Source organism: Aestuariibaculum sp. YM273 (assembly GCF_030908365.1).
In the GTDB taxonomy this organism is placed as follows: Bacteria; Bacteroidota; Bacteroidia; order Flavobacteriales; family Flavobacteriaceae; genus Aestuariibaculum; species Aestuariibaculum marinum.
Genome location: NZ_CP133090.1, coordinates 3,188,087 through 3,245,757, shown reverse-complemented (window position 1 = coordinate 3,245,757; position 57,671 = coordinate 3,188,087). Strand labels below are relative to the sequence as shown.

The window sequence follows — 57,671 nt, the reverse complement described above, 5'->3', positions numbered from 1 at the left end:
ATACTATGATGTTAGATGATTTAGCGATCATAGCTGATGAATTAAATAGTACTTCTTTAGCAGCTGTAACTTCTACAATTTTTACCACTCAAGACTATATTAATTATGGAGATCTTGATTTATGGAAAAAGTATTGTAACTCGTTACGTTTAAGACTACTTAATCGTGTGTCAGGAACTTCTGAGTTTTCAGCTCGTGCAAGTACTGAAATGGGTGCAATTTTAGGCGGATCATATCCAACAATCGATTCTAATGCTGAGAATGTACAGATAGAAGTTGTAAACGTTGATTCTGATATTAACTCTAGAGGGTTTGAGGATGGATTTGGTAGTGATGGATGGTATACTAATTATGCAGGGAAGCTAATGGTAGATCATATGGTTGCTAATACAGATCCAAGATTACGTGTTTATTTTGAGAAAACGGTAAATGACGATTATCAAGGAATTGATCCTTTAGCTGATGCAACTACTCAACAAACTGCAGCTGACGCTGGAGAGGTAAGTTTATTTAGCAGATCGACATTCAACTTAAATCAGGTTTTCCCTGGAGTAATCATGGATGCTGCTGAAGTAAGTTTTATTAAGGCAGAATACTATTTAAGAAGTGGAAACGACGCTATGGCGCAAGAAGCTTACGAAATGGGTATCGAACAATCTGTAGAATGGTATTATTGGGTGAGATCAATTACAAATAATGATATTTCTGGAGAAGTAGATGCATTAGGAGCAACAGAGGTTGCCGATTATGTTGCAGGTGCTGGTGTAGCTTGGTCTGGTACAGAGGCCGAAAAATTAGAGTTAATTGCTACACAAAAATGGATTCATTATGGAGTTGTTAATTTACGTGAGAGTTGGGCAGAGCAACGTCGCTTAGACTTACCTGAATTAGAGTTTATGCCAGATGATTCTGATGTACAATCTTTACCTCCAGTAAGATGGATTTACCCTGATAAAGAGCGATCTTTAAATACAGAAAACTTCTCTGAAGTATCTTCTATGGACAATATGACCACTAAGATTTTCTGGGATGTGAATTAAAGTTTGATTAATAGTGTTATCAAAAAGCCTTTCATTAATTTGAAAGGCTTTTTTTGTAATTAAGATTTACAGAATACCTTAAAAAAGTCATTAGGTTTTATGTTCTAACTCTTATATTTGCTTTTCAACATTATAAAATATTCACCAAATCAGTGGTTTTGCAATGAAAGTAAGTTTTAAGTATCACACCTTGTTTTTTGTTTTTTCAATGGCTATCATGTTTAGTTGTAAAACAGATAGTAAGAACACCGCACAATTACATACAGCAAGTGTTTCTGAAAAAATAAAAGCACCGAAAGGTATGGTTTGGGTAGAACCTAAAACCTTTACTCAGGGCGCAAAACAAAATGATAAATTTGCTTTACCTAGAGAGAAGCCCGGACATACAGTTTCTGTAGATGGCTTTTTTATAGATGCCGCTGAAGTAACCAATAAACAGTTTAAAGCATTTGTAAGCGCAACTGATTACATAACAGTTGCAGAAAGACCGATTGATTGGGAAGATCTAAAAAAGGAGCTACCAGAAGGAACTCCTAAGCCTCATGATTCAGTTTTAAAACCAGGGAGTTTAATTTTTAACAAAGAGGTAAAACAAGTCGCTAATATGCGTAACTATGAGCAATGGTGGCGTTGGCAGGTAGGAGCAGACTGGAAACATCCTAAGGGGCCAGAAAGCTCCATTGAAGGTAAAGATAATTATCCGGTGGTGCATATTGCTTTAGAAGATGCTTTAGCTTATTGCAAATGGGCAAACCGTAGACTTCCAACTGAAGCCGAGTGGGAATCTGCGGCACAAGGGATGCATAGAGATGAAGTGTATACCTGGGGTGATGATGCCGAAGTCTTAAACGAAAAAGCAAATACGTGGCAAGGAGTGTTTCCTATAAAAAATGAGTCGAAGGACGGATTTGAATTGATTGCTCCTGTTAAATCGTATTCAGCTAACAGTATTGGTTTATATGATATGTTAGGTAATGTATGGGAATTGACAAGCGATTTATTTAACGAAAATTATTATAATCAAATTAATCCGAATCAGATATTAGAAAATCCAAAAGGTGCCGAAAAAGGATATAGTATAGGTAAGCCTTATATTGAAGAACATGTGATTAAAGGTGGTTCTTTTTTATGCAATGCTTCGTATTGTGCAAGTTTCAGAATTTCAGCCAAAATGGGGATGGAGCCTAATTCGAGTTCAGATCATATAGGGTTTAGAACTGTTGCAACTCCAGATATGTTGAAATAAGTGAATAAAAAAATCCCGAACTCGTGGAAAACCGAATCCGGGAATCTTTAACTAACTAATAAAAAATCTAATTTCTCTTTTTCACTTTCTTTATTTTTCCATTTTTCTTGTAATAGTAATAACTATCGTTGGTATTGTTATGCGAATAATTACTCGATAGATTGTTTTCAATGACGCAATAATTCACATGACGATTATTTGAGTTTACATATCCTTTTGTAGAAACTATTTGCCCCCAATTGTTATAGTTAACTGTTAATCCTCCAACTCGGTTTAAAGTTGCGTTTCTACCACGACCATAACCAATAAAAACAGAACCTATTTGGGTTACGTTTCCAGTACGGTCATAATTAATCGGTATATTTCCTATATCACGAATCGTGCCATTTCTGTCTCTTGAAATAAAATTTCTATTAGGAGACGTAGATGTATAGTTTATACTGACTCTTGGACCACTGTAAGATGCATTGATAGAGTTTCTTCTAGAGTTCGAATTATAATATGTATTATTATATAGAAATTCATAATCAAAATTTCCATCAGGGAAGATTGAAAATTCAATACCATTTTCAATAAAAGTTACAGGTTGAACATAACGATAATGGTTTGGGGGATTTATAGTTGCTTTATTTAAATCTAAAGCCATAACACCATTTGCGCTAAAAAGCATGCCTGCGAATAAAAGTACTAGTGTTTTCATAAACGTTCATTTTTTTGATTTTACCTACTCATAAGCTTTTCGGTTTCCGCTTCATTAAATCTTAAACAATTTGTGTGCCAAAAGCGTATGATTTTGTTTATCAATAACCTATATTTTGTAGACGTGTTTAGATTTTTATTATTTTTATAACAATCAACCATTGTCAGATGAAAAAACCTTTGGAGACTTGTAAAAACTGTGAAAATAGATTTGAGCAAGGTTTTGAGTTTTGCCCGTATTGTGGACAGAAATCAAACGATCAACTTACCGTATCCGTATTGTTTTACAATACAATTAGTAATTACTTTTCTGTAGATGCGCGTTTTTTTAAGAGTTTTATTCCTCTCATGATTAAGCCTGGGTATTTAGCGAAACGTTTTGTTGAAGGCAAACGGTTGTTGTATTTACATCCAGCACAAATGTATTTGTTTATATCTGTGGTGTTTTTCTTTTTGTTTTCGTTTATTAGTCGAAAACAAGTTGAAACAGTTAATAAAGCTCTAGAAAAAAAAGAAATTCCTGTTGTTGTACACGATAGTTTAAAGACCCAGATTATAGATTCTTTACGAAATGTAACGACGACAAACTATATTGTTAAAAACGATTTTTCTTTTGACGGAAGAAGAGTAGACTCTTTGATTGCTATTGATGCCCCTAAAGAAGATATCTTTCAAGCAATGGGGGTGGGTAGTGATGCAGGATTTTTTAAAAGAAGGATTTATGCCCAAATTTTAAAATTTTATAAGCAACGAAATGGAGGGTCTATTTTACAGGCTTTTTACGATAGTATACCTATAGCCATGTTTTTCTTGTTGCCTATTTTCGCTTTTATATTAAAACTACTGTATTATAAAAAAGTTCCGTTCTCTTACAACCTCGTGTTTAGCTTGTATTTCTTTGCGTTTGTATTTATGCTGTTTAGCTTTTTAGTGATAGTAGATTTAATTTGGAAACCGATGTCCTGGCTAAATAGCATCGTAATGATTGTGGTTTTTATTTATTTCTATTTTGCCATACTACAATTTTATAACCAGAGCAAACTAAAGAGTTTATTTAAAAGCTTTTTGGCGACATTTTCTTTTTTGCTAATGGTAATTCCTGCAGCAATCGTGGTAATGTTTATGGTTGCTTTTTTATTTTATTAGGTAAAAAAAAAGAGGAGCCTAAGCTCCTCTTTAAGTTATTTACTTAGTTAAAGATTACACTATTTAACTAATAATTTTACAGCTTTAGCTCCTTCAAAAGTTTTTACAGTTGCAATATAAATACCTGATCTGAAAGAGAAACTTACATCTTCATTTGTTTTAAATGATTTAACTAATGCACCAGTTAAACTATAAATTTTAACTTCAGTTGGTGATTGCACATTTGATACATGAATATTATTTCCTATAGCTCTAACGCTAGTCATTACTTCTGAAACTTCTCCAGCTTTATCGATGCTAAGAGTGAAATCAGCATTTTCCACTAGTGTATCAGGAATTTCACTTAATCCAAATATAAGTGCGTAAACTGCATTTCTCCAAATGGTTAATGCTTCAGGACTAATATTAGCACCATCACCCATTATCATAGCTGCATGGCTCCATCCAAAAGTTACAGCATTTACTCCTAACACATCATTAGGATCTTCACCTATTTGTGTCCCGGATGCTAAATAGTTAACTATCATTGAACTTGCGGCATCTGTAGCTTCTGGAACTGTAACAGCAGAAGCAGATAAACCACCTGTTAAATCAATATTTATCAATGCATCTATGGCTTTATTTCCTCCAGTGCCTCCATAATTGCCTGATGCATCATCTGCAGTCGCCTCACTAAAAATTCTTATATCATTTCCTCCGGAAAAATCAATACCTTTTAATAAAGGATGGTTTGTATTTACGGCTGTTACAGATACATTTTGTGTAGCTTCAACAGACGCATCTGCATCAGTAATAGCTCTACCACTTCTAAAAGCCCATGATTTATTATATATAATAGGAGTAGTTATGTCTCTAACACCAAAAACACCTCCAGGTTTGAATACGTCATCCCCAGAACCAAAAGATTCCTGAGCAATAACTAAATCGTAACCAGAAACATCAGGGATTGCACTTCCAGTTGCATCAGATTCAACATACTCTACAAAGAAGTTAGGATCGGCATTAAGCATTCTTATAATAGGGTCATTATTTAATGCAGAAGCACCAGCTCCTGGAGTTTTTCCGGCTTTATTCGCATAAAGAATTAATTTAGGTTCCTGCTCATTAACGTAAGGGGATGTTGGTACTGCTCTACCTGTAAGCATGTATGCTGCGTTTCTCCAAATTGTTAACAATTCTGAAGTAACATTTGTCCCGTCACCTTTCCTTTGTGCTCCATGAGTAAATGCAAAGACAACGATATCTTCAACAGTAACATCTTGTCCCGCCGTTCCTAATTGTGTACCGGTAGGGATATGATTGATAACAATAGAGGATTCTACATCTGTAACAACTGGAGTGGTTGCTAAGGTAGCAGCCGCCGCGTTATTCATTTCTATACCGGTAATCACTTTAAGTGCACTATTTCCACTATCTGTACCATTACCGTTTGTAGCGGTATAGAATAAGCGAATATCATCACCTCCAGAGAAGTCAATACCACTGAACATTGGATTGGATTGGTTCGCCAAAGGAACGGTTACTGATATATCACTAACAGTATTTCGCACTGCTGCACTCGTCAAAGTAATTTTATCATTTACGAAGGATTCCGATTTACAAAAAATAACAGGAGCTGGCAAGTTCCTAAGTGCTAACGGACCGTCATTAAAAGATTTAAATGCAGGACTACTAGATGATACATCTTCCTGAACGATAATCAGCTCAAAAGAAGAAAGGTCTGAAGGAAATATATTTCCGCTTCCATCTATAGTACCAGTAGTAACCGTAAAATTAGGGTCAGCATTAAGCATTCTAGTAATGGCATCATCGCCAGGAGCGGAAACTAAACCGCCTTCACTAGAAGAATTGGCGTTATTTAAATAAAGTACTTGTTTAGGTTTTATTTGGAGTAAATTATAGTCTACTTGAATATAAGGTAAATACATATCTGTACCTCCATTAGTTCCGTCTACCACAAATTTAAAATCTATACCGCCAGGGTTCCCATAATATTCAAAAGTGAAATCGGTACCACGTGAACCATCTATGGTTTCATTATAAGCTACAGTAGAAGGACCTACTAAACTTGTACCATCCATTACACCCCATCCTTTGTTATTAAAGTTTGGAGCACTTACAATGTAGTCTAGTGTTGACTCAGCCATAAGAGGTACAGTAACTTTTCCTCCACTTAGGGTTTTTATATGAAATTCACTTCCTGCTTTTAAATTAACACCTAAAGTGCTATTATAAAAATTATCTCCATTCCCAACAAAATTTCGAATTTGAACATAGCCTATACTAGGGCTTAAAGGGTTGTCTCCATCGCTATGGAATCTTCCAGTAGGGTGTGAATTTAAATCATTTAGCTCGATACCATTTACATTTGATAAACGAGATATGTCTTCTAGAAGGGTGCCATCGGTACTAACGTTACCAAGGAATGACGTAGCACTTCCTCCTCTAAAATCATGATAATAAGTTGCATTAACCACTTCGTAATTGGCAGCGGCTGGATTAGAAACCATAGTTCCTGGTACAGTTAATCCTGTAAGCATATATGCCGCATTTCTCCAAATAGTTAAATTTTCGGAAGTGATATTACCTCCATCTTGTTTAACGCTAGCACCCCAAGAAAAAGGCAATGTAACAGCGTCCTGAGCTAAAACACCAGAAGCATCGGTACCAAGATGTGTGCCTGCAGGGAAATAATTAACACCAATACCTTGATCAGGAGTTGTAATTTCATCTACTGTGGCCATTAAAGTATTTGTAACAGGAGAGCTACCATCACTTGTTATTTCAATGTTGTTAATAATGTCAACAGATCTATATCCACCAGCTTGTCCAAAATCATCTGATGTGGTTAAGAATAATGGTATATCGCTACCATTAGAAACACCCAAGCCACTGAATAAAGGGCTAGAAGCGTCTACAACACTCATAGATAAATTTTGTGTTCTTGTATCTTTAGCAGCTGCTGAAGTTATTAAATTATTGTTTCTAAAATGTAGCATCTTACCGTAGATAATTGGAGCCTGTATGTTAACAGGTGTTAAGGCTCCGTCAGTAGGCGCCCCACTAACACTAGCAGGTTTTAAAAAATTATAAGTAGCTACATTTTCTGTTACAACAATTAAATCGAAGCCTGTCTGATCTATGGTTGTACCAACCGCCATTGAATTTCCGGCAGGCACACTACCATCCAACGCTACAACATAGGCGTCTGGTGAAGAAGCAGCAGAACCATTTTGTGCTATTATAGTAACGACATTAAAATTTGAATCCCCCTTCAGCATTCTGGATACTGGATCATTATAAAGAAGGGATGATTTTGTAGTAATACCAAAACTGGTATCAGGAGCATTGGTGCCATACCCAGTACCAGGTACTTGGTTGTCATTATAAATTTTGACACCTTCTGATAAAATGTACAAAACATTTTTTTGCGCCATAAGTTGACTAGAAGTCAAAGCAAACAGCAACATAAACAATAAAAATGTAATTTTTTTCATAGTTTAATTGAAATTTAGTTTAGTTAAAAGATTTATTTATATAATACCTATCTAAAGACTAGGTATTTACTCAGTAACGAATTTGACAATTATAATAATAAAAATATGTCATTATTGTTCTCCGGTCGATTATATAAATTTAGTGTTTTTTTAGTGTTTTAAATAAAAAACACTGATAATCTTTTAAAATTTAACAATTAAGACCTAGTAATTTAATGAGTATGGCAATTTAATACGTCTTTGAGTTGTCATACTCATTATCATTTTATTTTTTAATAATTTTCACTGTTTTTGAAGTAGTATCCCTTTCAATTTTTATAAGATATAACCCCTTTGGTAATTGGTCTAGGTTTATTGTTTTAGCATTATTGTTTCCAATAGAAACTTCGTTCACCCAAAGTTTTTGACCTGCTATGTTATATAGGGTTATGGTAGTTTCCTTTTCTTCACCGGCAATATTTAATTTCACAAAGTTACTAGTAGGGTTTGGGCTTATGGAAACATATTCTAATATTGTTTTAGCCTCATTTAAACTTAATGTTTGAGCATCAAATTCGATGGATTTGTCACTTAAGCCTCCCATTTCGTTAGCAGCTCTAACGGTAAATACACCTTCCGTATGTTCGCTTATATCATAATTGTTAGTAGTTACAAAATCGAGAAATATGTTGTTTTTAAATATAGCCCACCCTAAAACATAATCACTGTTTTCCCAAGTCAAATTTGACCCTGAATTTGATAGAGTAGGAGTATTAGCTTGTTCAGTATAAAGTTTAGGCTGCCAATTATCGGAACCACCTAAAACACTAGTGATAGAATAATTGTTTGCTTGGCTTTCTGTTAATACAGGATCTATAGTTACGGAGCCACCACCGTTATCTGTATAATTGTAAGTGGTTTTTCTTCCAGATAAATCTACTGGCACACCAGAAGATGTTAAACTGTTATATTCCGCATAAACTTCTGGAGCACCTCCCCATTCAGACCAACCCTCACTCGTTGGAAGTTGTTTCATTATAGTGTTGATAAAAACAACTTTAGGACTATTATGCCAAGGGCGACCAAGTTTGTAAGAACCGTTGTTCTGGCTAAATCCATCAATTGTACAATCTCTAAAAACATAACCCCAATTGGTAGTAGTTGCTGCCGCCGTTATGTGGTTGCCTGAGCGGTCTTCAAGAAAAATATCACAAGAGTTAAAGAAAACATCGCCGTCACCGAAAATGAAGTCCACTGTACCATGGATTTCACTATTTTCAAGGTATATTCTATCAGCTTGAGTATAAAAGGTGTCTTGATTGCTTAACAGTTTAACATTTTTATATATATTCTTATCACCTTGATCTCTAACAGCTACAGCTCTACCTGTAAAAGCACCTTTGCGATAATCCATTTTATTTAAAATAGTAAGGTCTTGTAAATAAATATTAGTTGAGTTCGATTGAAAATTAATTGTGGGAGTTGTACCGATTCCTTCGTCGGCTGAGGAAGGTTCGTTAAAAAGAATTACGCCGTCGGCACTTTGCCCTATAAAAGAAACATTTGGAATGTTTATAAATGTTTGTTGTGTGGCATCCCCAGTTGTATTACCTAAGTCGTATTCGCCGTTAGGGAAAAAGATATAGAAACGTTCTCCACTTGAAGACGCCGTTTGAGCAGCTGTTAAAGCTGCAGCAAAATCCCCATCTATACCAACAATAAAATCATATGGTTTTTTGATTACAGTTGGTTTGTTTAGAGTAGTAAAATTAATAGATATGTTTTCTGTTAGGATATTGTCGGTTAAATCGGAAATAACGTTTGCAGGTAAATTAAAACTATAAGTTGTATTGTAGTCTAACCCGGAATAACTAAAAGAAATAGACTTTCCGAATACTTCTGGTGTTAAACTATTAGCTCCTAAAGTAGCTACAGCGTTATCAGCAATTTTAACACGTTCATCAAAATTAAGTACAATTTTACCTGTAGCCGATGCGCCGTTTGCATTGTCATTAGGAATAGTACTGGTTAGAGCAGGTGGAACTCCATCATCAAAAACACTTTCTGTACCAAATACATAAATTTCGGATATAGCTGTCCCGTCATTAGAAGCAGTTGCTCCTATAAGTGAAGAGCTGTAGTCTGGAATCCATCTAATATAGACTTTACTTTGATTATTGGCATCCGAAGGAAGTGAAAAAGATCCGTTATACCATACTTTTGTTGCCACAATATCAATTACTCCAATTTGTGTAAAATTAGTACCATCAATAGAGTATTCGCAAAACTGTTTTGAGTAGCCATTATAATTTAATAACATATCAGCTTCAACACTTATATCTGTGTAATCTGAAGCGTCAAAACTTATTTGGTAATAGTATTTATCGGTAAGAGGGTTCCAGTTTACAGCTGCATTTTGCCCTTCATAGCCGCCGGCAGAAATAAAAGATTTATCTAGCCATGAACTTTGAGTATTATCGGCTTTTCTCAAAACTAATGCGGCTGTTTCATTAATTGTTGAAGCGCTAAAATCAGCAATTCGGCCAGCATTACCCGAATTATAAAAATCCCATCCTGCAATATAATCTGTAGCATTGTAATTGGAAGTAATTGTTTTGTTACCATCCATATTTACATTCAATTCGCTACTAGTTTCACCATTAGCCCAATTGGAAAACGCTAAAATAGGTAACTCGTTGGCGGTTAATGTTACATTGGTTCCGGAGACATACATTCTTTTTCCATCAATAATTTCGCCTTCCGGAAAAATATCAACCATGTATTCACTTGCTCCTCCAGTAACATTTACATCGAGGCTATAGGTTGTTAGTTGATTAAACAAAGCTTTATACTCAGCGTTTTCTGTAACTGTAACCTCTAATGGATTAGCTGTTGAAATTTGATTACCCAATTCATCTTCCCAATGATTAAATTCAAATCCAAAATTAGCATTAGCAGTTAGGTTGATAACTGAACCTTCATCAGCAGTTAAAGGTTTATCAGAACTAACATTACCCCCTTCGGATGGACTTGAAGATGTTGTAATGGTGTATTGAGGTATATTTATGACAGTTCCACTAAGATTTCCTTGAATTTCAATGTTTGCAATACCAACACTTTTAGTGGGATCAAAGGCATAAATGTAAATGTATAAAGACGATTCAGCATTAGAAGTTGGAATGGACAACCCGCTTGTCGGAATATTAACATCATATGTGGCATCTGGATAGGTGTTGTCACTTCTTCTATCAGGTTTAATACCTGTTTGTAGTGTGGTTAATGTGCCGTCTGAAGATTTCCAAACAACATCAATCAGTCCGCCTCCCGTACCAAAACGTTCGCAGTTAAATGAAATGTTAGTAAGATCGAAATTAAGACCGGTTAAAGGTGTTATATTAAAACTTACAATATCATTTATAGTTGGGGTATTATTTTTTACAGTAGGGGTGAATCGGGTAAAGGTAATACTGTTTTCTTGTCCGGTTTCTGTTCCATTATAGGATAAATTACCTCCTTCGGTTACATAATCAGGTTTCCACAAATTGGAATCGGTATAAGTTGCTGTTTGTCCAGATGTCCCTTGATTAAAAACCCAAGTGACTGTAGCACTTTGATTAACAGTTTGTGCAATCGATTGCCCTGATGCAAATAAAAAAAATAGACACTGTAAAAAAGCTAGGGGGTGAGAAAATAGTTTTTTTGTCATTTTCAAATAGTTTAGTTGTTGGTATGATAATATATTAAGTTATTGTGGTGGATATCAAAGAAATAAAAAAATAACTTAATAAAAAAGAGAATTTGACAAAAAAACAATCGATTACATGTCGAGTTTTGATTCCGGCTTAATTTAGGAAGCGACTTTAACTTACAATTTATCCTTTAAATATTTTCCAATTAAGGACGGGGATTTTATAATATCTTCAGGTGTTCCAGAAGCAACCAAATTACCGCCATGTTCTCCGCCATTAGGTCCCAAATCGATAATATGATCGGCACATTTAATGAGCTCAATGTTGTGTTCTACAACGATAATAGAGTGTCCTATTTCAATTAAAGCATTAAATGATTTTAGAAGCTTTTTTATGTCGTGGAAATGCAATCCTGTGGTTGGTTCATCAAAAATAAAAAGAGCTTTCTCTTTATTATTTCCTTTACCTAAAAAGGAAGCTAATTTAATACGTTGGGCTTCGCCTCCCGAAAGTGTAGAGGAACTTTGTCCTAAAGTTACATATCCAAGACCAACATCCTGAAGCGGTTGTAGTTTGTTTTTTATTTTTGTTTCGCTATTAGTTTCAAAAAATGCAATAGCATCGTCAATGGTTAAATTTAAAATATCATCGATACTTTTATTAGCAAACTGAACTTCTAAAACTTCTTTTTTAAAACGTTTTCCTTTACAGGTTTCGCATTCTAAGTGCACATCGGCCATGAATTGCATTTCAATAGTTACTTCACCTTCTCCTTTGCAAGTCTCACAACGTCCGCCATCTACGTTAAACGAAAAGTGTTTTGCCTGATAATTTCTAAGCTTGCTAAGTTTTTGCTTGGAGAATAATGCACGAATATCGTCGTAGGCTTTTATGTATGTTACAGGGTTAGATCTTGAAGAACGCCCAATAGGGTTTTGGTCTACAAATTCAATGTGTTTGATGTTACTGAAATTCCCTTCTAAATCCGAAAATTGCCCAGCTTTATCACTAAAGTCAGTTAGTTTTTTCTGTAATGCAGGAAATAATATTTTTTTAACTAAGGTGCTTTTTCCACTTCCCGAAACCCCAGTAACTACCGTAAGCATACCTAAAGGAAAGCGGACGTCAATGTTCTTTAAATTGTTTTCACGAGCCCCTAAAATATCTACATAATATTTTGATGTACGTCTTTTTTTAGGAATTTCAATTTTTAACCTTTCGTTTAAGTATTGTGCTGTTAATGATTTTGAAATAAGTAGTTCTGTGAATGTACCATGAGCAACTACTTCACCACCAAAAGTTCCGGCTTCAGGACCGATATCAATTATGGCATCAGCAGCTTTCATGATATCTTCATCGTGTTCTACAACAATTACTGTATTGCCTAAATCCCGTAATTGTTTTAAAACTAAAATCAGTCGTTCGGTATCTTTAGGATGCAACCCGATACTTGGTTCGTCTAAAATATACATCGATCCTACAAGACTACTACCTAAAGATGTTGCTAAATTGATGCGCTGACTTTCACCACCAGATAACGTATTGGACTTTCTGTTTAGGGTTAAATAGTCTAAGCCAACGTTGGACAAGAAGGCTAATCTATTATTAATTTCCTTTAAAAGTCTATCAGCAATTTTAGTATCGTGTTCGTTTAATTCCAGAGTTCTAAAGAATTCAGTTAATCGGTCTAACGGCATTTCTACCAAATCGGTAATAGTTGCACCTGCTATTTTAATGTAGTTTGCTTCAGCGCGTAATCTCTTGCCATTGCAGGATTTACACTTGGTTTTTCCGCGGTAGCGTGATAACATCACTCGGTTTTGTATTTTGTAAGCTTTAGCTTCTAATTCAGTAAAAAAGGAATTTAATCCTTCAAAATATTTGTTACCATCCCAAATTAGCTGTTTTTGGTCATCACTTAATTGAAAATAGGGTTTATGTATGGGGAAATCGAATTTATGAGAATTATTTACTAATTGATCTCTGTACCAGCTCATGCTATCGCCGCGCCATGGAAAAATAGCATTTTCATAAATTGATAAGACTGTGTTTGGGATAACCAAATCTTCATCGATACCAATAATATCGCCATAGCCTTCACATTTAGGGCAGGCACCGTAAGGGTTATTAAAACTGAAAAGATGAACATTAGGTTCTAAAAAACTCATACCATCAAGTTCGAATTTATTTGAAAAGTGGCGTAAGTTGTTATCTGATAGCGTTTCAATAAAACATTCGCCCTTACCCTCAAAAAATGCGGTTTGAATGGAATCTGCTAATCTGTTATAAAAATCTTCATCATTTTTAATTACAATCCGGTCTACGACTAACATGACTTCTTCTTTTTCTGAAAGATGTTCAGTTTCGTCTATTCGTATAACGCGGTCACTTACTTTTATCCGTGCATAACCCTGTTGTGCTAAGGTATTTATTTTGTCTTCCATAGCACGACCTTCTTCTAAATGAATAGGAGATAGTAATAGTAATTTTTCGCGTTCAGGAAAAGTTTTTAAAAACTCAAGTACATCTGTTACAGTGTCCTTTTTCACCTCTAATCCTGAAATAGGCGAGTAGGTCTTTCCAATTCTGGCGTATAATAATTTTAAGTAATCGTAAATCTCGGTACTTGTCCCTACTGTTGATCTTGGGTTTGTTGAATTTACTTTTTGCTCAATGGCGATCGCCGGAGCTATTCCTTTTATGTAGTCGACCTTTGGTTTGTTTAAACGCCCTAAGAATTGACGTGCATAGCTCGACAAACTTTCAACATAACGTCGTTGTCCTTCGGCGTACAAGGTGTCGAAAGCTAAACTTGATTTACCAGAACCAGATAAACCAGTAATAACTACCAATTTATTACGTGGTATTACTACATCTATATTTTTTAAGTTGTGCAGTTTTGCACCTTTTATTATTATATTTTCTTTCGGATTTACTTCAGAAATAGTAGTGTTCATAGGTCTCAAAAAGGAATGATTTCACAAAGATACTAAAGTATTTATTCTGTTAAATATAATCTGCTTTAAATGAAATTATCGTAGTATTTATAATTAAATATTGATTGAAAATTAGACTTTTATGATAAAACTTGCGTAAATAATCGGCTTAACAATAAAAAAAGCCGTGTTATTTTTGTTTTAGGAATGATTGTTGTTATATTTGAGTCTATTAATCAATTTATCAAACTAACACAAACTTGCCTATAGCATAACATTACTTTAAAATTTATAACCCCAAAAGTCTGGAAGTTTTCTTCTATGCTTAAAAAGTAATGATTATGCAATACGATAACGTACAAGATGCTGTCTTAGTTAGTAGCTACATTAAAGGAGATGAGAGTGCTCTGGAAATTCTTATAAACAGGCACAAGCAAAAAATTTACAGTTTTATTTTTTCTAAGGTATACGATAGAGATGTTGCTGAAGATATTTTTCAGGACACCTTTATTAAAGTGATTCGTACTTTAAAGCGAGGCGCTTACAACGAAGAAGGTAAATTTTTACCATGGGTAATGCGTATATCACATAATCTTGTGATTGATTATTTTAGAAAGAACAACCGCATGCCTAAATTTGATAACACAGAGGAGTTTAATATTTTTTCGGTGTTGAGCGACAAGAGTTTAAACGCAGAAAGTACGATTATAAAAAAACAAGTAGAGAATGATGTAAGACGTTTGGTTGATGAATTGCCGGATGACCAGAAACAAGTGTTGTTAATGCGTATTTACGACGATTTAAGCTTTAAAGAAATATCAGATAAAACAGGGGTAAGCATTAATACAGCCTTAGGTCGTATGCGATATGCTTTAATCAACCTGAGAAAAATAATTGATAAGCATAATATTATTTTAACGAATTGATGCAATAAACTGATTTTTGCCACGTTAGTAATTTAAATGAATCCTTAAATTAATATAATGGCGAAACTTTACTCTGAAAATTCTATTAAAAAATCGAATGCAATGGAACCGCGAGAAGAAACGGTTAAATTTCTTCTAAGTTATTCAAAGGCTTTAAGTGTTATAAATTGTAATAAAAAGAAGTTTGAAGCGCTTCTGAATTAAGTTGGAAAAGTCCTAATGAAAATTAGGACTTTTTTGTTTTATAATAATCGTTTATAACCGATTTTCTTCCAATTGTTTTGGTGATGATATCGTTTTCTAAATTCCAACCTCGTGCAGGAGAATATTCCCGACCGTACCATATAATTTGGAGATGCAAATCATTCCATAATTCCATTGGAAATAATCGCTTAGCATCCTTTTCGGTTTGCGCAACACTTTTACCGTTACTTAAATTCCAACGGTACATTAATCGATGAATATGGGTGTCTACCGGAAACGCAGGAATACCAAAGGCTTGCGACAAGACAACACCAGCAGTTTTATGTCCTACGGCAGGTAGCTCTTCTAAATCTTCAAAATTCTGTGGTACCTCACCATTATGTTTTTCAATTAATATTTTTGATAAACCATGTATGCCCTTGCTTTTCATTGGTGATAACCCAACAGGTTTAATGATTTCTCTAATTTCTTCAACCGTTAAATTTACCATATCATACGGGTTATCAGCCTTTTCAAATAATAACGGTGTAATTTGATTCACACGAACATCCGTACTTTGAGCAGACATTAACACTGCGATTAATAAGGTGTAAGGGTCTTTGTGATCCAAAGGTACCGGAATGGTTGGGTATAATTCTTTTAAGGTAGTTATTACAAATTCAATCTTTTGTTCCTTGGTCATAAATTGCATAATTTTGTAGAAAAGCAAAGTTAATATATCTATTGTATTACACTTTGGAAATGGTTTTAAATTGTAAAAATTAAATAAATGAACACATTAAAAGCAGGTGATACCGTTCCAGATTTTACTTCTGAAGATGAGCAAGGAAACACAGTGTCCCTAAGTGATTATAAAGGCAAAAAGTTAATCGTATTTTTTTATCCGAAAGCGAGCACGCCAGGTTGTACAGCTGAAGCTTGTAATCTTAAAGATAATTTTGAAGTTTTAAAAGAAAAAGGATACGAATTATTGGGAGTTAGTGCTGATAGCGCTAAACGACAAAGTAATTTTAAAAACAAATACGAATTCCCTTTTCCGTTGCTAGCCGATGAAGACAAGACTGTTATTAATACCTTCGGAGTTTGGGGGCCTAAGAAATTTATGGGTCGCGAGTACGATGGAATTCATCGCATGACATTTTTAATTGATGAAAACGGTATTGTGGAGCGTGTAATAGAAAAGGTGAAAACTAAAAATCACGCTGCTCAAATTTTAGAAGCCTAATCTTTAGAATAATATTCTATAATAAAAAAGCAGCTTAATAAAAGCTGCTTTTTTATTTGTATGTGTAGAAAATATTATTTTCTTTTTCTAATTAAAGTTAATGGTTTTCTAGAATAACCGAACAATCTATAATCTTTGATTAATTCAGCCGTTCCGTCTGGTACCATATCTTCCCATCCACTTTCACCATCGGCAATCATGTTCAGAATTTCGCGAGAGAAAATATTCATGATGGTAGGGTCGTATTCTTCAATATCAATCACTTTACCATTGTATTTAAAGAATTTATATAATTCTTTCATACGAGGATACACTTTTAGGTTTTCGCTGGTTATTAATTCTCCAGTTTCCTGATCGTGCATTGGATATAAGTAAACTTTTAAATCTTTAAAGAACAATTTACCGAAAGCCTCTAAAATACCACCACTTAAGTGTCGGTAATATTTTTCATCAAAAATATCGACCAGATTGCTTACGCCCATGGCTAATCCCATTCTGGATTTCGTATAATTAGAGAAGTATTCAACAACTTTGTAATATTCCTGGAAATTTGAAATCATTACCGAATGCCCAAGAGCACACAATAAATCGGCTCTATCAATAAAGTCTTGCTCGTCAATTTCACCCTCAGCTCTTAAGTTAGATAAGGTGATTTCGAAAACCACTTCAGTTTTCTCTTTATCTACTTTGTTTTCTTTGATAAACATCTCATATGATTTCTCATACATTTCCATGTTTACCTTGGTTACAGGTCTGAAACTACCGCGAAGCGCTAAAATGTTTTTCTTGTAGAATACTTTGGCTGGTAAAACATTGGTTCCGTCAGGACCAAACATTACGGCATCAGTCATTCCATTTTTAACAAGCTGTAAACTCATTAAACGGTTATCTACATTTTTAAAGACTGGTCCAGAGAAGTTTATAGTGTCAATCTCTACACGGTCTTTATCTAAATGATCGTATAAATAGCGTAGTAATTTTTTAGGTTCGTTGTATTTGTAAAAAGCACCGTAAATTAAGTTGGTTCCCAAAATACCAAGCGTTTCCTGCTGATGTCTTGCATCGTTCTCTTTAAAACGAAGGTGTAATATAATTTCGTTATATTCACCACCAGCTTCAACCTGATATTTAATACCAACCCAACCGTGGCCTTTAAATTGTTTAGCAAAATCTATAGTTGCTACAGTATTGGCATAGGTAAAGAAGATTTTATTCGGATTTTTTTCACGTGTTAAGCGGTTCTCCATAAGATTCATCTCATGGGTTAACATCTTTCTTAAACGTGCTTCAGTTACATAACGACCGTCATCTTCGGCACCATATATAGCATCACTAAAATCTTTATCGTAAGCAGACATCGCCTTTGCTATTGTTCCAGAAGCACCGCCCGCTCTAAAAAAATGTCTACAGGTTTCCTGTCCGGCACCAATTTCGGCGAAGGTTCCGTAAATATTTTCGTTTAAATTAATTCGGAGAGCTTTAGTTTTTAACGAAGGAATATCATCAAATTCTTTATCACCTTTTATGCTTATTTCCATAGGTTTTTAAGGTTATTTTGTATTGTGGAGTAAAGATATTAAATAAGTGTTTGAAACAAAAAAACATTCTTATTTTTGTGATAAACTTAATACTATTTTGAAAGTAACTTTCCTCGGTACAGGCACATCACAAGGGGTTCCAATTATAGGGAGTGATCACCCGGTTTGTTTAAGCAAAGACCCAAAAGACAAAAGGTTACGAGTTTCTGTTTTGGTAGAATGGGATGATTATACCTATGTAATAGATTGTGGTCCGGATTTCAGATATCAAATGTTACGTGCTGAATGCAAAAGAATAGATGGAGTTATTTTTACTCACGAACACGCCGACCATGTTGCTGGTCTGGATGATATTCGTCCTTTTTATTTTAGGCAAGGCGATATTCCTATTTATGCACACAAGCGTGTTTTAAGATCTTTAATCAAGAAATATGATTATATTTTTGCTACAAAAAATAAATACCCGGGAGCACCAACAGTTATTACGAATCGCGTTAAAAACAAACCGTTTCAGTTAAAAGAATTAGAAGTTATTCCGGTAAACGGAAAACATGGGGATTTGCAGGTATTTGGGTATAGGTTCGGTGATTTCGCCTATTTAACAGATATGAAAACTGTTAAGGATAAAGAAATTGAAAAAATTAAAAATGTAAAAGTTTTAGTTGTTAATGCGTTACGATACGAACCACATTATTCACATTTTAATTTAGACGAGGCTTTAGACTTTATAAAAAAGGTAAATCCAGGAAAAGCATATTTAACGCATATTAGTCATTTGTTAGGTTTTCACGAAGAAGTAGAGAAAACTTTGCCAGAAAATGTATTTTTGGCCCATGATGAATTACAAATAACCATTTAAAAAAATAAAAAATGAAGCAAAGAATTTTCATGTACTTGTTTGTGTTTGCTCTGCTATTGGTATTGTTTCAGTTTGTGAACTCGAAGCGTGTGTTTGAAGACATGAATCAAAATATTGGCGATTACAAAGAGCAACTGCAACAGTATAAAGATTCGTTAGTGAGTATGCAGCATGAAATTACCGACTTATCACATTTTAATTTCAATAGAAATGAAGATGCGATTAGTTATTTTGAAAATCAAGGCTATGATGTAAGTGAATTGGTTCCAGGTATTAAAGACGAACTTTACAAATTAAATGAAGTAAAAGGCGAGCATCCTATTGTGCCATATGCTGCGAGCGAAGGCAAGCGCATGATGATTAATACGATTAAGTTATTAAACCATAAATGGATTATTGCCGATTTTACAGATGGTAAGTATTGGGGAGAAATGTTTTTAACGTATTACATTAACGAAAATCAACAAATTGAATTTAATGTAGTGGAGTCGTTTTTGTATCCGTTCGATTAAATCCTATAATTTATTTAACTCGATAGGCGATTCCTTTTTGTTTTTGGGTTTCGCCAACGTACGAGTATTCGTAAGTGTACGAACTATCAGTAGTTGTTAAGATTTTTAAATGAATATCTTTTCGCTCGGCCATGTTTTTCGGATTAATAGTTTTAAATACAACTTCACAATCATTAATCCATCGCAGTGACGAAGAATCTATTTTATTATTATAGGTTTCCACCTGAAGATCATCAGTACGTTTAAACTTCGATTTAAATAATTCGCCATTAATGGTCACTTCACTATAATATTCTCCGGTTTTATAATCGCTACAATTACGAGTTGTTTCAAAACAGCTAAACAGGCTTAAAAATATTAGAGCATAAAAAAATTTCATCTGAACGATTTATAAGGTTTTAAAATTTCAAGCAAAGGTACTAAACAATCTTAATTTTAATTGTGATAGTTCTTAAAAGTACCATCTGAATAAAATACCACAATACGCTCTATAGTTTTTCCATTTGTATTTTCAGAAAATATTTTTTCTTCTGGATGATTTACGGCTGCTCTGGAAATTGGAGCCGGATCCTCAACTTGTTTGATTTTTGGTGAAGCCTCAACCGGAGGTGAAGGTGTTATTTCTTTTTTTGCAGGAAAACTACCTTTACCATTTAGTAACCAATATAATTCTACCTCAGGATAGGCTGAAAGTATTTTTAACACAAATTCTAAACTAGGCTTATTTCGTCCAGATAAAATGTGGGATATACTAGAGCGTTGCACACCGATTTTTTCAGCAAAGGAAGAGGCTGATTCTCCATAAAAATTGATGACTTTCTCTAGGCGTATTGTAAATTCTTCTGTGTTTATCATTGTAACTGTTTACAAATGTTTACTTCGTTACAAATGTAATAAAAATATGTTTACAGTATACAAATGTATACAAAAAACAAATGAAAAATGTTAAAACATTAAAAGCAACACTTCAATTAAATGTAATTAAAAAACTGAAAATAAATAAGTTAAGTATAGTTTAATCTTTTTTGCAAAATAACGAATTAATTATGGTGCTTCCATTGTAAATAAAATAGATGTTTGTGTTTACAAATGTATACAACTGAATATTATTTCTTGTTTACATTTGTGAAATACGATTTGTTAACAATTGTAACTTTTTAAATTCTTACATTTGTCAACAAATTAAGATCATGCAATTAGAGACCATAAAATCACTTTACTTAAACCACAAAGAGTCACGTTTAAGTCATCGATATATTACCAATAATCAAATAAAACCTATTTTAGATTCATTAAGTAGTCAATTGAAATTTGAAAGTATCGGCAAATCTGTGTTAAACGACGATATATACGCATTTAAAATAGGATCTGGGGATAAGCGAATTTTAATGTGGTCGCAAATGCATGGTAATGAATCGACAACCACTAAGGCAATTTTTGATCTTACAAATACATTATTAAGCAACGATTCGTCAATACAGCACATTTTAAATGGGTGCACCTTATATATTATACCTATTTTAAATCCAGATGGCGCTAAGGCTTATACTCGAATAAATGCCAATGAGGTAGATTTGAATAGGGATGCTCAAAATTTAACACAGCCTGAAAGTTTAGTTTTAAAAGCAGCATTCGAAGCTTTTAAACCACACTATTGTTATAATCTTCATGGTCAACGTACAATTTTTAGTGCTGGGAATACCAATAAATCTGCAACGGTATCCTTTTTATCACCGGCACAAGATCAGGAATGTACTATAACACCTAATAGAAAGATTGCTATGGAGATTATCAGCGTAATGAATGATGCCTTGCAAAAGGAAATTCCAGGGCAAGTAGGAGTGTATGATGATGCGTTTAACCTAAATTGTGTTGGAGATACGTTTCAAACTAAAAATATTCCAACCATTCTATTTGAGGCGGGTCATTTTCATGAGGATTACGGAAGAGAAAAAACAAGGAAATTAATATATATATCTTATTTAACATCCTTTGATTATATCGTTAATAATAATGTTTTAGGAGATAATTACGAGGGGTATTTGAATATACCAGAAAATGAAAAGCTGTTTTTAGATGTAATTATACGAGATGCTTCGGTAGGAGATATTGGTATTATGTTTCAGGAGCGCTTGGTTAATAATGAAGTTGTTTTTGTTCCTAAAGTGGATAAAATTGAAGATTTGAAGGGGTTTTATGCGCATAAAACCATTCAAGCCAATGGTTTAGAAGTGCTTAATGAGCAGGGGAATGCTGTTAATTTAGGTGACGAAAACGTTTTCGTGATTATAAATAATGAAAAAATCTCATTATTTTCGAAATAAAGCCTATTAATTATGTATTATTTTTAAAGAAAATGTATTATTTTTGCTTTATACTTAAGAATAATTAATTATGGGGAAAATTAAATTAGACGAGATTGATCACCAAATCCTTGATATGTTAATCGATAACACTAGGATTCCGTTTACAGACATTGCAAAAAAATTATTAATATCTGCAGGTACAGTACACGTAAGAGTGAAGAAAATGGAAGAACACGGAATCATTAAAGGTTCTTCTTTAATGTTAGATTATAAAAAATTAGGATATTCGTTTATTGCATACGTAGGTGTATTTTTAAATAAAACCTCTGAAACTAAATTTGTGTTAGAGAGAATTAACGAGATACCTTATGTTACTGTAGCGCACATCACAACAGGGAAGTTTAATGTGTTTTGTAAAATTCGTGCGAGAAGTACTGAACATGCAAAAGAAGTTATCTTTTTGTTAGATGATATTGAAGGTGTTTATAGAACGGAAACCATGATATCGCTAGAGGAAAGTATCAACGATAAAAAACGATTAATGCATACTATTTTTAACGAAATGTAAGGCTTTATCAATTAGATATAAAAAAGGCGCTAATTTATGATTAGCGCCTTTTTTTCTTTTATAACCTGCCGTTTACAGGTTCTTTTAAAAAGCTCTTTACATCGTATAATATACTATTGTCTTCTAGTAAGTTTTTGGTGTTTATACTAAGAAATTCTGAGTGAGAAACAGCTAATACTACTGCGTGAAATTTTTCATTTGGTAATTCTGTTACGGTATTCAGGTTGTGTTCCTGTGATACTTCTTCGGGTTTTGCCCAAGGGTCGTAAATAGTAACTTCGGTACCGTAGCTTTGTAATTGAGTAACTACATCAACAACTTTAGTGTTACGAACATCAGGGCAATTTTCCTTAAAGGTGATTCCTAAAATTAGAATTTTCGCGTTTTTTATTCTAATGTCTTTCTGAGCCATAAGTTTTATAACTTCCGAAGCGACGTAATGTCCCATGCTGTCATTTACACGTCGACCAGCCAGAATAATTTCAGGATGATACCCGATTTCTATTGCTTTTTGTGCTAAATAGTAGGGATCTACACCTATGCAGTGTCCGCCAACAAGTCCTGGTTTAAACGGAAGAAAATTCCATTTTGTACCCGCCGCTTCTAAAACAGCTTGCGTGTCGATATTCATTAAATTGAAAATTTTAGCCAACTCATTTACGAAAGCAATATTGATGTCGCGTTGCGAGTTTTCAATAACTTTCGCGGCTTCCGCTACTTTTATAGATGGGGCTAAATGGGTTCCTGCAGTGATAACACTAGCGTATAAGTCGTTCACCTTTTTTCCTGTCTCTGGAGTGGAGCCGGAGGTAACTTTAAGGATTTTATCAACGGTATGGAGTTTGTCACCTGGGTTTATACGTTCGGGAGAATAGCCGGCAAAAAAGTCTTCATTAAATTTTAAACCGCTTATAGTTTCTAAAATTGGAATACATTCATCTTCAGTAACTCCGGGGTATACGGTTGATTCGTAGATCACGATATCTCCTTTTTTTAAAACTTTTGCGATAGACTCAGTAGAGCGGTAAAGCGGTGCCAAGTCTGGTTTATTGTTTTTGTCGATAGGCGTTGGAACCGTAACAATGTAATGGTTACAGGTTTTTATATCCTCTAAATTAGATGAGTTGAATAGTCCGTTTGAGTTGTCTTCGCTTGAAGGCTTTAAGACGGCTTGTAATTCATCTTTATCAACCTCTAATGTTATATCATTGCCTTGGTTTAATTCTTTGATTCGCTTTTGATTAATATCATAACCAATAACAGGATATTTAGTTGCAAATAATCTCGCAAGCGGTAATCCTACATACCCTAGACCTATAACGGCAATTTTTATATCCTTCATTTTTTGGAAAGTTCTTTATCTTAAATGATTCCAATACCACTTAACAGCTTCTTTTAGGCCAGTTTTTATGTCGTATTGGGGATTGTAATTTAGTAATTGTTTAGCTTTTTCTATTGACGCTAAAGAGTGAGGGATGTCCCCAATTCTATTTTCTTTAAATTTAATTTCAATGTATTCAATATCCTTATCATAATCGGATAAATATTCTTTTAGCAGAGAGGAGAGCTGTAAAAGAGTGGTTTGCTCTCCATAGGCTACATTGTAAACGTTGTTTATTGCATCTGTATTTTGGGTTGTTAATGCATTAATGTTCATTTGAATAACATTATCGATGTAAGTAAAGTCTCTGGAGTAGCTTCCGTCGCCATTTATCATAGGAGACTCGTGTTTTAAAAACTGTTGAACAAACTTAGGTATTACAGCAGCATAAGACCCATTTGGGTCCTGTCGTTTTCCAAAGACATTGAAATACCGTAATCCTATGGTGTCTAAATTATATGTGGTGTGAAATATATCGGCATATAATTCATTAACATATTTAGTAATGGCGTAGGGGGAAAGTGGTTTTCCTATTTTATCCTCTACTTTAGGCAGTGGTTTGCTATCTCCATAAGTAGAGGAGCTTGCGGCGTAAATAAATCGTTTAACATTTGCTTCTTTAGCTGCAACCAACATATTTAAAAAACCGGAAATATTAACGTCGTTTGTGGTGATTGGGTCACTTATAGATCGTGGTACAGAACCAAGCGCAGCCTCATGTAAAATATAATCAACTTTAGAGCAGGCAGCTCTACAATCTTCTAGATTTCTAATATCGCCATTTATGAGTTTGAAATTCGAGTTGTTTTTAAAACTTTCTAAATTCTCTTGTTTTCCAGTTGAAAAATTATCCAGGCAAGTCACCTTTATATTATGCGATAAAAGGTATTCGCATAAGTTAGAACCGATAAAACCAGCACCACCCGTTACCAAGACGTGTTTGTTTTTTAGTATGTTTAATTGTTCGGGGGTCATTTTGTGATGCTTTTATAAATCGGATTAAAAATATAAATGTAATTTTAATTGCTAAACAAATTCAGGTATTGTTTTCTTTTTTTATTCAATTTTGAATGATTTAATTTAGTTTTTTATGAATAGTAAAATAGTCGATAGAGATTAATGAGTAGTAAAAGAATGTACATATCATCACCTCATATGAGTGGATTTGAGCAAGAATTTGTAAATCATGCCTTTGAAACAAATTGGATTGCGCCAATGGGAGATAACATTGAAGGATTTGAATCTGATTTGGGAAATTTTCTTGGGAATAATTCTAAAGTAGTCGCTTTAAATTCAGGTACATCTGCTATTCATTTGGCTTTACAGTTACTCGGGGTTTCAAAAGGTGATGAAGTGTTATGTCAGAGTTTTACGTTTATAGCTTCCGTGAACCCTGTTCTTTACCAGGGTGCAGCACCAGTATTTGTAGATAGTGAGGTTGAAACATGGAATATGTCACCTGAACTTTTAGAGCAGGCTATCTTAAATCGGATTGAGAATTTTAAAAAACCAAAAGCCATTATTGCTGTGCATCTTTATGGCTCGCCGTACAAAGTTGATGAAATAAATGCTATTGGGAGGAAATATAATATATCTGTTGTGGAAGATGCGGCAGAGGCTTTAGGAAGTTATTATAAAAACAAACCTTGTGGTAATTTATCGGATATCGGTGTGTTTTCTTTTAATGGAAACAAAATCATAACAACTTCCGCTGGAGGAGCTTTGGTTGTAAAAAATGAAAAGTTAAAAGAGCAGGCTATCCATTTGGCAAATCAATCAAAAGATTTAGGTGAGCATTATGAGCATTCTAAAATTGGTTATAATTATAAAATGAGTAATGTTTTAGCAGGGGTTGGTCGTGGACAAATGAAGGTTCTTGAAAATCGGGTGGAAGCCAGGAGGGATAATTACAGTTTTTATAAATCTGAATTATCTGAATTAAAAGGAATTACATTTTTAGATGAGGATTATAATAGTAAGTCTAATAGGTGGCTGACCTGTATTTTAACCGAATCTTTTATAATGCGCGAACGCATCAGATTAGCTTTAGAAAAGCAAAATATAGAATCTCGACCATTTTGGAAGCCGATGCACTTACAGCCTGTTTTTAGGGATTGTTTAAGTTTTGTTAATGGTGTTTCAGAGAATCTTTTCAATAAAGGATTGTGTCTCCCTAGTGGGTCTAATTTAAGTAAGGAAGATTTAAAAAAGGTAGTCGACGTAATTAAAAAAGCAGTTTAATAGGTTAAAAAAAAAAGCCTGTAAGTAAATTACAGGCTTCAAATTGTTTTATGATGCATAAAATTTAAAAGCATCAATTATAATATCATCATCGACTAAGCAATCTATTTTAGGTTTGCCAATATCTTCTAAAAGCACGAAGTTAATGTTGCCGTGATTATTCTTTTTGTCGTATTTCATCAACTCCATAATTGGTTTACGTTCGTCTTCTGAAATCTCTACTTTTCCGTAGTATTCCGTAAAGAATTCTTTAATTTTTAAAGTGGTTTCTTTTTGGAATCCAGTTAATTCAGTAGAAATATAAGAAGCTAAAATCATGCCTATAATAATGGCTTCGCCGTGTAAAAGCGTTGTTTTTTCAGGGTTACTTAAAAAATAAGTTTCAATAGCATGACCTAAAGTGTGTCCGAAGTTTAATGTTTTTCTTAGGCCGTTTTCGAAAGGGTCAATTTCAACAACATTCTTTTTAATTAAAACCGATTCATGAATCAGTTGATCTAAATCGTCTGAGTTTAATTTTGATAAATCCTGAAACTTATTCCAATAGTTTTCACTGCTTATAAGTCCGTGTTTTAGCATTTCAGCTAAACCGGAACGCATTTGGTTCTGTGGGAGTGTAGCTAAGTATTGGGTGTCAATTAAAACTAAATCAGGATTGCTTATTACACCTATTTGATTTTTTAAATGCCCTAAATCCACACCTGTTTTGCCACCAACAGATGCATCAACCATCGATAACAGTGTTGTTGGTACATTAACATAAGCTATACCTCGTTTGAAAGTACAAGCTACAAAGCCACCTAAATCGGTTATAACACCACCGCCAATATTGATTAATAAACTTTTTCTGTCGGCATCTAATTCAGATAGTGTGTTCCAAACCCCAACACAGGTATCAATTGTTTTGTTTATTTCGCCGGATTCGATCTCAATTATCTCGATAGTTATTTCTGTTTCTACTTGTTTTAAGAAATACGGTAAACAAAATTCATGAGTATTTTCGTCTACAAGTATAAAGATTTTAGAGAAATTATTTTCTTTAATATGCTTATTTAAAGATGGGTAGCATATGTTATTGAAATGAATAGTACAGTTGTTTGTGCTGATGGAATCCATGCTAAATATTTAACTTTTTTTTAAGGATGTGAAATTAAGGAGATTTATTCATAAAATGATAACTTCGTCGGCATTACTTTTATATAATTTTTTTGATTCTTTATGAGTGTAGAACGCATATTCGATAATACGGAAGTGGCCTTTGCGCTTAAAAGTGACTCTGAGTTAGAGCGCGCTTATTTTTTATTCAAAATGATTTCTATCGAGCCTTTGGTGCGTATAGGTACTGCTGCAACGAATTTTGCGATTAAAGCACATTTACCTGTGGAAGGACTAATTCGTGCTACCGTTTTCGATCATTTTTGTGGAGGAGTTAGTGAAAATGACTGCCTGCCGGTTATTAATAAAATGTATGAGAAGGGCGTGAGTTCTGTGCTTGACTTTTCTGTAGAAGGGAAAGAAAGCGAAAAAGAGTTCGATAACGCCCGCGATGTTGTTTTAAAAATCATGGAGTTTTCTAAGGAATTAAAGGCGATTCCTATTGCAGTGTTTAAGCCAACTGGGTTTGGGCGTTTTTATTTATATGAAAAAATGGGTAAGGGCGAGACTCTTACTTCTGCCGAACAGGAGGAATGGAATAAGGTTATAGGTAGGTATGATGGTGTCTGTAAAAAAGCAAAAGACTACAACATAGCTGTTTTAATTGATGCTGAAGAAAGTTGGATGCAGGATGCTGCCGACGCATTAGTAACCGATATGATGAAAAAGTATAACACAGAAAAACCCGTGGTATACAATACGCTTCAAATGTATCGTCATGATAGAATGGATTTCCTTCGTAAAGAGCACGAAAAAGCTAAAAAGGAAGGTTATAAACTTGGATATAAGATTGTTCGTGGCGCATATATGGAGAAAGAAAATGAGCGTGCTGAAGAAAAAGGATATCCAACACCTATTTGTGCAAGTAAATTAGCAACAGATGAAAACTTTAACGATTGTTTAAATTACATTTTAGAACATCTTGAAGATATCTCGCTGTTTGCAGGAACACATAACGAAGAAAGTTCATATTTATTAATGGACTTGATGAAGCGAAAAGGGGTAGAGCACAACGATTCTCGAGTTTGGTTTGGCCAGTTGTACGGTATGAGCGATCATATTAGTTTTAACTTGTCGAACTTAGGTTACAATGTAGCGAAGTATATTCCTTTTGGACCAGTAAAAGATGTGATGCCTTATTTAATTCGTCGTGCTGAGGAAAATACCTCTGTTGCAGGGCAAACAGGTCGCGAGCTTAATTTGCTGTCTAAAGAAAAGAAACGTAGAAAAACATTATAAGTATTTTCTTAGAATAATTTCAGCGTCTAGTGTTGAAGTGTTCGGAGTAATCTTTTTTAAATATTTAAAGTCTGCTATTTGTTTGGCAGGCTTTTTTTTGTTTTTAATTTGAAAGATGTCTGGATGCGATGTGGGTTCTGTTGATTCATTGGTGTCAACCATTATTTCATGTAATTTTTCACCAGACCGAACACCGGTTACTTTTATTATTATATCATCTTTTTTTGATATTGATATTACGGATTTAGCTAATTTGTAAATGCTAATAGGACTGTTATTTTTAAATGATAAAGTTTTGTTTTTTAATTTATTAAGAATTGTTGACTCAAGTATTAGTTGACATGCTTTTTGTTGACCTATAAAGTAGCGCGTCATATCTTTATCTGTAATAGTTAACGATAAATTAAGTTCAATCTGTTTTAAAAATACCGGTAATACGGAACCGTTAGACCCTAATATGTTTCCGAATCGGGTAATTATAAATTCGGTGTTTGACTCCAAAGAATCTAAATATTGTTCAGCAATATGTTTTGTTATTCCCATGATGCTTATAGGTGCAACAGCTTTGTCGGAGGAAACAAAAACAAATTTTTTCACATCCCTCTGAGCAGAGAGATCTGCAAGCAGTTTTGTAGCTATGATATTTGTTTTTACAGCTTCATATGGATTGATTTCCATTAATGGTACATGTTTGTATGCTGCACAATGAAAAACCATAGTAGGATTGTAGGTAGAGAATATGTGTTTGATCGAAGCTTTGTCATTAATATTACAAACTCTTAATTCTATTTTGTGATTTATGTGTTCAGTAAATTCAATAGAAAGGTTGTAAAGCGCAGATTCTGCAATATCTATTAGAATGACTTTTTTAAAAGTACAAGGAATGAGTTGTTGGAATAGCTCTTTGCCTATCGTTCCAGCAGCCCCGGTTATTAGTATGGTTTCTTCAGAGAAATCGAAAACCTTGCCTGCTTCGAAATCATTTATATTAGCATTAAATACATCGGTGTGATTTATAAGTTGATCTATGTAAAAGTCAATCGAGTTGTTCATTCAGATTTGATTTAAGCTACTGCAAAGTAGAAATAATATAGATTTGCTGCAATAGGAACAAGTTCTTATTGGAAGATAACTCTGAAAACTGTTTGTAACAAAATTTTAAAATCTAGCCATAAACTCCTGTTTTCTACATATTCTTTATTGATTTTTAATTTATCAGGCAAAATAGAATTGATATAAAATTCCTGAGGGTTTTTAGCTGATTTTAATAGTTCTGCTTCGTGTCTGTATTTTAGAGAAGCTAATCCGGTAATGCCTGGTTTTACTTTTAGTACAACCAAATCATTATTTGAGTAAGAATTAACAAAATAACGTAGTTCTGGCCGTGGACCAACAAAACTCATGTCTCCAATAAAAACATTAAATAACTGTGGTAATTCGTCTAATTTGTATTTACGAAGATAATAACCTGTTTTTGTGATACGCGTATCGTTATCACCTAAGGTTAGTAAATTCTGCTCCTTTGAATCTGAAAACATGGAACGAAATTTGAAAATAGTAAAATCTCTATTATTTTTTCCTACCCTTAATTGTTTAAATAGGATAGGGCCTTTAGAATCAATTTTTATAAGAATTCCGATTAGTATCAGTACAGGGGTTAATAAAACAAGTAGAATGAAAGCGAAAACTATGTCAAACCCTCGTTTTATGTACATCACTCATTTATTTTTTATAGTTCACAGCATTTATAGTGGCAATGCTATCACAGTTTTCAATAGTTAGTTGAATGTCTTTATTTTTATATTCACCCTCGACAACGTAAACACCACATGGTTTTTGGTGAACATCACTTTCAGAGAAATTAACATCACCTTTTTTTAGAATATAATTAACGAGTAAAGAGTCAGATAAATCAGAAGGGTAAATGAGTTGTTTTTGTCTGATGTTTTTCAATACCCTGGCATCAGGGCCATAACTACAAGATACTTTTTTACCGTTTAAAAAGAACGCTAAGATGATTAATCCGAATGAAAATCCGCCAAGGTAGTATCCAATACGTTGAATTAATTTCATGTATAAAATTTAAAATTGGCTGAATTGGTAATTGAAAACGATAATTAAAAAATAATCAAATTAATATCGCTGTAATTTAAATTAAACCACTCGCCAACCGATTTGTTTGTTAAAATTCCGTGGTAAAAGTACAACCCATTTTTTAAACCTTTATCAAATCTTATTGAATTTTCTACACCGCCATCTTCAGCTATCTTTAGCAGATAAGGTGTGAAAATATTACTTATTGATAATGAGGATGTTCTGGAGTATCTAGCTGGAATGTTAGGCACGCAATAATGAACTACATTATGTTTAACGAATGTAGGTTGCTTGTGCGAGGTCACTTCGCTGGTTTCAAAACAGCCACCCATATCGATACTAACATCTATAATAACAGAACCTTTTTTCATGTCCTGCACCATATTTTCTGTAACAATAATAGGAGAACGATTATTCCCTCGAACTGCTCCAATCACCACATCACAACGCTTAAGAGCTTTTGTTAATATTTTAGGCTGAATAGTAGATGTATACAATGGGCGACCTAAATGGGTTTGAATGCGCCTGAGTTTGGTTATAGAATTATCGAATATTTTCACGCTGGCACCAAGCCCCAGAGAGCTTCTTGCGGCAAATTCACCAACAGTACCTGCGCCAAGAATAACAACTTCTAAAGGGGGAACCCCACTAATATTTCCAAACATACGACCATTTCCACTTTTAGCATCTGTTAATAACTCAGAAGCTATCAAAACAGAGGCTGTTCCTGCAATCTCACTTTGCGATTTTACAGCAGGGTAGTTTCCATCGGCATCTCTAATAAACTCAAAGGCTAGAGCTGTAATACGTTTAGCCGCCATGGCTTCAAAATATTTTTTTGATTGTGTTTTAAGTTGTAAAGCTGAAATTAGAATCGTTTGAGGATTCATCATTTTAATTTGCTCCAAACTAGGCGGCTCCACCTTTAGAATCATAGGGCATGCAAAAACTTTTGCAGTGTCTTTTGTTATTTCAGCGCCTGCTTCACTATAGTCCTTATCGCTAAAATTAGCGCCATCTCCGGCACCCGATTCCAAAAGTACTCGGTGTCCGTTACTTACAATAGCAAAAACGGCGTCAGGAGTTAAACAAATACGATTTTCTTGGTAGGCTGTTTCTTTAGGGATTCCTATAAAAAGCTCACCTTTTCGTTTAAAAATTTCAAGAGTTTCTTCCTGTGGTAAAAGTTGTTGTTTTGTAAAAGGAGACAGTTGTTTAGACATGCTTTATACGTGGTTGATATAAAAAAGTTAAATTACAAATTATTTAGTTAGCACATTTAAGTAAATTAAAAATATTTCAAATTATAACCACATTGTGCTATTCGTCTGATTTTTCAAAAATTAAATGATAAAGTTTGCGTTTTTATGGTTTTCCCTCAAAAAATTTTAAATAAATTATTTTATGTTTGTATGTAGAAAACTCTCTATGCTTAGAAAACTACTACTACATTTTTTATGTTATTTTCCATTGTTGGCTTTGGCGCAAAACCACACTATTTCTGGACATGTAGTTGATGAAAATAAAATAGAAGTAGCTTATTCCAACATTGTTTTGCTAGACAGTGATAACGAATATATAAAAGGAACAACAACAGATGATTCCGGAAATTTCGTTATTGAAGATATTCATAAAGGAACCTATCAATTGAAAATTTCATATTTAGGTTTTGAACCTTACAATGTAACTTTTGAGCTGTATAAAAATATTGCATTTAATAACATTGTCTTAAGTGAAAAGGCTGAGGCTTTAGATGGAGTATTAGTGACTGCTAAACGCCCTACAGTAAAGCGGTTAATTGATCGTGTTGTTTTTAATGTTGAAAATTCCACACTATCAAACTATAATGTGCTAGATGTGCTGAAACATACTCCGGGGGTTATGGTTTCTGATAATAAAATTACAGTTAAAAATGGCGAACCTATTATCTACATAAACGATAAACGAGTGTATTTATCTTCAAACGAAATTCAACAATTGTTAGAAGGAACGACAGCTCAGAATTTAAAATCAATTGAAGTAATAACTAATCCGCCTGCTAAATATGAGGCAGAGGGGAATGCTGTGATAAATATTGTGACAAGTAAAAATATTGCAGCAGGTTATAATGGAACAATATTTGGAAATTACAAGCAAGGATATAAATACCCAAAATATGCCTTAGGAACCAGTCATTTTTTTAAAACGAATAAATTAGATGCCTATTTAAATTATAGTGGAAGTCCAAGAAAAGATTATAGACATAACAATGAAATTGTAAATTTTAAAGATGAATTAAATCAAACATCGTCAATTTGGGAAACGGATTTCAAAAGAACTAAAGAGTCATTAAATCATAATATTAACGCAAATATCGATTATGAATTAAACGAAAATAATACTTTAAGTTTTTCTTCGAGTATTTTAATAGGTCCAGAAAAAAATACAAATACAGATGTAAATTCCACAACACAAATGTTTAGTGCTAATTATGTGTTGGATTCTCTGTTTAATACCACAAATAACGCAAACTTTAAAACCAATAATCTGGCGTTTAATCTTGATTTTGTTCATGATTTCAAAAGGGAAGGAGAGAAACTAACTGTAAACCTGCATCATACAAATTATGATTTTGCAAGTTTACAAAACGTAAACACCAATTATTATTTGGCCAATGAAAATGTCCTGTTTAGAGAGAGTATATTTCAGACAAATAACAGTCAATCTACAAAGCTATACACCGGCCAAGTTGATTATGAGTTGCCTTTTGAGAATAATGGTCAATTTGAAACAGGTGTAAAAGTATCAGATATAAATTCCGGAAGTTATATAAATCAGTTTATTGTAAATAATGGTCAACAATCAACAGATATAGATGAGCTTGATACATTTTTATATGATGAAATGAATTACGCTGTATATGCTAGTTTTTCTAAAGACTGGGATAACTGGAGCTTTAAAACAGGGCTTCGTTTGGAACACACAGATTTAACTGGAGAATCTGAAACAATCAGTAATTCCAACGAGTCAACATATACTAAATTATTTCCTTCGTTTTATTTGCTTGATAGGATCAATGATAATCATCAAATTTACTTTAGTTATAACAAACGCATATCAAGACCTAGATATAATGATTTAAACCCTTTTAAGTATTATTTAAATGATAACACCTATCTGGTAGGTAACCCAACGTTGAAACCTCAAATTGATGATGTTTTTACTTTAGGATACACTTTAAAAGACACATATACATTTGAGGTATATTATAGATATGAAGATAATCCTTCATTAGAATTATTTCAGCAGGATAATGTCAACAATAAAGTTAGATATATAAAAACCAATATTGACAGAAATATTTCTTACGGTTTAGATTTTATGACGTATACTAACGTTGTTTCAAACTGGAATTTATATGTTTTATCTTCGCTCTTTTATTACGAAGGGAAATATTATAATGATAATTTGCTGATTACAAATGATAAGTGGTCTGTATATGCGCAGGTTGTGAATTACTTTACGCTTTTAAAGGATAAGAGTTTGTCAGTAGACGTCTCTTATAATTATATATCTCCACTGGTAGATGGTCCTTCTGTTTACAGTACGCGCCACGGACTGGATATAAGCGTTAGAAAATCGTTTTGGGATAATAGAGCATCATTAAGTGTAGGTGTTACAGATGCATTTAACACGCAAAACTTTGATTTGAGTAATACCTATGCAGATCAGGATTTATTTATGACATCAAGAATGGAAAACAGGCTGATTACTTTAGGGTTTAATTACAAATTTGGTAATTATAAGTTATCTACAAATAAAAAAGAAATTAATTCCGAAGAGCGAAATAGATTAGAAAGCAATAGCTCCCATAATTAAAAGTAGTTCCTAACTTTATCCCAGAAGTTTTTAGGTGTCATTTTAAATTCGTCTTCCAGCTCCTCTAAAGTTTTATCTGCATTATTAATCTTGTTGAAAATCTGCGCTCTAATAAGATATATAGAAGGCACAATAACCGCCATGATTGGAATCAAATAGATTAATTGATTTGAGTCAACATATTTCAAATCATCATTTATAGTAATGAAAATTTGATAGGCATACATGGCTATAGGAACCAAAAGAACATGATACCACCAATGTCTACAAGTGAAAAACCAAATAAATATTAAGAATAGAGGGATTACTTTACCTGTTAACGTCCATGCTACCGTTAGTACGCTGCCATAATATTTACTGTCATATGTAAATAAAAAAGTGTTCCAAACAGGAATGTCTGGAACACTTTCGTATAAATAAAAGAAATAAGGAGTCATTGCTATTAATGTAGCAATAATACTCCCTATAATCAAACTCTTCCTATCCAGCTGATGGAATTCTAATTTTTGATCTTTCAATTTTTGCTGTTTGTTGTCCATCTTGGTTAACTGCGTTAGCTGCATAAGCTGTGAACAACATTCCTCCGAAGATCGCTACTGCGATTAAATACTTTTTAGTTTTCATTTTTTAAGGGATTTAATTAATTAATTACCCAAATGTAACTAAAGGCTAACTTGAAGTTTTTCTTAAAATGTTAAAAAAATGTTAAAAACAGGGTTTTTCTATTTTTTCGCTACGGGTTTACCGTAAAACTTCAAATTTCGGAGTAAATGTGTTTCTATATCATGTAACTTAAACGTTATTTATTTTTACTTTAAAACTAATAATCTATTGTTGTCTTCTTTAATATCAATAGATAAAATGTCAAATTCACTTGGTAATAAATCTTTTATGACGTCTGGCCATTCTATAAGATTCCAATATCCGGAATCTAAATAATCCTCTATTCCAAAATTATAAGCCTCTTCTGCTTCCTTTATACGGTATAAATCGAAATGATAAATTTTATCATCTTTTAATTCATATTCGTTTACAATCGAGAAGGTCGGGCTGCTCACTTCATCTTGACTTCCTAAAGCTTTTATTAATGCTTTAATTAAAGTTGTTTTCCCTGCACCCATTTCACCATGAAATAACAATGTCTTGGTTTTTAGGTTTTTGATGATTTGCTGCGCTACTTCATCAAGTTGCTCAAGATTATAATTTATTTCCAATCCAATCAAATTTAAAAACAATATTACAAATTATATACGAAAAACACTAAAGATTTGTGCGTTTTATCGGTTTTTTTGGTATTATATAGATTATTTTGGCAGAAAAACGGAAAAAGGGATGATCATTTCTTCAAGCGAAACCCCACCATGTTGATAGGTATTTCTATAATAACTAACATAATGGTTGTAGTTATTAGGGTAAGCAAAGAATGAATCGCTTTTCGCAAAAATATAGGAGCTACTCATATTTATTGAAGGTAAATGCACTTCCTTCGGATCTTTAAATACAAGAACTTCTTTTTCTTCATATGTCAAACTTCTACCAGTTTTATAACGCAAATTTAAACTTGTATCTCTATCTCCAATAACTTTAGATGGATTTTTTACATTGATTGTGCCGTGATCTGTAGTTACAATTAATTTAAAGCCTAATTGCTGTGCTTGCTGAATCATTTCGAATAAGGGCGAGTTCTTAAACCAGCTTAGAGTTAATGATCTGTAAGCCTTATCGTTTGAGGCTAATTCTTTTACAACTTCCATTTCGGTTTTTGCATGAGATAGCATGTCTACAAAATTGTAAACTACTACCGTAAGATCATTATCTTTTAGGGTTTTGAAATTATCAACCAGCTTTTTACCTGTTCTTAGGTTGGTGATTTTATGAAACTCATAATTTAAATGATCTAGGTTTAGTCGCTTCATTTGGGCTTCAAGAAAATCTTCTTCATGTAAATTTTTCCCACCTTCATCTGTGTCGTTTTTCCAAAATTGCGGATACAGTTTTTCCATATCACTTGGCATTAAGCCTGAGAAAATGGCATTTCTCGCATATTGCGTAGCTGTAGGAAGTATGCTAAAGAAAGCTTCTTCGTGATCTTTTTTGTAATAATTATTTATTATGGGTTCGAAAACTTTCCACTGGTCGTAGCGTAGATTATCGACTACAACCAAAAGTGTTGGTTGTTCTTTGCTTAGTTCAGGAACAATTTTTTCTTTAAATAGAGTGTGAGACATCACAGGCGCCTCTGTGTTTGGAAGAAACCAGTCTGCATAATTCTTTTCGATAAATTTTCCGAATTGAATATTAGCTTCGGTTTTTTGAGATTCTAATATTTCAAACATGCTTGGGTCTTCAATGTTTTCTAATTGAATTTCCCAATACAATAATTTTTGATACAGGTTTACCCATTCCTCAGAAGAATTAACCATAGCTAAATCCATGGCTATTTTTCTAAATTCCTGCTGATAACTTGACGTTGTTTTTTCCGAAACTAATCTGGAATGGTCTAAATTCTTCTTTAAACTTAACAGGATTTGATTTGGGTTTACCGGTTTTATAAGGTAATCGGCTATTTTACTTCCAATAGCTTCTTCCATAATATACTCTTCTTCACTTTTAGTAATCATTACTACTGGAAGATTGTCTTGTTTGGCTTTTAACTCATTTAACGTTTCAAGGCCGGTAAGGCCAGGCATGTTTTCATCAAGAAAGACAATATCAAACTTTTCGGTTTCTAAAACATCAATCGCTTCACTACCACTTTTGCAGGTTGTAACATTGTAATTACGTTGCTCTAAAAATAAAATATGTGGTTTTAGTAAATCAATTTCATCATCTACCCAAAGTATTTGTATTGCACTCATTTAAATATGTTTAATAATTAATTTATTTCAATATGTTTGGTAATTGTCTTTTGTTCAGACAGTCTATATATTTATATTTGTTTTATAAACCTTAATGATTAAAGTTTGAACAAACTTAAAATATTAAACGACCCAATTTACGGATTTATTACTATTCCGAATTCTCTAATATTCGATTTAATTCAGCATAAATATTTTCAACGTTTACGAAGAATTACCCAAATGGGGATGTCTTATACGGTTTATCCGGGAGCCCACCATACGCGATTTCATCATGCTATTGGTTGTGTGCATTTAATGCAGCAAACTGTGAATGTACTTCGTTTTAAGGGGGTTGCGATTTCTGAAGACGAAGAAAATGGGCTTTATATTGCTATTTTATTGCATGATATTGGTCATGGGCCGTTTTCTCATGCTATGGAGCACAGTATAGTGAATGGTGTGTCTCATGAGCATCTTTCTTTGCTTTTTATGGAGCGTTTGAATGAGGAATTTAACGGAAGTTTAACGTTAGCTATTGAAATTTTTAAAGGTGAATATCCAAGAGCTTTTATGTGTCAGTTAATTTCCGGACAGTTTGATATTGATCGTGCTGATTATTTGAAACGGGATAGTTTTTATACAGGTGTTGCGGAAGGTAATGTGAATAGTGAACGGTTAATAACCATGCTAAATGTTGTAAATGATGAATTGGTTGTTGAAGAAAAAGGAGTGTATAGTGTTGAGAAATTTATTGTAGCCAGACGTTTAATGTATTGGCAGGTATACTTGCATAAAACAGGGTTAGTTGCCGAACAACTATTAATTCGTGTTTTAAAGCGAGCTAAAGAATTATATAGTGAAGGTTATAAATTGGCAGCTAGTAAGGCATTAACTTACTTTCTGGAAAATAAAATTACACTACAGGAATTTAGCGAAGGAACACTTGATGTTTTTGCTCAGTTAGATGATTATGATATTATTTCCGCCATGAAGGAGTGGCAATTTGAGAAGGATTTTGTTTTAAGTCATTTGTGTGAAATGATAATCAATAGGAATCTGTTAACCATCAAAGTTAAAAAGAAGCCAATAAAAGCAGAAAACCTGGAAAAATACCTTGAAGATTTAATGACTGACTATAATATTAGTAGGAAGGAAGCATCCTATTTTGTTTTTACCGGAGATATTTCAAACCAAGCCTACCAGCTAAAGCACAAGAGTATAAATATTTTGCATAAATCAGGAAAAATTCAGGATATTGTAAAAGCTTCCGATCATTTAAATATAAAAGCATTATCTAAACCGGTAACAAAATATTATATATGTTACCCAAAACAAAGAACTTAGCGGGCACAGCCTAAGGTTTGGCTTGATAACTTTAAAACAATAAAGAGGGTACGGGTGAAAAACTTTAACACATTTTTCCTATTTTTGCCCAAGAAATTTAATCAGCAAACTTTAAAGTGTGAAATTTACAGCAGAACAAATAGCAGGAATTTTAATGGGTGATGTCGTTGGAAATCCTGATGCTGAAGTGTCTAAACTTTCTAAAATAGAAGAAGGGTCTGAAGGCTCTTTAACGTTTTTAGCAAACCCGAAATATAAACACTACATATATACAACAAAGGCTTCTATTACCATTGTTAATAAGACCTTTGAGCCTGAAGAAGATATAGCCACTACGTTAATTAAAGTTGATGATGCGTATCTGGCTTTTTCGAAAATCCTTGAATATTACAACTCTGTTAAACTTAATAAAACAGGTATTGAGCAACCTTCATTTATAGCAGAATCCGCAACTTGTGGAGAAAATATTTATGTCGGTGCCTTCTCTTATATAGGTGAAAATGTAAAGATTGGAGAAAACGTAAAGATTTTTCCAAATTCTTATATTGGAGATAATACAGTAATAGGGGATAACACTATCGTTTTTTCCGGTGCTAAAATATATTCAGAAACCATAATTGGTAATAATTGTGTTATAAATTCTGGTGCTATTATTGGCGCTGACGGATTTGGTTATGCACCTAACGAAAGTGGTGGGTATAATAAAGTGCCACAAACCGGAAATGTAATTATTGAAGATTATGTTGATGTTGGTGCTGCTACCACTATAGACAGAGCAACTCTAGGCTCTACCGTTATTAGAACAGGTGTTAAGTTAGATAATCAAATTCAAATAGCACATAACGTGGAAATCGGTAAAAATACTGTTATTGCTGCCCAAACTGGAATTGCAGGGTCTACTAAAATTGGAGAAAACTGTCAGATAGGAGGGCAGGTAGGTATTGCAGGACACATTGTAATTGGTAACAATGTAAAAGTTCAGGCGCAATCAGGAATAGCCAGAAAAGTAAAAGATAACGAAGTGTTGCAAGGGTCTCCTGCTATAACGCTAAGTGATTATAATAAGTCGTATGTTCACTTTAAGAACTTACCTAAGATTGTTAAAAACATTAATGATTTAGAAAAAAATAAATGGGAATAGTAGTTACTGAAACGAAACAAAAAACTATAAAGAAAGAAATTTCTTTAACTGGCGTTGGTTTACATACTGGTAAAGACGTTACATTAACGTTTAAACCTGCACCGGCTAATTCAGGATTGGCTTTTAAACGTGTGGATTTAGAAGGGACACCTGTAATTGAAGCTGATGCAAACTATGTTACAAATACCCAAAGAGGAACATGTTTAGAAAAAAACGGAGTTGCTATTCAAACTTCAGAACATGTTTTAGCAGCCTTAATCGGTTTAGATATCGATAACGTTATTTTGGAGCTGAATGCTTCAGAACCTCCAATTATGGATGGCTCATCGAAGTTTTTTGTTGAAGCTATTGAAAAAGCAGGTATTGTAGAACAAGATGCTTTCCGTGAAGAGTTTGTAGTTACAGATATTGTATCATATATAGATGAAGATTCAGGAAGCGAAATTCTTGTTATGCCGGCAAACCAGTATCAAATTACTACCATGGTCGATTTTGGTACTAAAGTTTTAGGAACTCAAAATGCGACTTTAAATCAAGTTTCAGATTTTAAAGAAGAAATATCTACTTCTAGAACATTTAGTTTTTTACACGAAATTGAAATGCTTTTAGAGCATGGTTTAATTAAAGGTGGTGATTTAAATAACGCAATCGTTTATGTAGATAAACCATTATCTCCTGAAACTATGGAGAAATTAAAAGTTGCGTTTAAAAAAGATGCTATTGCTCTTAAGCCAAACGGAATTTTAGATAACCTAACATTACATCATCCTAACGAAGCTGCAAGACATAAATTGCTAGATGTTGTTGGAGATTTAGCTCTAGTGGGAACTAAAATTAGAGGTAAAGTAATTGCTAATAAACCAGGTCACTTTATCAATACACAGTTCGCTAAAAAATTATCAAAAATAGTTAAAAACGAGCGTCGTAATAATGTGCCTAATATTGATTTGAATCAACCTCCATTAATGGATGTAACTCAAATTATGTCAATGTTACCACACAGGCAACCATTCTTATTAATCGATAAAGTTTTCGAACTTAGCGATCAGCATGTAACAGCTACCAAGAATGTGACTATGAATGAAGAATTCTTTAAAGGTCACTTCCCGGGAGCACCGGTTATGCCTGGAGTGTTAATCGTTGAAGCTATGGCACAAACAGGAGGTATTTTAGTGTTAAGCACTGTGCCGGACCCTGAAAATTACTTAACATTCTTCATGAAAATGGATAATGTTAAATTCAAACAAAAAGTATCTCCAGGTGATACGTTAATATTTAAATGTACGTTAATAACACCTATTAGAAGAGGTATTTGCCACATGCAGGGATATGCGTATGCTAATGGAAAATTATGCGCAGAAGCAGAGCTTATGGCGCAGATATCTAAAGTAAAATAAACTTTTAAAGACAAAACTGAACAAATGAATCAACCTCTTGCATACGTTCATCCGGGCGCTAAAATCGCAAAAAATGTTGTAATAGAACCTTTTGCAACCATTCATAATAATGTAGTTATAGGTGAAGGGACCTGGATAGGAAGTAATGTAACTATTATGGAAGGTGCTCGTATTGGAAAAAACTGTAACATCTTTCCTGGTGCGGTTATTTCGGCAGTTCCACAAGATTTAAAATACAACGACGAAGATACGACGGTAGAAATCGGTGATAATGTTACCATTAGAGAATGCGTTACGATTAACCGAGGAACTACAGATAGAATGAAAACCGTTATTGGTAACAATTGTTTAATCATGGCGTACTGTCACGTTGCTCATGATTGTATAGTTGGAAACAACTGTATTTTCTCGAACAATAGCACTTTAGCAGGTCATATTACAGTAGGAGACTATGTTGTTTTAGCAGGTATGGCTGCGGTACATCAATTTGTTTCTATTGGAAATCATTCCTTTGTTACCGGTGGGTCCTTAGTGCGTAAAGATGTGCCTCCGTTTGTGAAAGCGGCAAGAGAGCCATTATCTTATGTCGGGATTAATTCGGTGGGGTTAAGACGTCGCGGATTTAGCACAGATAAAATCAGAGAAATACAAGATATATACAGAATCCTTTACCAAAAGAATTACAATAACACACAAGCAGCTGAGATTATTGAAGCTGAAATGGAGGCCACTCCAGAACGTGACGAGATTCTTCAGTTTATTAAAGATTCTCAGCGCGGTATTATGAAAGGATACTTCAAAGCAAATTAATAAAAATTAAAATCAATTATTAGATACATATATTATGGCAGTTACAACGAGTGATATTAGAAACGGATTATGCTTAAGATATAACAACGACATTTATAAAATTGTTGAGTTTTTACATGTTAAACCAGGTAAAGGTCCTGCTTTCGTTAGAACAAAGTTAAAAAGTGTAACAACAGGAAAAGTGCTAGATAATACTTTTTCTGCAGGGCATAAATTAGATGATGTTCGTGTAGAAACTCATAAATTCCAGTTTTTATATAATGATGGAGAGTACTACCACTTTATGAACACCGAAGATTACACGCAAATTCAATTAGTGGAAGCAGCATTAGATAGTCCTGGATTAATGAAAGAAGGGGAAGTTGTTACTGTAATGATTAATACCGAAGATAACATGCCACTTTCTGTTGAAATGCCAGCAAGTGTTATCTTAGAAGTTACAGCTACGGAGCCTGGAGTTAAAGGAAATACAGCGACTAATGCTACAAAACCTGCTACAGTTGAAACTGGAGCTACCGTAAATGTACCTTTATTTATCAACGAGGGTGATAAAATTAAAGTTGAAACAGAAAAAGGAACGTATAAAGAACGCGTTAAAGAATAATTTCAGTTGAAATTTCCAAATCCATATACATTAAAACAAATAGCTCTATTAATCGATTGTGAATTTGTTGGGGATGATGATTTTCCTGTTTTAGGAATGAATGAAATACATGTTGTCGAACCTGGTGATATTGTATTTGTCGATCATCCAAAATATTACGATAAAGCTTTAAATTCGGCAGCTACTATTGTTTTAATAAACAAAGAAGTTGAGTGTCCTGAAGGTAAAGCGTTGTTGGTAAGTGACGATCCTTTTAGAGATTTCAATAAGCTTACAAATCATTTTAAACCTTTTAAAGTTGCAAATGCTCAGATTTCCGATTCTTTAAAAATAGGAGAGGGAACTGTAATTCAACCAAATTGCTTTATTGGTCACAATGTTGTTATTGGTAAAAACTGTGTCATTCACTCCAATGTTAGTATCTATGATGATGTAGTGATTGGAGATAACGTAACCATTCATGCCAATACGGTTTTAGGAGCCAATGCGTTTTATTATAAAAAGCGTCCGGAAGGGTTCGATCGTTTAAAATCCAGTGGATGTGTGGTTATTCAGGACAACGTGGATATTGGAGCTTCTTGTACCATAGATCGAGGTGTAACAGGTGATACGATAATTGGTGAAGGTTCTAAATTAGATAACCTCATTCAAATTGGTCATGATACTGTAGTTGGTAAAAAATGTTTGATTGCTTCTCAGGCTGGAATTGCAGGTTGCGTTGTTATTGAAGACGAAGTGACTATTTGGGGGCAAGTAGGTTGCGCTAGTGGTATCACTATTGGTACTAAGGCTGTAGTTCATGCGCAAGCCGGTATTAGTAAATCGTTAGCCGGACATAAAACCTACTGGGGAACACCTGCTCAGGAAGCTAAAGAACACTTAAAAGGTTTGGCTTTAGTGAAACAAATTCCTAAGATTTTAGAAGAACTAAAAACTAAAAAATAAATTAAAAATGCTGCTGAAAGTATGTTTCAAAAATGTATTTTTGTGCAGCTTTATTCAAAATAATAAGAAAAAATGAGTGTTTTAGTAAACAAAGATTCAAAAATAATAGTTCAAGGGTTTACTGGAAGTGAAGGTACTTTCCACGCAAGCCAAATGATTGAATACGGAACGAATGTAGTAGGTGGTGTTACTCCGGGTAAAGGAGGACAAACACACTTAGACAAGCCTGTTTTTAATACAGTAAAAGACGCTGTAGATCAAGTAGGTGCCGATACTACTATTATTTTTGTACCGCCAGCTTTTGCTGCTGATGCGATTATGGAAGCTGCTGATGCAGGGATTAAAGTAATTATCACAATTACTGAAGGTATTCCTGTTGCAGATATGATTACGGCATCAAACTACATTAAAGATAAAGACTGTCGTTTAATTGGTCCTAACTGTCCAGGTGTTATCACCCCAGGAGAAGCTAAAGTTGGTATCATGCCAGGATTTGTATTTAAACAAGGAAAAGTAGGTATTGTTTCTAAATCGGGTACTTTAACGTATGAAGCTGCAGACCAAGTTGGAAAACAAGGTTTAGGTATCACTACTGCAATTGGTATTGGTGGAGATCCAATTATTGGAACAACTACAAAAGAAGCTGTTGAATTATTAATTAACGACCCAGCAACAGAAGCTGTGGTTATGATTGGTGAAATTGGAGGTCAGTTAGAAGCTGATGCTGCAAAATGGTACAAAGAAAGCGGAAGTAAAAAACCAGTTGTTGGATTTATCGCGGGAGAAACTGCTCCGGCAGGACGTACAATGGGTCACGCAGGTGCTATTGTAGGTGGTAGTGATGATACCGCTCAGGCTAAAAAGAAAATTATGAGAGAATGTGGAATTCACGTAGTGGATTCTCCAGCTGAAATCGGTAAGAAAGTTGCTGAAGTTTTAGGATAATCTCTCTAAACATATCATAAAAACCTCGCAATAATTTGTGAGGTTTTTTATTTGTTACAACTTGTATTTGTTATATTTGAATTAAGGAATTAACGAAAAAACATTTGGACTCTACTTTAAGAGTCGCTTAGAAATAAATTAATCACAATGAAATTATTAGAAGGTAAAACCGCCATAATCACTGGAGCTAGTAGAGGTATTGGTAAAGGTATTGCGCAAGTTTTTGCAGCACAAGGTGCTAATGTTGCGTTTACATATAGTTCGTCTGTAGAAGCGGCTAACGAGCTTGAAAAAGAATTAAACGATTTAGGTGTAAAAGCCAAAGGTTATAAAAGTAATGCAGCTAGTTTTGAAGAAGCTCAAAAGCTGGCTGAAGATGTAGTTGCTGAATTTGGTAGTATCGATGTATTAGTAAACAATGCAGGGATTACTAAAGACAACTTATTAATGCGTATCTCTGAAGAAGATTTCGACACAGTGATTGAGGTAAACTTAAAGTCGGTTTTCAATATGACTAAAGCTGTACAACGCACAATGTTAAAGCAACGCGGTGGTTCTATCATCAATATGAGTTCTGTTGTAGGGGTAAAAGGTAATGCTGGTCAAACCAACTATGCGGCTTCAAAAGCTGGTATCATCGGATTCTCTAAATCTGTTGCTTTAGAATTAGGATCAAGAAACATTCGTAGTAACGTAGTTGCTCCTGGTTTCATTGAAACTGAAATGACGGCTAAATTAGACGAAGAAGTGGTTAAAGGTTGGAGAGCTGGAATTCCATTAAAACGTGGTGGTACTCCTGATGATGTTGCTAATGTATGTGTGTTCTTAGCTAGTGATATGAGTGCATACGTTACAGGACAAACGTTAAACGTTGACGGTGGAATGTTAACTTAATTTCCATTTCCGCTGCTGCGGAAATCTCACTTAAATCTTATGTAAATTAATGAGTTCTGAAACTCTGGTATACATCATAATTTCTGGAATTGCTGCTTTATTGATAGCAGGATTTCAGTATTATAAAAACAAAAAAGGCATGTCCAAATTGAACATGCTTTTTTTGTTTCTACGCTTCACAACTATTTTTTCGATTCTTTTATTGCTAATCAACCCTAAATTTGAGCAAGTTGTTTTATCGGTAGAAAAACCAAACTTGGTCATTGCGGTTGATAATTCAGCTTCCGTAGAATATTTAGGTCATAACGAAGAAGTAAAAACACTCTTCAATCAAATAAAGAATAACAGTAAGTTAAGTGATAAATTCAATTTAAGTGTTTATAACTTTGGTAATCGTTTAAACCCTTCAGATTCGCTTTCTTTTAATGAGAAAGAAACAAATATAAGTAACGTGTTCTCTCAGTTATCACAAATTTATAAACAAAGTACAGCGCCTACAATACTTATAACAGATGGTAATCAAACTTATGGTAACAACTATGAATTTGATTATATGAATTATAAACAACCTATTTACCCTGTTGTTTTAGGAGATACAGTGACTTACACTGATTTAAAAATTCAACAACTTAATGTAAATAAGTATGCCTATTTAAAAAATAAATTTCCAGTAGAAACTATTTTAGTGTATAATGGTAGTGGATCTGTGAAATCTCAATTAAGTGTAACGCGAGGAAGTGCAGTTGTATATTCAGAAACCGTGAATTTTTCGAAAGAGAATAATTCCAAAATTATCAAATTCACCTTACCAGCAAATCAGGTTGGTGTGCAAGCCTATAATGCAACATTAAAATCTTTGGATTCGGAAAAAAACAAGATAAACAATTCTAAAAATTTTGCGGTTGAAGTTATAGATCAAAAAACGAAAGTAGCTATTGTTAGTGATATTGTTCATCCTGATTTAGGAGCCTTAAAAAAGAGTATTGAAAGTAATGAGCAACGTTCAGTTTCGCTTTTTAATCCTAATTCAATTTTAGATGAAATAAATGATTTTCAATTAATTATATTGTATCAACCAAACATCAAGTTTAAAGAGTTAATTGAACAATTGGATGCTGAGAATAAAAATAGATTTGTTATTGTTGGACCTAAGACCGATATCGAATTTTTAAACAATAATACCAAAAGTTATGAATTTGAAATTACTTATAATACGGAGGATTATCAAGCTGTTTTAGATAAGAACTATACACCGTTTTTGGTTGATGATATTTCCTTCGAAACTTTTCCTCCACTGCATTCTTATTATAGTTCTTTGATTACTTTAGTGCCTTTTAAAACCATTTTACAAAAGAACCTTAACGGTATAGATGTTGGAGAGCCATTGTTGGGAACTTTTGAAACACAGGGGAGACGAGAAGCCTTGTTATTAGGTGAAAATATTTGGAAGTGGCGTGCCCAGAGTTATGTAGAATACAAATCCTTTAACGGTTTCGATAATTTCTTTAATAAACTGATTCAATATTTAGCCTCCAATAAGTTAAAAAGCAGGTTAAATGTCGACTACCAGTCGTTTTACAATGGTTCCGGAGGTGTTATTATAACTGCTGAGTATTTTGATAAGAATTATGTTTTTGATGAACGTGAAACTCTAAATATCACGGTAATAAATAAAGATTCTAATGAATCTAAAACATTTCCGCTTATACTTAAAGGAAATAATTACGAGGTGAATTTGAGTAGTTTGCCTCCTTCTGAATATACATTTACGGTTGAGGCTGAAGAAGCCAATATTTCAAAATCAGGGAGTTTTACGATTCTCGAATATAATGTGGAGAAACAATTTTTAAATGCCGATGTAACAAAACTTCAAAATTTAGCTACTAACAGTTCTGGTAAGGCTTATTTTATTGCAGATACTAATGACTTAGTTAATGATTTACTAAGTGATTCAAGGTATAGTGCGATTCAAAAGAGCCATAAAAATAGCTTACCTTTAATAGATTGGAAATATTTATTAATCATTATAGCGTTAAGTTTAAGCGCTGAGTGGTTTTTAAGAAAATATAACGGATTAATTTAAACTAAAATAAATAATGGAAAAATTACCAAAAATAGCATTGCCTATAGTTGTTATAGCAATCATAATTATTGTCGTATTGTCTAAATCAGCCGTAACCATTGGTTCCGGAGAGGCGGGTGTATTATATAAAACATTTGGAGGTGGTGTAGTTACCGATGAGCCACCTTTAGAAGAAGGATTTCATATTGTTGCGCCTTGGAATAAAGTGTTTGTTTATGAGGTGCGTCAGCAGGAGAAGTTGGAAAAAATGAATGTATTATCATCTAACGGATTAGATATTAAATTGGAAGCATCTGTATGGTTTCAGCCTAAATACAATCAGTTAGGCAAACTTCATCAGGAAAAAAGTGAGCAATATATAGATCGTGTGCTGCTGCCTGCAATTCGGTCTGCGGCAAGAAGTGTTGTAGGTCGTTATACACCAGAACAATTGTATTCCAGTAAACGTGATGCGATTCAGCAGGAAATATTTGAAGAAACTCAAAAAATTGTGGATGATCAGTATATCCAATTAAACGAGGTTTTAGTTCGTGATGTAACCTTGCCTCCAACAATTAAAGACGCTATTGAGCGTAAATTAAAACAAGAGCAAGAGTCTTTAGAATATGAATTCCGTTTAGTGACTGCTCAAAAAGAAGCAGAAAAAGTGATTATTGAAGCTCAGGGAAAGGCTGATGCAAACAAAATTTTAAGCGCTTCATTAACTGATAAAATCCTTCAGGACAAAGGTATTGAAGCAACAGTTAAGTTGTCGGAATCGCCAAATAGTAAAGTTATTGTTATTGGTTCCGGAGATAGCGGTATGCCTATCATTTTAGGAAATCAATAAAAGGCTATTTAATAGATTATTTAACATTGTCTTTTAATTTTGAATTTTAATTAAAAGAATGTTGTGAAAACTTTTAAATGTTAAATACTGAAAAAAAACAATCGCATTATTTGGAATTAATAGTTTTTATTTCAAATCTTTGTGACAACAAAACGAAATTTTAATGAAATTTATTCAAAATCATCACCATCATTTTCAAATTTGCTCTCAAGCGAAGTGAAAATGTATTGAATAAATTCAACATATTTTAGAACCCGTTTGAGACAATCAAGCGGGTTTTTTATTTAAAAACCAACTATTGTCTTAAACTCAGAAAAACAAACTAATGAGTAAATTACGAATTGCAGTTCAAAAATCTGGTCGTCTACACGACGAATCTATGGAATTACTAAAAAACATTGGTATTTCTATCGACAACGGAAAAGATCAATTAAAAGCTTCTGCTCGCAACTTTCCAGTAGAGGTATTTTATTTAAGGAATGGAGATATTCCCCAATACCTAAAAGATGGTGTGGTTGATGCAGCTATTATAGGCGAAAATGTATTAATTGAAAAAGGGGAAGGTATTGGTGTTGCAGAAAAACTTGGGTTTTCAACGTGTCGTGTTTGTATTGCTGTGCCAAAATCTATGAAATACAACGGGCTTACCGATTTAGAAGGAAAGCGTATTGCCACATCTTACCCGAATACAGTACAAAAATATCTAGATCTTAAAGGTGTTTCTGCTAATATTCACATCATTAACGGATCGGTTGAAATTGCTCCAAATATTGGGCTTTCAGAAGCTATCTGCGATATTGTTTCAAGTGGAAGTACACTGTTTAAAAACAATTTAAAAGAGGTAGAAACCTTATTAAAATCAGAGGCGGTTTTAGCTGTGTCTCCTGTTTTAAGTGAAGAAAAACAGGCGATTTTAGATAAGATTCAGTTTAGAATCCAATCGGTTTTAAAAGGAAGAGAGTCTAAATACATTTTACTAAACGCACCAAACGATAAAGTTCAGGATATTATTAATGTACTACCAGGAATGAAAAGTCCAACGGTTTTACCTTTGGCTCAAGAAGGCTGGAGTTCAATACACTCGGTAATCAGTAAAAATGAATTTTGGGATGTTATTGATGAGCTAAAAGCCAAGGGCGCACAAGGTATTTTGGTTTGTCCTATTGAAAAAATGGTACTTTAATTCTCAATATTATGAAGATAATTAGTAACCCTGAAAAATCAGAGTGGGCAGAAGTTTTAAAACGACCGACGCAGACTGTTGATGATATTGAAGCTACTGTAAATAAAATATTCAACGAAATTCGTCAGGAAAGGGATGTTGCTATTAAAAAGTATACACAACAATTTGATGGTGTAAATCTAGATTCAAATGTTGTTACTGAAATTGAAATAGAAGATGCTGTTAATGCGGTTTCTAAAGATTTGAAGCAAGCAATAGTTCAGGCGAAACAAAATATTGAAGCCTTTCATGCTGCTCAAAAAACATCTAAGCTTGAAGTTGAAACTGCAAACGGAGTAGTTTGTTGGCAGGAAAAAAGACCTATACAAAAAGTAGGGTTGTATATTCCTGGTGGAACGGCACCTTTATTTTCAACGGTTTTAATGTTGGCTGTACCAGCGCAAATAGCGGGATGCAAGGAAATTGTACTCTGTTCGCCGCCAAATAAAGAAGGTAAACTAGCTAACGAAATTCTATTTGCGGCACAACTTTGTGGGGTGACTAAAATTGTAAAAGCTGGTGGTATTCAAGCTATTGCTGGCTTAACCTTTGGAACCGAAATTATACCTAAAGTTTATAAAATTTTCGGACCAGGAAACCAGTTTGTAACGGTTGCAAAGCAGCTAGCTACTAAATTTGGTGTAGCTATCGATATGCCTGCAGGACCAAGCGAATTACTTGTGGTTGCTGATGAGACGGGAAATCCAGCTTACATTGCGTCAGATTTACTAAGTCAGGCCGAACATGGTACGGATAGTCAGGTAATTTTAGTATCAACGTCTAAGGATGTCATTGAAAAAGTATCTGAAGAAGTTGAACAACAACTTAATGTGCTTCCGCGTAAAGCAATAGCTGAAAAATCTATTGCGAATTCGAAACTGATTTATGTTGAAAGGGATGATGTTGCTTTAGAGTTAATTAATGAATATGGACCAGAGCACTTTATTATTTGTACCAAAAATGAAGAGTTTTATGTAAATGGAATTGCAAATGCGGGTTCGGTATTTATCGGAGATTACACGCCTGAAAGTGCAGGTGATTACGCGTCTGGAACCAATCATACTTTGCCGACTAACGGATTTTCAAAAGCATATTCTGGTGTGAATTTAGATAGCTTCCAGAAGAGTATGACGTTTCAGAAAATCACAAAAGAAGGCTTGTTGAATATCGGAAATACCATTGAACAAATGGCAGAAGCTGAAGGGTTACAAGCGCATAAAAACGCAGTGTCAATTCGATTAAAGGATATAGAATAATGGACATAAAAGAGTTATTAAGACCCACCATTAAGGCATTAAAGCCGTATTCTTCTGCGCGTGATGAGTTTCAGGGTGCTACCGATAATATGGTGTTTTTAGATGCTAATGAAAATCCGTTCGAGAACGGGGTTAACCGGTATCCAGATCCGTTACAACGCACTTTAAAATCACTTTGGTCTGAAATAAAAGGTGTACCAACGCAAAATATTATGTTTGGAAATGGTAGTGACGAAGTTTTAGATTTAATCTACCGTGCGTTTTGTGAGCCCAACCAGGATAACGTGATCACCTTACCACCAACATACGGGATGTATGAGGTTTTGGCTAATTTGAATGCGATTAGCATTAAGAAAGTTAACTTAGATGAAAATTTTCAGCCTAAAGTCGATGAGATTTTAAGTGCGGTTGATGATAATAGTAAACTGTTATTTATTTGTTCTCCAAACAATCCATCAGGAAACAGTTTTAATGCCAAAGCTATTGAAAGATTGGTTTCAGAATTTAAAGGTATTGTGGTAATTGACGAAGCTTATATCGACTTTTCAAAAGAAGAAAGCTGGGTCTCTAAATTAGAACACTTTCCTAATTTAATTGTGACGCAAACTGTCTCTAAAGCCTACGCTATGGCTGGTATTCGTTTGGGAATTTGTTATGCATCAACAGAAATTATTTCAGTATTAAACGCTATAAAACCGCCATATAACATCAATGAGCTCACTCAGAAGAAAGCTATAGAATTACTAAGTATAAAAGACTTGGCTGAAAATCAAATTCAAGATATTCTTTCGGAAAGAGAAAAATTAGTAAAAGCGTTACAATCTGTTAATTACATTTCTAAAATTTACCCAACCGATGCCAATTTTGTATTGGTAAAAGTTGATGATGCCAATAAACGTTATAATCAACTCATTGAAAAAGGCATCGTTATTCGAAACCGAACCACGCAACCGGGTTGCGAAAACACCTTACGACTTACCGTAGGGACTTCAACAGAAAACAAAATATTAATAGATACCTTAAAATCTATATAATGAAGAAAGTATTATTTATAGACCGTGATGGTACATTGGTGTTAGAGCCGCCTGTAGACTATCAGTTAGATAGTTTGGAAAAACTGGAATTCTACCCAAAAGTATTTCAATATATGGCTAAAATAGCCAGTGAATTAGATTACGAACTGGTTATGGTAACCAATCAGGATGGTTTAGGAACCGATTCGTTTCCTGAAGACACGTTTTGGCCAGCGCAAAATAAAATCATTGATGCCTTTGCTAAGGAAGGTGTTGAATTTACAGATATTCACATCGATAAAACCTTTCCGCACGAAAATGCGCCAACGCGTAAACCAAGAACCGGTTTGTTAACCAAATATTTTTCAGAAGATTACGATTTAGAAAACTCATTTGTGTTAGGTGATCGAATTACTGATATGGAATTAGCTAAAAACCTTGGAGCTAAAGGAATTTATTTATCCGAAGATCCAAATTTAGGTGCAGATGAAATTGAAACTTCTAAACAAGAAATTTATAACGCAATTGCATTAACATCGACTGACTGGAAGGAAATTTATGAATTCCTAAAACTAAACGATCGCGTTGCTGAAATCACCAGAAATACAAACGAAACTAAAATCTATATTAAATTGAATTTAGACGGTTCTGGTAAAAATAATATCGATACTGGATTGTCGTTTTTCGATCATATGTTAGATCAGATTGGGCGTCATGGTGCTATGGATTTAACCATTAAAGTTGATGGTGATTTAGAAGTTGATGAACATCATACCATTGAAGATACAATGATTGCTTTAGGTGAAGTATTCAGTAAAGCTCTTGGTAATAAATTAGGTATTGAACGTTACGGGTTTTGTTTGCCAATGGATGATTGTTTAGCTCAGGTAGCTGTAGATTTTGGCGGTCGTAACTGGTTAGAGTGGGATGCCGAATTTAAACGTGAAAAAATCGGCGATATGCCAACAGAAATGTTCTTTCACTTGTTTAAATCGTTTACCGATGGTGCTAAATGTAATTTAAATGTAAAAGCCGAAGGTGTAAACGAACATCACAAAATCGAAGGTATTTTTAAAGCCTTTTCTAAAGCGATGAAAATGGCGGTAAAACGTGATTCTAATAAGATGTTTTTGCCCTCTACAAAAGGAATGTTATAAATGAAATTAGTTATAATAAATTACGGAGCGGGAAACATTAAAAGTATTCAGTTTGCTTTTAAACGTTTGGGTGTTGATGCCATATTATCAAATAATCCAGAAGAAATTCTTGCTGCCGATAAAATCATATTCCCAGGTGTAGGTGAAGCTAGTAGTGCTATGACTATGCTTCAAGAAACTGGATTAGATCAACTTATCCCGAAATTAAAACAACCCGTTTTGGGAATTTGTTTAGGCATGCAGTTACTTTGCGAATTTACAGAGGAAGGTAACACTAAAGGGTTAGGTGTTTTTAAAACCGTTGTAAAGCGTTTTGATAATTCCGTTAAAGTACCACAAATGGGTTGGAATGTTATTAAAGATTTAAAGTCTAATTTATTCAAGGGTATTAAAGAGAAGGAATACATGTATCTCGTACATAGTTATTATGCCGAGCATTGCCCTGAAACCATTGCAACCACAGATTACGGATTAAACTATGCTTCGGCTTTGCAACATAAAAACTTTTACGGCGTGCAGTTTCACCCGGAAAAGAGTAGCTTAGCAGGAGAACAAATTTTAAAAAACTTTTTAGAGCTATAACATGAGAATTATACCAGCCATAGATATTATAGATGGGAAATGTGTCCGTCTAACCAAAGGCGATTACGACACAAAAAAAGTATACAACGAAAATCCGTTAGAAGTTGCTAAAATGTTTGAAGATGCAGGTATTCAGTATTTGCATTTGGTCGATTTAGATGGCGCAAAAGCCCAACACATCGTTAATTACAAGGTTTTAGAGCAAATTGCATCAAAAACCAAGTTAAAGGTAGATTTTGGCGGCGGATTAAAAACCAATGAAGATTTACACATTGCCTTTAATTCAGGAGCCCGACAAATTACAGGTGGAAGTATTGCTGTAAAAGACGCTAAGACTTTTGAAGGTTGGATTTCAAAATACGGATCTGAAAAAATTATTCTGGGTGCCGACAGTAATGCAGGTAAAATAGCGATTAGCGGATGGCAGGAAGATAGTCAGGAAGAGTTGATTCCGTTTATAAAAGGTTATCAGAAAAAGGGCATTCAATATGTAATTTGTACTGATATTTCCAAAGATGGTATGCTGCAGGGCCCTTCAGTAGATTTATATAAAGAAATTATTGCTGAGTGTTCAAGCGCGAGTAACGGCCAATCAGTGAAATTAATTGCTTCAGGAGGTATTTCAATTATTGATGAATTGCCGGTTTTAAAAGAATTGGGTTGCGAAGGTGTTATTATTGGTAAGGCGATTTACGAAAACAGAATCACCTTAAAACAACTCGAAAAATTTATATAGTATGCTAACAAAACGAATAGTTCCTTGCTTAGATATTAAAAACGGACGCACTGTAAAAGGTGTAAATTTCGTCGATTTACGGGATGCGGGAGATCCTGTAGAATTAGCAAAACAATATGCCGAAGTTGGCGCCGATGAGCTTGTGTTTTTAGATATTGCAGCTACTTTAGAAGGCCGAGCCACAACCTTAGATATGGTGTTGCGTGTTGCTGAACAGGTAAATATTCCATTTACAGTTGGTGGTGGAATTTCTTCGGTAGAACACGTTGATGCTTTACTTCAGTGTGGTGCCGATAAGGTGTCTATCAACTCTTCAGCAGTTAAACGTCCGGAGTTGGTTAATGAATTAGCCGATAAATTCGGAAGTCAGTGTGTTGTGGTGGCTATTGATGCGAAACAGATTGATGGTAATTGGAAGGTGCATTTAGCAGGTGGAAGTATTCCTACAGATATCGATTTATTTGAATGGGCTATGGAAGTTGAAAAACGTGGCGCTGGTGAAATTTTATTTACATCCATGGATCACGACGGGACCAAAAACGGATTTGCAAATGAAGCTTTAGCAAAACTTTCAGAGGAATTAAATATTCCAATAATTGCCTCAGGTGGTGCGGGAAATGTGCAGCATTTTGTTGATACGTTTATTGAGGGGAAAGCTGATGCTGCTTTGGCAGCAAGTGTGTTTCACTTTGGTGAGATTCCTATTCCTGAACTTAAAAAAGAATTAAAAAAACATAATATAGAAGTACGATTATGACTATAAAATATAATGATAACGGACTTGTTCCAGCTATTATTCAGGATGCCACAACAAAAACGGTGTTGATGTTGGGGTATATGAATGAGGATGCTTATCAGAAAACTTTAGAAACAAAAAGAGTAACCTTTTTCAGTAGAAGTAAACAACGTTTATGGACTAAAGGAGAAGAAAGTGGTAACTTTTTAAACCTGGTTTCTATTAAGAATGACTGTGATAATGATACCTTGTTAATACAAGTGAATCCTATTGGACCAACATGTCACAAAGGAACAGATAACTGTTGGGGAGAGGGAAATCAGTCTTCTTACGGATTCTTTTCAATTTTAGAAGAGGTTATTAAAGAGCGTGTTGAAAATAAGGACACTAACAAATCTTATGTAGCAAGTTTATTTTCAAAAGGAATTAATAAAGTAGCTCAAAAAGTAGGAGAGGAAGCTGTGGAGACAGTAATTGAAGCTATGGATAATAATGATGAATTATTCTTGTATGAATCGGCAGATTTATTGTTTCACTACCTCATGTTGTTGCAAGCTAAAGGCTTTACTTTAAAAGATATTGAAGCCGAATTAAAAAGCAGACACAAATAAATTAAAAAAGCCTCAGAACTAATCAGAGGCTTTTTTTGTAAGTTTTTTTAAGTAATCCATCGTTTTGAAACGGCTTTCTTTGAGAACCAAACCAAAAAAGCGGCAAATACTATAATGCTAATGGTCATTCCTAAATTATCTGAATGCCCTGAGAATAGAAAATACCCCATTTGAATAATAACAGCTACAAATGAAATGAGTAATAATGAATACGCCCATTTTTTTCTCAGCAACAAGCCTAAACTACCTATGGCTGCAGTGAAAACTGCAATCGCAAAAGCAGCCGTTAACCAGGAAGGTAGTGTGGAAGCTAATTCAATTTGTTCTGTTGTCATAGACGCTTTCCATCTATCTGTTTTGTAGGCTTGACCTATGTATTGATCAACCCCCATAATATTCCATAAAAGAGCAATAACACTCACAATCCAAAACCAAAACGGTGGCTTTTCTTTTAAACTTGTCATAATAATCGGTTTGTTAGTTAGTAATTATACTATACAATTTATAAAATTTTTGTCATAACTGATAAAATAAGTTTACTTTGCCCGCGGATTAAACATAGTGATGAAAAAATATTTTTACGTAATCACCATTCAATATTTGGGCTATCGGTTTCATGGTTGGCAAAAGCAACCTGATGTTAAAACTTTGCATTTAATGGTAGATCGTACTTTGAATTTTATTTTAGACGGAAAACGGTTTAAAAGTTTAAGTTCAGGAAGAACCGATGCAATGGTGTCGGCGGAATGTGCTGCATTTGAATTATTTTTATCGGAACCCTTAGAGGATTTGCATTCATTTTTAGGATTGTTTAATTATAATCTACCTCAAGATATTCGGGCTTTAGATATCAAAGAAGTTGATGCTAAGTTTAACATTATTAATCATTCTAAAATAAAGGAATACCTGTATTTATTTACGTTTGGTGAAAAATGTCATCCGTTTTGCGCACCGATTATGACAACGATTCTCGATGATTTGGATATCGAATTAATGAAAGAAGGTGCTAAATTGTTTCAAGGAGAACATTATTTTAAATCCTACTGCTTTAAGCCTACCGATAACGGGATATACAACCGTGAGATTATTACCTGTGAGATTGTTGAAAATGATATTTATACAGCGAATTATTTCCCGAAACAATCTTATGTGCTTCGGGTAAAAGGAAAAGGCTTTATGCGAAACCAGATTCGTTTAATGATGGGAACTTTAATCGATTTAGGTAAAGGCAAATTAACCTTAGAAGATATAAAGCATAGTCTGCAGCAGGATGTGTTTGTTAAAATGGAATATATTGCTCCGGCATCCGGTTTAATTCTTAATCATATAGAGTTTGAATAACCAACAGGCTTTTGTAACTTAGATTTAAATTTTTAAAATAACTCATATGAAAGTCGTACCAGAAACTGTATTTAAATTTTTTCAACAGTTAGAGCAAAATAATAACAGAGACTGGTTTAATGAGCATAAGAAAGAATTTAAATCCATAGAAAAGGATATTAAAAGCTTTTACAATAGTGTTTTAGAAGATTTGAAAGCCCACGATGACATTGACAAGCTGAAAATCTTTCGTATTTATCGTGACGTGCGTTTTTCTAAAAATAAATTACCTTATAAAACCCATTTTGGAGGGACTTTTCACCGGGTTAAACCGGAATTACGAGGTGGTTACTACATACATATTCAACCCAATAATGAAAGTTTTATTGCTACAGGATTCTGGCAACCTGAGCCGGCCGACCTGCTTCGAATTCGAAAAGAATTTGAAGTAGATGCCAGAGAAATGAGAGATATTTTAAATAATAAAAGCTTTAAATTTATTTGGGGCGACCTTGTTGGAGATGAAGTAAAAACAGCGCCCAAGGGTTTTAGTAAAGATCATGAAAACATCGACTTGATTAAGAAAAAACAATATATCTTTATAAAAAAATATACCGACGCTCAAGTTTTAGATGCTGGGTTTATTGATGATGTAAATATGGCATTTAAAGCAATTCGCCCATATTTTGATTATATGAGCGATGTGCTTACTACTAATTTAAACGGGGAAAGTTTGCTTTAAATCGCTTTAAGAATCTCGGGTTTTTCAAAAAGCTGTACATTATCGATTAATCGCTGTTTTACAAGATTCATCATACGTTTATTTAGTGCCGATGAGTTTTGAATGTAATTTATATACTCCTCAACC

Annotated in this window: 53 protein-coding genes (2 of these 53 running past the window's edge); 33 read left to right on the top strand and 20 right to left on the bottom strand. The window is 33.9% G+C overall.

Translation table 11 applies throughout. From position 1 onward, the window contains the following. Both RBH94_RS14005 and RBH94_RS14000 read left to right on the top strand, forming a co-directional pair. Positions 1-1,040, top strand: partial view of a SusD/RagB family nutrient-binding outer membrane lipoprotein gene (locus RBH94_RS14005; RefSeq protein ID WP_307881464.1) — the 3' portion only. The gene continues 532 nt to the left of window position 1, outside the view; 1,040 of the gene's 1,572 nt are visible here — the last part of the coding sequence; its start codon lies off the left edge, out of view; the stop codon is at positions 1,038-1,040. 163 nt (positions 1,041-1,203) lie between these two features. Next, a complete protein-coding gene (locus tag RBH94_RS14000) occupies positions 1,204-2,286 on the top strand; it encodes a formylglycine-generating enzyme family protein (RefSeq protein ID WP_307881463.1) in 1,083 nt (360 codons plus the stop codon). Between the two features lie 67 nt (positions 2,287-2,353). Here RBH94_RS14000 and RBH94_RS13995 read toward each other — a convergent pair whose 3' ends face one another. Continuing rightward, the gene (locus tag RBH94_RS13995; RefSeq protein WP_307881462.1) at positions 2,354-2,986 is read right to left on the bottom strand and encodes a hypothetical protein; all 633 of its coding nucleotides are present in this window, start codon (positions 2,984-2,986) and stop codon (positions 2,354-2,356) included. A 167-nt stretch (positions 2,987-3,153) separates the two neighbouring features. Between RBH94_RS13995 and RBH94_RS13990 the strand changes: the two genes are divergently transcribed. Next, positions 3,154-4,131: a DUF3667 domain-containing protein gene (locus RBH94_RS13990; protein WP_307881461.1), complete on the top strand. Its 978-nt coding sequence runs from the start codon at positions 3,154-3,156 to the stop codon at positions 4,129-4,131. A 59-nt stretch (positions 4,132-4,190) separates the two neighbouring features. On the opposite strand, the gene RBH94_RS13985 is transcribed toward RBH94_RS13990, so the two are convergent. The 3 genes from RBH94_RS13985 to uvrA all read right to left on the bottom strand — a co-directional run bounded on the left by RBH94_RS13985 (position 4,191) and on the right by uvrA (position 14,253). Further along, positions 4,191-7,628, bottom strand: a complete 3,438-nt coding sequence (locus RBH94_RS13985) for a T9SS type A sorting domain-containing protein (RefSeq protein WP_307881460.1) — start codon at positions 7,626-7,628, stop codon at positions 4,191-4,193. A 265-nt stretch (positions 7,629-7,893) separates the two neighbouring features. Further along, complete coding sequence (locus tag RBH94_RS13980) at positions 7,894-11,313, bottom strand: pectinesterase family protein (RefSeq protein WP_307881459.1); 3,420 nt, start codon at positions 11,311-11,313, stop codon at positions 7,894-7,896. Between the two features lie 159 nt (positions 11,314-11,472). Then, complete coding sequence (uvrA, locus tag RBH94_RS13975; RefSeq protein ID WP_307881458.1) at positions 11,473-14,253, bottom strand: excinuclease ABC subunit UvrA; 2,781 nt, start codon at positions 14,251-14,253, stop codon at positions 11,473-11,475. Between the two features lie 320 nt (positions 14,254-14,573). Between uvrA and RBH94_RS13970 the strand changes: the two genes are divergently transcribed. Both RBH94_RS13970 and RBH94_RS13965 read left to right on the top strand, forming a co-directional pair. Further along, positions 14,574-15,158 carry an RNA polymerase sigma factor gene (locus RBH94_RS13970; RefSeq protein WP_307881457.1) on the top strand — a complete coding sequence of 195 codons (585 nt, stop codon included), beginning with the start codon at positions 14,574-14,576 and terminating at the stop codon, positions 15,156-15,158. A 57-nt stretch (positions 15,159-15,215) separates the two neighbouring features. Continuing rightward, complete coding sequence (locus RBH94_RS13965) at positions 15,216-15,362, top strand: hypothetical protein (protein ID WP_307881456.1); 147 nt, start codon at positions 15,216-15,218, stop codon at positions 15,360-15,362. A 22-nt stretch (positions 15,363-15,384) separates the two neighbouring features. On the opposite strand, the gene nth is transcribed toward RBH94_RS13965, so the two are convergent. Further along, on the bottom strand, positions 15,385-16,044 hold the full coding sequence (gene nth, locus RBH94_RS13960) for an endonuclease III (RefSeq protein ID WP_307881455.1): 660 nt from the start codon (positions 16,042-16,044) through the stop codon (positions 15,385-15,387). Positions 16,045-16,131: 87 nt separating this feature from the next. On the opposite strand from nth, the gene bcp reads away from it, so the two are divergent. After that, entirely contained in the window at positions 16,132-16,587 is a 456-nt protein-coding gene (gene bcp / locus RBH94_RS13955; protein WP_307881454.1) for a thioredoxin-dependent thiol peroxidase, read from the top strand. 74 nt (positions 16,588-16,661) lie between these two features. On the opposite strand, the gene RBH94_RS13950 is transcribed toward bcp, so the two are convergent. Continuing rightward, on the bottom strand, positions 16,662-18,125 hold the full coding sequence (locus RBH94_RS13950) for a TonB-dependent receptor (protein WP_307881453.1): 1,464 nt from the start codon (positions 18,123-18,125) through the stop codon (positions 16,662-16,664). 97 nt (positions 18,126-18,222) lie between these two features. Here RBH94_RS13950 and RBH94_RS13945 point away from each other — a divergent pair, with 97 nt between their 5' ends. Both RBH94_RS13945 and RBH94_RS13940 read left to right on the top strand, forming a co-directional pair. Next, positions 18,223-18,984 (top strand): MBL fold metallo-hydrolase, encoded by a 762-nt coding sequence (locus RBH94_RS13945; protein WP_307881452.1) that lies wholly within the window; start codon positions 18,223-18,225, stop codon positions 18,982-18,984. Positions 18,985-18,995: 11 nt separating this feature from the next. Next, on the top strand, positions 18,996-19,496 hold the full coding sequence (locus RBH94_RS13940; protein WP_307881451.1) for a hydrolase: 501 nt from the start codon (positions 18,996-18,998) through the stop codon (positions 19,494-19,496). Positions 19,497-19,506: 10 nt separating this feature from the next. Here RBH94_RS13940 and RBH94_RS13935 read toward each other — a convergent pair whose 3' ends face one another. Continuing rightward, positions 19,507-19,875, bottom strand: coding sequence for a DNA topoisomerase IV (locus tag RBH94_RS13935; protein ID WP_188222095.1), 369 nt, complete (start codon positions 19,873-19,875; stop codon positions 19,507-19,509). Positions 19,876-19,931: 56 nt separating this feature from the next. Beyond that, complete coding sequence (locus RBH94_RS13930) at positions 19,932-20,351, bottom strand: helix-turn-helix domain-containing protein (protein WP_307881450.1); 420 nt, start codon at positions 20,349-20,351, stop codon at positions 19,932-19,934. A gap of 335 nt (positions 20,352-20,686) precedes the next feature. Between RBH94_RS13930 and RBH94_RS13925 the strand changes: the two genes are divergently transcribed. Beyond that, positions 20,687-21,820, top strand: a complete 1,134-nt coding sequence (locus tag RBH94_RS13925; RefSeq protein ID WP_307881449.1) for a M14 family zinc carboxypeptidase — start codon at positions 20,687-20,689, stop codon at positions 21,818-21,820. Positions 21,821-21,890: 70 nt separating this feature from the next. Beyond that, positions 21,891-22,370 carry an Lrp/AsnC family transcriptional regulator gene (locus RBH94_RS13920; RefSeq protein WP_188222092.1) on the top strand — a complete coding sequence of 160 codons (480 nt, stop codon included), beginning with the start codon at positions 21,891-21,893 and terminating at the stop codon, positions 22,368-22,370. A 58-nt stretch (positions 22,371-22,428) separates the two neighbouring features. Here RBH94_RS13920 and RBH94_RS13915 read toward each other — a convergent pair whose 3' ends face one another. Further along, entirely contained in the window at positions 22,429-23,712 is a 1,284-nt protein-coding gene (locus RBH94_RS13915; RefSeq protein ID WP_307881448.1) for a nucleotide sugar dehydrogenase, read from the bottom strand. Positions 23,713-23,727: 15 nt separating this feature from the next. Further along, on the bottom strand, positions 23,728-24,726 hold the full coding sequence (locus RBH94_RS13910) for an SDR family oxidoreductase (RefSeq protein ID WP_307881447.1): 999 nt from the start codon (positions 24,724-24,726) through the stop codon (positions 23,728-23,730). Positions 24,727-24,870: 144 nt separating this feature from the next. Between RBH94_RS13910 and RBH94_RS13905 the strand changes: the two genes are divergently transcribed. Then, entirely contained in the window at positions 24,871-25,992 is a 1,122-nt protein-coding gene (locus RBH94_RS13905; RefSeq protein WP_307881446.1) for a DegT/DnrJ/EryC1/StrS aminotransferase family protein, read from the top strand. Positions 25,993-26,040: 48 nt separating this feature from the next. On the opposite strand, the gene aroB is transcribed toward RBH94_RS13905, so the two are convergent. Continuing rightward, a complete protein-coding gene (aroB, locus tag RBH94_RS13900) occupies positions 26,041-27,108 on the bottom strand; it encodes a 3-dehydroquinate synthase (protein ID WP_307881445.1) in 1,068 nt (355 codons plus the stop codon). A gap of 102 nt (positions 27,109-27,210) precedes the next feature. Here aroB and RBH94_RS13895 point away from each other — a divergent pair, with 102 nt between their 5' ends. Beyond that, positions 27,211-28,386, top strand: coding sequence for a proline dehydrogenase family protein (locus RBH94_RS13895; RefSeq protein ID WP_307881444.1), 1,176 nt, complete (start codon positions 27,211-27,213; stop codon positions 28,384-28,386). On the opposite strand, the gene RBH94_RS13890 is transcribed toward RBH94_RS13895, so the two are convergent. From RBH94_RS13890 to RBH94_RS13875, 4 genes are all read right to left on the bottom strand, one after another. After that, a complete protein-coding gene (locus RBH94_RS13890) occupies positions 28,381-29,439 on the bottom strand; it encodes a polysaccharide biosynthesis protein (protein WP_307881443.1) in 1,059 nt (352 codons plus the stop codon). The two genes, RBH94_RS13895 and RBH94_RS13890, sit on opposite strands and share 6 nt — an antisense overlap. A 65-nt stretch (positions 29,440-29,504) precedes the next feature. Then, entirely contained in the window at positions 29,505-30,101 is a 597-nt protein-coding gene (locus RBH94_RS13885) for a sugar transferase (protein ID WP_307881442.1), read from the bottom strand. Positions 30,102-30,108: 7 nt separating this feature from the next. Continuing rightward, complete coding sequence (locus RBH94_RS13880; RefSeq protein ID WP_307881441.1) at positions 30,109-30,459, bottom strand: hypothetical protein; 351 nt, start codon at positions 30,457-30,459, stop codon at positions 30,109-30,111. Positions 30,460-30,503: 44 nt separating this feature from the next. Then, positions 30,504-31,703 carry an alanine dehydrogenase gene (locus RBH94_RS13875; protein WP_188222083.1) on the bottom strand — a complete coding sequence of 400 codons (1,200 nt, stop codon included), beginning with the start codon at positions 31,701-31,703 and terminating at the stop codon, positions 30,504-30,506. 205 nt (positions 31,704-31,908) lie between these two features. Here RBH94_RS13875 and RBH94_RS13870 point away from each other — a divergent pair, with 205 nt between their 5' ends. After that, positions 31,909-34,338 carry an outer membrane beta-barrel protein gene (locus RBH94_RS13870; RefSeq protein WP_307881440.1) on the top strand — a complete coding sequence of 810 codons (2,430 nt, stop codon included), beginning with the start codon at positions 31,909-31,911 and terminating at the stop codon, positions 34,336-34,338. On the opposite strand, the gene RBH94_RS13865 is transcribed toward RBH94_RS13870, so the two are convergent. The 3 genes from RBH94_RS13865 to RBH94_RS13855 all read right to left on the bottom strand — a co-directional run bounded on the left by RBH94_RS13865 (position 34,335) and on the right by RBH94_RS13855 (position 37,196). Further along, complete coding sequence (locus RBH94_RS13865; protein ID WP_307881439.1) at positions 34,335-34,901, bottom strand: hypothetical protein; 567 nt, start codon at positions 34,899-34,901, stop codon at positions 34,335-34,337. The two genes, RBH94_RS13870 and RBH94_RS13865, sit on opposite strands and share 4 nt — an antisense overlap. A 246-nt stretch (positions 34,902-35,147) precedes the next feature. Further along, positions 35,148-35,552 (bottom strand): tRNA (adenosine(37)-N6)-threonylcarbamoyltransferase complex ATPase subunit type 1 TsaE, encoded by a 405-nt coding sequence (gene tsaE / locus RBH94_RS13860; RefSeq protein ID WP_307881438.1) that lies wholly within the window; start codon positions 35,550-35,552, stop codon positions 35,148-35,150. 90 nt (positions 35,553-35,642) lie between these two features. Further along, on the bottom strand, positions 35,643-37,196 hold the full coding sequence (locus RBH94_RS13855) for a bifunctional response regulator/alkaline phosphatase family protein (RefSeq protein ID WP_307881437.1): 1,554 nt from the start codon (positions 37,194-37,196) through the stop codon (positions 35,643-35,645). A gap of 105 nt (positions 37,197-37,301) precedes the next feature. Between RBH94_RS13855 and RBH94_RS13850 the strand changes: the two genes are divergently transcribed. The 18 genes from RBH94_RS13850 (at position 37,302) to hisIE (ending at position 55,483) form a co-directional block, all read left to right on the top strand. Continuing rightward, positions 37,302-38,522, top strand: a complete 1,221-nt coding sequence (locus RBH94_RS13850) for an HD domain-containing protein (protein WP_307881436.1) — start codon at positions 37,302-37,304, stop codon at positions 38,520-38,522. Between the two features lie 118 nt (positions 38,523-38,640). Continuing rightward, positions 38,641-39,663 (top strand): UDP-3-O-(3-hydroxymyristoyl)glucosamine N-acyltransferase, encoded by a 1,023-nt coding sequence (lpxD, locus tag RBH94_RS13845; RefSeq protein WP_307881435.1) that lies wholly within the window; start codon positions 38,641-38,643, stop codon positions 39,661-39,663. Then, the gene (locus tag RBH94_RS13840; protein ID WP_307881434.1) at positions 39,654-41,060 is read left to right on the top strand and encodes a bifunctional UDP-3-O-[3-hydroxymyristoyl] N-acetylglucosamine deacetylase/3-hydroxyacyl-ACP dehydratase; all 1,407 of its coding nucleotides are present in this window, start codon (positions 39,654-39,656) and stop codon (positions 41,058-41,060) included. The genes lpxD and RBH94_RS13840 overlap by 10 nt, the downstream gene beginning before the upstream one ends. Before the next feature lie 24 nt (positions 41,061-41,084). After that, on the top strand, positions 41,085-41,870 hold the full coding sequence (gene lpxA, locus RBH94_RS13835) for an acyl-ACP--UDP-N-acetylglucosamine O-acyltransferase (protein WP_188222074.1): 786 nt from the start codon (positions 41,085-41,087) through the stop codon (positions 41,868-41,870). A gap of 34 nt (positions 41,871-41,904) precedes the next feature. Further along, positions 41,905-42,474, top strand: a complete 570-nt coding sequence (gene efp, locus RBH94_RS13830) for an elongation factor P (RefSeq protein ID WP_307881433.1) — start codon at positions 41,905-41,907, stop codon at positions 42,472-42,474. Positions 42,475-42,480: 6 nt separating this feature from the next. Next, a complete protein-coding gene (locus RBH94_RS13825; RefSeq protein ID WP_307881432.1) occupies positions 42,481-43,419 on the top strand; it encodes a UDP-3-O-(3-hydroxymyristoyl)glucosamine N-acyltransferase in 939 nt (312 codons plus the stop codon). A 72-nt stretch (positions 43,420-43,491) separates the two neighbouring features. Further along, positions 43,492-44,364, top strand: coding sequence for a succinate--CoA ligase subunit alpha (sucD, locus tag RBH94_RS13820; protein WP_188222071.1), 873 nt, complete (start codon positions 43,492-43,494; stop codon positions 44,362-44,364). A 147-nt stretch (positions 44,365-44,511) separates the two neighbouring features. Beyond that, positions 44,512-45,258: a 3-oxoacyl-[acyl-carrier-protein] reductase gene (fabG, locus tag RBH94_RS13815; RefSeq protein WP_188222070.1), complete on the top strand. Its 747-nt coding sequence runs from the start codon at positions 44,512-44,514 to the stop codon at positions 45,256-45,258. A 49-nt stretch (positions 45,259-45,307) separates the two neighbouring features. Further along, positions 45,308-47,341 carry a VWA domain-containing protein gene (locus RBH94_RS13810; RefSeq protein WP_307881431.1) on the top strand — a complete coding sequence of 678 codons (2,034 nt, stop codon included), beginning with the start codon at positions 45,308-45,310 and terminating at the stop codon, positions 47,339-47,341. 13 nt (positions 47,342-47,354) lie between these two features. After that, the gene (locus RBH94_RS13805; RefSeq protein WP_307881430.1) at positions 47,355-48,170 is read left to right on the top strand and encodes a prohibitin family protein; all 816 of its coding nucleotides are present in this window, start codon (positions 47,355-47,357) and stop codon (positions 48,168-48,170) included. Positions 48,171-48,495: 325 nt separating this feature from the next. Next, positions 48,496-49,353: an ATP phosphoribosyltransferase gene (gene hisG / locus RBH94_RS13800; protein ID WP_307881429.1), complete on the top strand. Its 858-nt coding sequence runs from the start codon at positions 48,496-48,498 to the stop codon at positions 49,351-49,353. Between the two features lie 11 nt (positions 49,354-49,364). Next, a complete protein-coding gene (hisD, locus tag RBH94_RS13795; protein ID WP_307881428.1) occupies positions 49,365-50,648 on the top strand; it encodes a histidinol dehydrogenase in 1,284 nt (427 codons plus the stop codon). Further along, positions 50,648-51,682 carry a histidinol-phosphate transaminase gene (gene hisC, locus RBH94_RS13790; RefSeq protein ID WP_307881427.1) on the top strand — a complete coding sequence of 345 codons (1,035 nt, stop codon included), beginning with the start codon at positions 50,648-50,650 and terminating at the stop codon, positions 51,680-51,682. Before hisD ends, hisC begins: the two co-directional genes overlap by 1 nt. Continuing rightward, positions 51,682-52,818, top strand: coding sequence for a bifunctional histidinol-phosphatase/imidazoleglycerol-phosphate dehydratase HisB (hisB, locus tag RBH94_RS13785; protein WP_307881426.1), 1,137 nt, complete (start codon positions 51,682-51,684; stop codon positions 52,816-52,818). Before hisC ends, hisB begins: the two co-directional genes overlap by 1 nt. Beyond that, the gene (gene hisH, locus RBH94_RS13780; RefSeq protein ID WP_307881425.1) at positions 52,819-53,400 is read left to right on the top strand and encodes an imidazole glycerol phosphate synthase subunit HisH; all 582 of its coding nucleotides are present in this window, start codon (positions 52,819-52,821) and stop codon (positions 53,398-53,400) included. It abuts the gene before it with no gap. A gap of 1 nt (position 53,401) precedes the next feature. Next, positions 53,402-54,136 (top strand): 1-(5-phosphoribosyl)-5-[(5-phosphoribosylamino)methylideneamino]imidazole-4-carboxamide isomerase, encoded by a 735-nt coding sequence (gene hisA, locus RBH94_RS13775; RefSeq protein WP_307881424.1) that lies wholly within the window; start codon positions 53,402-53,404, stop codon positions 54,134-54,136. A gap of 1 nt (position 54,137) precedes the next feature. Further along, positions 54,138-54,893 (top strand): imidazole glycerol phosphate synthase subunit HisF, encoded by a 756-nt coding sequence (gene hisF / locus RBH94_RS13770; RefSeq protein WP_307881423.1) that lies wholly within the window; start codon positions 54,138-54,140, stop codon positions 54,891-54,893. Further along, positions 54,890-55,483 (top strand): bifunctional phosphoribosyl-AMP cyclohydrolase/phosphoribosyl-ATP diphosphatase HisIE, encoded by a 594-nt coding sequence (hisIE, locus tag RBH94_RS13765; RefSeq protein WP_307881422.1) that lies wholly within the window; start codon positions 54,890-54,892, stop codon positions 55,481-55,483. The genes hisF and hisIE overlap by 4 nt, the downstream gene beginning before the upstream one ends. A 47-nt stretch (positions 55,484-55,530) precedes the next feature. Here the strand turns inward: hisIE and RBH94_RS13760 are convergent, their stop codons facing one another. Then, positions 55,531-55,947, bottom strand: coding sequence for a hypothetical protein (locus tag RBH94_RS13760; protein ID WP_307881421.1), 417 nt, complete (start codon positions 55,945-55,947; stop codon positions 55,531-55,533). Positions 55,948-56,047: 100 nt separating this feature from the next. Here RBH94_RS13760 and RBH94_RS13755 point away from each other — a divergent pair, with 100 nt between their 5' ends. Both RBH94_RS13755 and RBH94_RS13750 read left to right on the top strand, forming a co-directional pair. After that, entirely contained in the window at positions 56,048-56,824 is a 777-nt protein-coding gene (locus tag RBH94_RS13755) for a tRNA pseudouridine(38-40) synthase TruA (protein WP_307881420.1), read from the top strand. Positions 56,825-56,870: 46 nt separating this feature from the next. Beyond that, the gene (locus RBH94_RS13750; RefSeq protein ID WP_307881419.1) at positions 56,871-57,545 is read left to right on the top strand and encodes a DUF2461 domain-containing protein; all 675 of its coding nucleotides are present in this window, start codon (positions 56,871-56,873) and stop codon (positions 57,543-57,545) included. Here the strand turns inward: RBH94_RS13750 and RBH94_RS13745 are convergent. Continuing rightward, positions 57,542-57,671, bottom strand: partial view of a glyoxalase gene (locus tag RBH94_RS13745; protein ID WP_188222056.1) — the 3' portion only. It continues 287 nt past the right edge of the window; only the last 130 of its 417 coding nucleotides appear in the window; the start codon falls outside the window, past its right edge; it ends in the stop codon at positions 57,542-57,544. The genes RBH94_RS13750 and RBH94_RS13745 overlap by 4 nt on opposite strands.

Bases quoted from the DNA above. Each gene is read 5' to 3' on its own strand.
- RBH94_RS13810 (WP_307881431.1), top strand. From the start codon at position 45,308: ATGAGTTCTGAAACTCTGGTATACATCATAATTTCTGGAATTGCTGCT.
- hisH (WP_307881425.1), top strand. From the start codon at position 52,819: ATGAAATTAGTTATAATAAATTACGGAGCGGGAAACATTAAAAGTATT.
- sucD (WP_188222071.1), top strand. From the start codon at position 43,492: ATGAGTGTTTTAGTAAACAAAGATTCAAAAATAATAGTTCAAGGGTTT.
- hisD (WP_307881428.1), top strand. From the start codon at position 49,365: ATGAAGATAATTAGTAACCCTGAAAAATCAGAGTGGGCAGAAGTTTTA.
- nth (WP_307881455.1), bottom strand. From the start codon at position 16,044: ATGACCAAGGAACAAAAGATTGAATTTGTAATAACTACCTTAAAAGAA.
- RBH94_RS13915 (WP_307881448.1), bottom strand. From the start codon at position 23,712: ATGAAGGATATAAAAATTGCCGTTATAGGTCTAGGGTATGTAGGATTA.
- RBH94_RS13990 (WP_307881461.1), top strand. From the start codon at position 3,154: ATGAAAAAACCTTTGGAGACTTGTAAAAACTGTGAAAATAGATTTGAG.
- RBH94_RS13980 (WP_307881459.1), bottom strand. From the start codon at position 11,313: ATGACAAAAAAACTATTTTCTCACCCCCTAGCTTTTTTACAGTGTCTA.
- RBH94_RS13805 (WP_307881430.1), top strand. From the start codon at position 47,355: ATGGAAAAATTACCAAAAATAGCATTGCCTATAGTTGTTATAGCAATC.
- RBH94_RS13875 (WP_188222083.1), bottom strand. From the start codon at position 31,703: ATGTCTAAACAACTGTCTCCTTTTACAAAACAACAACTTTTACCACAG.
- RBH94_RS13840 (WP_307881434.1), top strand. From the start codon at position 39,654: ATGGGAATAGTAGTTACTGAAACGAAACAAAAAACTATAAAGAAAGAA.
- RBH94_RS13750 (WP_307881419.1), top strand. From the start codon at position 56,871: ATGAAAGTCGTACCAGAAACTGTATTTAAATTTTTTCAACAGTTAGAG.
- RBH94_RS13965 (WP_307881456.1), top strand. From the start codon at position 15,216: ATGGCGAAACTTTACTCTGAAAATTCTATTAAAAAATCGAATGCAATG.
- RBH94_RS13985 (WP_307881460.1), bottom strand. From the start codon at position 7,628: ATGAAAAAAATTACATTTTTATTGTTTATGTTGCTGTTTGCTTTGACT.
- RBH94_RS13760 (WP_307881421.1), bottom strand. From the start codon at position 55,947: ATGACAAGTTTAAAAGAAAAGCCACCGTTTTGGTTTTGGATTGTGAGT.
- hisA (WP_307881424.1), top strand. From the start codon at position 53,402: ATGAGAATTATACCAGCCATAGATATTATAGATGGGAAATGTGTCCGT.
- RBH94_RS13910 (WP_307881447.1), bottom strand. From the start codon at position 24,726: ATGACCCCCGAACAATTAAACATACTAAAAAACAAACACGTCTTGGTA.
- hisIE (WP_307881422.1), top strand. From the start codon at position 54,890: ATGACTATAAAATATAATGATAACGGACTTGTTCCAGCTATTATTCAG.
- RBH94_RS13950 (WP_307881453.1), bottom strand. From the start codon at position 18,125: ATGGAAATAAGCATAAAAGGTGATAAAGAATTTGATGATATTCCTTCG.
- RBH94_RS13880 (WP_307881441.1), bottom strand. From the start codon at position 30,459: ATGAAATTAATTCAACGTATTGGATACTACCTTGGCGGATTTTCATTC.
- RBH94_RS13935 (WP_188222095.1), bottom strand. From the start codon at position 19,875: ATGAAATTTTTTTATGCTCTAATATTTTTAAGCCTGTTTAGCTGTTTT.
- bcp (WP_307881454.1), top strand. From the start codon at position 16,132: ATGAACACATTAAAAGCAGGTGATACCGTTCCAGATTTTACTTCTGAA.
- hisC (WP_307881427.1), top strand. From the start codon at position 50,648: ATGGACATAAAAGAGTTATTAAGACCCACCATTAAGGCATTAAAGCCG.
- RBH94_RS13755 (WP_307881420.1), top strand. From the start codon at position 56,048: ATGAAAAAATATTTTTACGTAATCACCATTCAATATTTGGGCTATCGG.
- RBH94_RS13885 (WP_307881442.1), bottom strand. From the start codon at position 30,101: ATGTACATAAAACGAGGGTTTGACATAGTTTTCGCTTTCATTCTACTT.
- RBH94_RS13865 (WP_307881439.1), bottom strand. From the start codon at position 34,901: ATGCAGCTAACGCAGTTAACCAAGATGGACAACAAACAGCAAAAATTG.
- hisG (WP_307881429.1), top strand. From the start codon at position 48,496: ATGAGTAAATTACGAATTGCAGTTCAAAAATCTGGTCGTCTACACGAC.
- RBH94_RS13995 (WP_307881462.1), bottom strand. From the start codon at position 2,986: ATGAAAACACTAGTACTTTTATTCGCAGGCATGCTTTTTAGCGCAAAT.
- RBH94_RS14000 (WP_307881463.1), top strand. From the start codon at position 1,204: ATGAAAGTAAGTTTTAAGTATCACACCTTGTTTTTTGTTTTTTCAATG.
- fabG (WP_188222070.1), top strand. From the start codon at position 44,512: ATGAAATTATTAGAAGGTAAAACCGCCATAATCACTGGAGCTAGTAGA.
- RBH94_RS13930 (WP_307881450.1), bottom strand. From the start codon at position 20,351: ATGATAAACACAGAAGAATTTACAATACGCCTAGAGAAAGTCATCAAT.
- uvrA (WP_307881458.1), bottom strand. From the start codon at position 14,253: ATGAACACTACTATTTCTGAAGTAAATCCGAAAGAAAATATAATAATA.
- RBH94_RS13895 (WP_307881444.1), top strand. From the start codon at position 27,211: ATGAGTGTAGAACGCATATTCGATAATACGGAAGTGGCCTTTGCGCTT.
- RBH94_RS13890 (WP_307881443.1), bottom strand. From the start codon at position 29,439: ATGAACAACTCGATTGACTTTTACATAGATCAACTTATAAATCACACC.
- aroB (WP_307881445.1), bottom strand. From the start codon at position 27,108: ATGGATTCCATCAGCACAAACAACTGTACTATTCATTTCAATAACATA.
- RBH94_RS13925 (WP_307881449.1), top strand. From the start codon at position 20,687: ATGCAATTAGAGACCATAAAATCACTTTACTTAAACCACAAAGAGTCA.
- RBH94_RS13920 (WP_188222092.1), top strand. From the start codon at position 21,891: ATGGGGAAAATTAAATTAGACGAGATTGATCACCAAATCCTTGATATG.
- RBH94_RS13905 (WP_307881446.1), top strand. From the start codon at position 24,871: ATGAGTAGTAAAAGAATGTACATATCATCACCTCATATGAGTGGATTT.
- RBH94_RS13970 (WP_307881457.1), top strand. From the start codon at position 14,574: ATGCAATACGATAACGTACAAGATGCTGTCTTAGTTAGTAGCTACATT.
- RBH94_RS13855 (WP_307881437.1), bottom strand. From the start codon at position 37,196: ATGAGTGCAATACAAATACTTTGGGTAGATGATGAAATTGATTTACTA.
- efp (WP_307881433.1), top strand. From the start codon at position 41,905: ATGGCAGTTACAACGAGTGATATTAGAAACGGATTATGCTTAAGATAT.
- hisF (WP_307881423.1), top strand. From the start codon at position 54,138: ATGCTAACAAAACGAATAGTTCCTTGCTTAGATATTAAAAACGGACGC.
- lpxA (WP_188222074.1), top strand. From the start codon at position 41,085: ATGAATCAACCTCTTGCATACGTTCATCCGGGCGCTAAAATCGCAAAA.
- hisB (WP_307881426.1), top strand. From the start codon at position 51,682: ATGAAGAAAGTATTATTTATAGACCGTGATGGTACATTGGTGTTAGAG.
- RBH94_RS13940 (WP_307881451.1), top strand. From the start codon at position 18,996: ATGAAGCAAAGAATTTTCATGTACTTGTTTGTGTTTGCTCTGCTATTG.
- RBH94_RS13870 (WP_307881440.1), top strand. From the start codon at position 31,909: ATGCTTAGAAAACTACTACTACATTTTTTATGTTATTTTCCATTGTTG.